The 57671-nt window shown below is 55.3% G+C and carries 55 protein-coding genes (2 of these 55 cut by a window edge); 19 read left to right on the top strand and 36 right to left on the bottom strand.

All coding sequences use genetic code 11. From position 1 onward, the window contains the following. The 4 genes from aspS to G536_RS28070 all read left to right on the top strand — a co-directional run. Positions 1–1624, top strand: partial view of an aspartate--tRNA ligase gene (gene aspS / locus G536_RS0114850; RefSeq protein WP_022824397.1) — the 3' portion only. 140 nt of this gene lie to the left of the window's left edge; only the last 1624 of its 1764 coding nucleotides appear in the window; its start codon lies beyond the left edge, outside the window; it ends in the stop codon at positions 1622–1624. Positions 1625–1626: 2 nt separating this feature from the next. Then, on the top strand, positions 1627–2061 hold the full coding sequence (locus G536_RS0114845; protein WP_157530643.1) for a hypothetical protein: 435 nt from the start codon (positions 1627–1629) through the stop codon (positions 2059–2061). A 131-nt stretch (positions 2062–2192) separates the two neighbouring features. Beyond that, on the top strand, positions 2193–2450 hold the full coding sequence (locus tag G536_RS0114840) for an autorepressor SdpR family transcription factor (protein ID WP_022824395.1): 258 nt from the start codon (positions 2193–2195) through the stop codon (positions 2448–2450). Positions 2451–2816: 366 nt separating this feature from the next. Continuing rightward, complete coding sequence (locus G536_RS28070; protein ID WP_022824393.1) at positions 2817–3497, top strand: SdpI family protein; 681 nt, start codon at positions 2817–2819, stop codon at positions 3495–3497. A gap of 176 nt (positions 3498–3673) precedes the next feature. Here G536_RS28070 and G536_RS0114825 read toward each other — a convergent pair whose 3' ends face one another. Both G536_RS0114825 and G536_RS0114820 read right to left on the bottom strand, forming a co-directional pair. Beyond that, positions 3674–7330, bottom strand: a complete 3657-nt coding sequence (locus tag G536_RS0114825; RefSeq protein ID WP_022824392.1) for an ABC transporter permease/M1 family aminopeptidase — start codon at positions 7328–7330, stop codon at positions 3674–3676. Between the two features lie 66 nt (positions 7331–7396). Continuing rightward, positions 7397–8296: an ABC transporter ATP-binding protein gene (locus G536_RS0114820; protein WP_022824391.1), complete on the bottom strand. Its 900-nt coding sequence runs from the start codon at positions 8294–8296 to the stop codon at positions 7397–7399. Between the two features lie 277 nt (positions 8297–8573). Here G536_RS0114820 and G536_RS30750 point away from each other — a divergent pair, with 277 nt between their 5' ends. The 4 genes from G536_RS30750 (at position 8574) to G536_RS0114800 (ending at position 14286) form a co-directional block, all read left to right on the top strand. Next, a complete protein-coding gene (locus tag G536_RS30750; protein WP_084708630.1) occupies positions 8574–9596 on the top strand; it encodes a sensor histidine kinase in 1023 nt (340 codons plus the stop codon). Further along, positions 9596–10348 carry a LytR/AlgR family response regulator transcription factor gene (locus G536_RS0114810; RefSeq protein WP_022824389.1) on the top strand — a complete coding sequence of 251 codons (753 nt, stop codon included), beginning with the start codon at positions 9596–9598 and terminating at the stop codon, positions 10346–10348. Before G536_RS30750 ends, G536_RS0114810 begins: the two co-directional genes overlap by 1 nt. Before the next feature lie 75 nt (positions 10349–10423). After that, a complete protein-coding gene (locus G536_RS0114805) occupies positions 10424–13507 on the top strand; it encodes a sensor histidine kinase (RefSeq protein ID WP_022824388.1) in 3084 nt (1027 codons plus the stop codon). Positions 13508–13629: 122 nt separating this feature from the next. After that, positions 13630–14286, top strand: a complete 657-nt coding sequence (locus G536_RS0114800; RefSeq protein WP_022824387.1) for a response regulator — start codon at positions 13630–13632, stop codon at positions 14284–14286. 32 nt (positions 14287–14318) lie between these two features. Here G536_RS0114800 and G536_RS0114795 read toward each other — a convergent pair whose 3' ends face one another. The 5 genes from G536_RS0114795 to nuoK all read right to left on the bottom strand — a co-directional run bounded on the left by G536_RS0114795 (position 14319) and on the right by nuoK (position 21059). Further along, positions 14319–15455: a S41 family peptidase gene (locus G536_RS0114795; RefSeq protein WP_022824386.1), complete on the bottom strand. Its 1137-nt coding sequence runs from the start codon at positions 15453–15455 to the stop codon at positions 14319–14321. 121 nt (positions 15456–15576) lie between these two features. Beyond that, positions 15577–16986, bottom strand: a complete 1410-nt coding sequence (locus G536_RS0114790) for an NADH-quinone oxidoreductase subunit N (RefSeq protein WP_026880205.1) — start codon at positions 16984–16986, stop codon at positions 15577–15579. 125 nt (positions 16987–17111) lie between these two features. Beyond that, a complete protein-coding gene (locus G536_RS0114785; RefSeq protein WP_022824384.1) occupies positions 17112–18581 on the bottom strand; it encodes a complex I subunit 4 family protein in 1470 nt (489 codons plus the stop codon). 96 nt (positions 18582–18677) lie between these two features. Next, positions 18678–20624, bottom strand: coding sequence for an NADH-quinone oxidoreductase subunit L (gene nuoL, locus G536_RS0114780; RefSeq protein ID WP_022824383.1), 1947 nt, complete (start codon positions 20622–20624; stop codon positions 18678–18680). Positions 20625–20726: 102 nt separating this feature from the next. Continuing rightward, positions 20727–21059, bottom strand: coding sequence for an NADH-quinone oxidoreductase subunit NuoK (gene nuoK, locus G536_RS0114775; RefSeq protein WP_022824382.1), 333 nt, complete (start codon positions 21057–21059; stop codon positions 20727–20729). A 302-nt stretch (positions 21060–21361) separates the two neighbouring features. On the opposite strand from nuoK, the gene G536_RS0114770 reads away from it, so the two are divergent. Both G536_RS0114770 and G536_RS28060 read left to right on the top strand, forming a co-directional pair. Further along, complete coding sequence (locus tag G536_RS0114770) at positions 21362–21964, top strand: RNA polymerase sigma factor (RefSeq protein WP_245575834.1); 603 nt, start codon at positions 21362–21364, stop codon at positions 21962–21964. A gap of 125 nt (positions 21965–22089) precedes the next feature. After that, positions 22090–22467, top strand: a complete 378-nt coding sequence (locus tag G536_RS28060) for a hypothetical protein (RefSeq protein ID WP_022824380.1) — start codon at positions 22090–22092, stop codon at positions 22465–22467. 63 nt (positions 22468–22530) lie between these two features. Here G536_RS28060 and G536_RS0114760 read toward each other — a convergent pair whose 3' ends face one another. The 10 genes from G536_RS0114760 to G536_RS0114715 all read right to left on the bottom strand — a co-directional run bounded on the left by G536_RS0114760 (position 22531) and on the right by G536_RS0114715 (position 31016). Then, the gene (locus G536_RS0114760) at positions 22531–23040 is read right to left on the bottom strand and encodes an NADH-quinone oxidoreductase subunit J family protein (RefSeq protein ID WP_022824379.1); all 510 of its coding nucleotides are present in this window, start codon (positions 23038–23040) and stop codon (positions 22531–22533) included. 68 nt (positions 23041–23108) lie between these two features. Beyond that, the gene (locus G536_RS0114755) at positions 23109–23687 is read right to left on the bottom strand and encodes a NuoI/complex I 23 kDa subunit family protein (protein WP_022824378.1); all 579 of its coding nucleotides are present in this window, start codon (positions 23685–23687) and stop codon (positions 23109–23111) included. Positions 23688–23699: 12 nt separating this feature from the next. Further along, positions 23700–24794, bottom strand: a complete 1095-nt coding sequence (nuoH, locus tag G536_RS0114750) for an NADH-quinone oxidoreductase subunit NuoH (RefSeq protein ID WP_033370323.1) — start codon at positions 24792–24794, stop codon at positions 23700–23702. Between the two features lie 95 nt (positions 24795–24889). After that, a complete protein-coding gene (locus G536_RS0114745) occupies positions 24890–25891 on the bottom strand; it encodes an NADH-quinone oxidoreductase subunit G (protein ID WP_084708629.1) in 1002 nt (333 codons plus the stop codon). Between the two features lie 122 nt (positions 25892–26013). Further along, complete coding sequence (gene nuoF / locus G536_RS0114740) at positions 26014–27354, bottom strand: NADH-quinone oxidoreductase subunit NuoF (protein WP_026880202.1); 1341 nt, start codon at positions 27352–27354, stop codon at positions 26014–26016. Positions 27355–27380: 26 nt separating this feature from the next. After that, positions 27381–27950, bottom strand: coding sequence for an NADH-quinone oxidoreductase subunit NuoE family protein (locus G536_RS0114735; RefSeq protein WP_022824374.1), 570 nt, complete (start codon positions 27948–27950; stop codon positions 27381–27383). Between the two features lie 24 nt (positions 27951–27974). Beyond that, positions 27975–29243, bottom strand: coding sequence for an NADH-quinone oxidoreductase subunit D (locus G536_RS0114730; protein WP_022824373.1), 1269 nt, complete (start codon positions 29241–29243; stop codon positions 27975–27977). 106 nt (positions 29244–29349) lie between these two features. Then, positions 29350–29916 (bottom strand): NADH-quinone oxidoreductase subunit C, encoded by a 567-nt coding sequence (locus G536_RS0114725; RefSeq protein ID WP_022824372.1) that lies wholly within the window; start codon positions 29914–29916, stop codon positions 29350–29352. An 83-nt stretch (positions 29917–29999) separates the two neighbouring features. Further along, the gene (locus tag G536_RS0114720) at positions 30000–30554 is read right to left on the bottom strand and encodes an NADH-quinone oxidoreductase subunit B (RefSeq protein WP_022824371.1); all 555 of its coding nucleotides are present in this window, start codon (positions 30552–30554) and stop codon (positions 30000–30002) included. 72 nt (positions 30555–30626) lie between these two features. Beyond that, positions 30627–31016, bottom strand: coding sequence for an NADH-quinone oxidoreductase subunit A (locus G536_RS0114715; RefSeq protein WP_022824370.1), 390 nt, complete (start codon positions 31014–31016; stop codon positions 30627–30629). Between the two features lie 133 nt (positions 31017–31149). On the opposite strand from G536_RS0114715, the gene G536_RS0114710 reads away from it, so the two are divergent. Next, positions 31150–31746 (top strand): Uma2 family endonuclease, encoded by a 597-nt coding sequence (locus G536_RS0114710; RefSeq protein WP_026880200.1) that lies wholly within the window; start codon positions 31150–31152, stop codon positions 31744–31746. A 59-nt stretch (positions 31747–31805) separates the two neighbouring features. Here the strand turns inward: G536_RS0114710 and pruA are convergent, their stop codons facing one another. Continuing rightward, complete coding sequence (gene pruA / locus G536_RS0114705) at positions 31806–33476, bottom strand: L-glutamate gamma-semialdehyde dehydrogenase (protein WP_022824368.1); 1671 nt, start codon at positions 33474–33476, stop codon at positions 31806–31808. A 187-nt stretch (positions 33477–33663) separates the two neighbouring features. Between pruA and G536_RS28055 the strand changes: the two genes are divergently transcribed. Then, on the top strand, positions 33664–34659 hold the full coding sequence (locus tag G536_RS28055) for a glycoside hydrolase family 43 protein (RefSeq protein WP_022824367.1): 996 nt from the start codon (positions 33664–33666) through the stop codon (positions 34657–34659). Between the two features lie 404 nt (positions 34660–35063). Here G536_RS28055 and G536_RS0114690 read toward each other — a convergent pair whose 3' ends face one another. The 5 genes from G536_RS0114690 to G536_RS0114670 all read right to left on the bottom strand — a co-directional run bounded on the left by G536_RS0114690 (position 35064) and on the right by G536_RS0114670 (position 38253). After that, on the bottom strand, positions 35064–35609 hold the full coding sequence (locus G536_RS0114690; protein ID WP_022824365.1) for a nucleoside/nucleotide kinase family protein: 546 nt from the start codon (positions 35607–35609) through the stop codon (positions 35064–35066). Positions 35610–35648: 39 nt separating this feature from the next. After that, entirely contained in the window at positions 35649–36632 is a 984-nt protein-coding gene (locus G536_RS0114685) for a hypothetical protein (protein ID WP_022824364.1), read from the bottom strand. Between the two features lie 40 nt (positions 36633–36672). Further along, positions 36673–37368, bottom strand: coding sequence for a YjjG family noncanonical pyrimidine nucleotidase (locus G536_RS0114680; RefSeq protein WP_022824363.1), 696 nt, complete (start codon positions 37366–37368; stop codon positions 36673–36675). 94 nt (positions 37369–37462) lie between these two features. Continuing rightward, positions 37463–37777: a (2Fe-2S) ferredoxin domain-containing protein gene (locus G536_RS28050; protein WP_022824362.1), complete on the bottom strand. Its 315-nt coding sequence runs from the start codon at positions 37775–37777 to the stop codon at positions 37463–37465. A gap of 80 nt (positions 37778–37857) precedes the next feature. Further along, positions 37858–38253, bottom strand: coding sequence for an ArsR/SmtB family transcription factor (locus G536_RS0114670; RefSeq protein WP_022824361.1), 396 nt, complete (start codon positions 38251–38253; stop codon positions 37858–37860). 115 nt (positions 38254–38368) lie between these two features. On the opposite strand from G536_RS0114670, the gene G536_RS0114665 reads away from it, so the two are divergent. Continuing rightward, positions 38369–39040, top strand: a complete 672-nt coding sequence (locus G536_RS0114665; protein WP_169515105.1) for a carboxypeptidase-like regulatory domain-containing protein — start codon at positions 38369–38371, stop codon at positions 39038–39040. A gap of 149 nt (positions 39041–39189) precedes the next feature. Further along, complete coding sequence (locus G536_RS0114660; RefSeq protein ID WP_022824359.1) at positions 39190–40572, top strand: NAD(P)/FAD-dependent oxidoreductase; 1383 nt, start codon at positions 39190–39192, stop codon at positions 40570–40572. Between the two features lie 107 nt (positions 40573–40679). Here G536_RS0114660 and G536_RS0114655 read toward each other — a convergent pair whose 3' ends face one another. From G536_RS0114655 to G536_RS0114635, 5 genes are all read right to left on the bottom strand, one after another. Next, the gene (locus G536_RS0114655; RefSeq protein ID WP_022824358.1) at positions 40680–41054 is read right to left on the bottom strand and encodes a PH domain-containing protein; all 375 of its coding nucleotides are present in this window, start codon (positions 41052–41054) and stop codon (positions 40680–40682) included. 41 nt (positions 41055–41095) lie between these two features. Continuing rightward, entirely contained in the window at positions 41096–41614 is a 519-nt protein-coding gene (locus G536_RS0114650) for a hypothetical protein (protein ID WP_169515104.1), read from the bottom strand. A 31-nt stretch (positions 41615–41645) separates the two neighbouring features. Further along, on the bottom strand, positions 41646–44009 hold the full coding sequence (locus G536_RS0114645) for a M1 family metallopeptidase (protein WP_022824356.1): 2364 nt from the start codon (positions 44007–44009) through the stop codon (positions 41646–41648). Between the two features lie 154 nt (positions 44010–44163). Next, a complete protein-coding gene (locus G536_RS0114640) occupies positions 44164–45465 on the bottom strand; it encodes a DUF6020 family protein (RefSeq protein WP_157530639.1) in 1302 nt (433 codons plus the stop codon). Positions 45466–45677: 212 nt separating this feature from the next. Beyond that, positions 45678–46286: a HupE/UreJ family protein gene (locus G536_RS0114635; protein WP_022824354.1), complete on the bottom strand. Its 609-nt coding sequence runs from the start codon at positions 46284–46286 to the stop codon at positions 45678–45680. 226 nt (positions 46287–46512) lie between these two features. On the opposite strand from G536_RS0114635, the gene G536_RS0114630 reads away from it, so the two are divergent. Beyond that, positions 46513–46791 carry a hypothetical protein gene (locus G536_RS0114630; RefSeq protein WP_022824353.1) on the top strand — a complete coding sequence of 93 codons (279 nt, stop codon included), beginning with the start codon at positions 46513–46515 and terminating at the stop codon, positions 46789–46791. A gap of 171 nt (positions 46792–46962) precedes the next feature. Here the strand turns inward: G536_RS0114630 and G536_RS28045 are convergent, their stop codons facing one another. Next, positions 46963–47967 carry an SMP-30/gluconolactonase/LRE family protein gene (locus tag G536_RS28045; protein ID WP_022824352.1) on the bottom strand — a complete coding sequence of 335 codons (1005 nt, stop codon included), beginning with the start codon at positions 47965–47967 and terminating at the stop codon, positions 46963–46965. Between the two features lie 301 nt (positions 47968–48268). Here G536_RS28045 and G536_RS0114620 point away from each other — a divergent pair, with 301 nt between their 5' ends. Together G536_RS0114620 and G536_RS0114615 are read left to right on the top strand one after the other, a co-directional pair. Then, a complete protein-coding gene (locus G536_RS0114620; protein WP_022824351.1) occupies positions 48269–48691 on the top strand; it encodes a hypothetical protein in 423 nt (140 codons plus the stop codon). 181 nt (positions 48692–48872) lie between these two features. Beyond that, positions 48873–49445 carry a hypothetical protein gene (locus G536_RS0114615; protein ID WP_157530637.1) on the top strand — a complete coding sequence of 191 codons (573 nt, stop codon included), beginning with the start codon at positions 48873–48875 and terminating at the stop codon, positions 49443–49445. Between the two features lie 71 nt (positions 49446–49516). On the opposite strand, the gene clpB is transcribed toward G536_RS0114615, so the two are convergent. From clpB to G536_RS0114595, 4 genes are all read right to left on the bottom strand, one after another. Beyond that, positions 49517–52135, bottom strand: coding sequence for an ATP-dependent chaperone ClpB (gene clpB / locus G536_RS0114610; RefSeq protein WP_022824349.1), 2619 nt, complete (start codon positions 52133–52135; stop codon positions 49517–49519). A 147-nt stretch (positions 52136–52282) separates the two neighbouring features. Beyond that, entirely contained in the window at positions 52283–52732 is a 450-nt protein-coding gene (locus G536_RS0114605; protein ID WP_022824348.1) for a hypothetical protein, read from the bottom strand. 50 nt (positions 52733–52782) lie between these two features. Then, positions 52783–53346, bottom strand: coding sequence for a hypothetical protein (locus G536_RS28040; RefSeq protein ID WP_022824347.1), 564 nt, complete (start codon positions 53344–53346; stop codon positions 52783–52785). 461 nt (positions 53347–53807) lie between these two features. Next, positions 53808–54743 (bottom strand): beta-1,6-N-acetylglucosaminyltransferase, encoded by a 936-nt coding sequence (locus tag G536_RS0114595; protein ID WP_022824346.1) that lies wholly within the window; start codon positions 54741–54743, stop codon positions 53808–53810. Between the two features lie 132 nt (positions 54744–54875). On the opposite strand from G536_RS0114595, the gene G536_RS0114590 reads away from it, so the two are divergent. Further along, entirely contained in the window at positions 54876–55250 is a 375-nt protein-coding gene (locus tag G536_RS0114590) for a cupin domain-containing protein (RefSeq protein ID WP_022824345.1), read from the top strand. Between the two features lie 17 nt (positions 55251–55267). On the opposite strand, the gene G536_RS0114585 is transcribed toward G536_RS0114590, so the two are convergent. Further along, on the bottom strand, positions 55268–56068 hold the full coding sequence (locus tag G536_RS0114585; protein WP_022824344.1) for an alpha/beta fold hydrolase: 801 nt from the start codon (positions 56066–56068) through the stop codon (positions 55268–55270). 261 nt (positions 56069–56329) lie between these two features. On the opposite strand from G536_RS0114585, the gene G536_RS0114580 reads away from it, so the two are divergent. Continuing rightward, on the top strand, positions 56330–57022 hold the full coding sequence (locus G536_RS0114580) for an SOS response-associated peptidase (RefSeq protein ID WP_245575833.1): 693 nt from the start codon (positions 56330–56332) through the stop codon (positions 57020–57022). A 75-nt stretch (positions 57023–57097) separates the two neighbouring features. On the opposite strand, the gene G536_RS28035 is transcribed toward G536_RS0114580, so the two are convergent. Both G536_RS28035 and G536_RS0114570 read right to left on the bottom strand, forming a co-directional pair. After that, positions 57098–57394, bottom strand: coding sequence for a hypothetical protein (locus G536_RS28035; RefSeq protein ID WP_022824342.1), 297 nt, complete (start codon positions 57392–57394; stop codon positions 57098–57100). A gap of 245 nt (positions 57395–57639) precedes the next feature. Beyond that, positions 57640–57671: the 3' end of a DUF1501 domain-containing protein gene (locus G536_RS0114570; RefSeq protein ID WP_022824341.1), read on the bottom strand. The gene runs 1555 nt beyond the window's last position; 32 of the gene's 1587 nt are visible here — the last part of the coding sequence; its start codon lies beyond the right edge, outside the window; the stop codon is at positions 57640–57642.

The following is a 57671-nucleotide window of genomic DNA, read 5'->3' as shown; positions in this document are numbered from 1 at the left end:
GCTCACGCTGGAAGAAGGCCAAGAAGCCGACTCCGTACGCGAGCAAGCCCGCCAGCTGGGCCGCGAATTCGTGCTGAGCGTGACCGGTAAAGTAGCCGAGCGCTACTCCAAAAACGACAAGATGCCCACCGGCGGCATCGAAATTCGGGTGGAGAAGATTGACGTGCTCAACCCGGCCAAGCTGCCGCCCTTCCTCATCGAAGACGAAACCGATGGCGGCGACGACCTGCGGATGAAGTACCGCTACCTAGATTTGCGCCGCAACACGGTGCGCCAGAACCTAATGCTGCGCCACCGCGTGGCCCAGGCCACCCGCCGCTACCTCGATGGCCAGGAGTTTATTGAAGTGGAGACGCCCGTGCTCATCAAAAGCACGCCCGAAGGCGCCCGCGACTTTGTGGTGCCGTCCCGCATGAACCCCGGCGAGTTCTACGCCCTGCCCCAGTCGCCCCAGACGTTCAAGCAGCTGCTCATGGTGTCGGGCTTCGACCGGTACTTCCAAATCGTGAAGTGCTTCCGCGACGAAGACCTGCGCGCCGACCGTCAGCCGGAGTTCACGCAGATAGACTGCGAAATGTCGTTTGTGGAGCAGGAAGACATCCTCAACACCTTCGAAGGCCTAGTGCAGTACCTCTTCCGCGAAGTGAAGAGCCTGGAAATCGGGACGCTGCCCCGCATGACCTACCAGGATGCCATGCGCTTCTACGGTAACGACAAGCCCGATACACGCTTCGAAATGAAGTTCGTGGAGCTGAACGACCTGGTAAAAGGCCACAATTTTCCAGTATTCGAAGCCGCCGGCCTGGTAGTAGGCATCTGCGCTACCGGCGCGGCCAGCTACACCCGCAAGCAGCTCGACGAGCTAACCGAGTACGTGAAACGCCCGCAGATTGGCGCTACCGGCCTGGTGTATGCCCGCGTTGAAGCCGATGGCTCCGTGAAGTCGTCGGTGGACAAGTTCTACGAGCAGGAGCAGCTTCAGCAGTGGAAAGCCGCCTTCAATGCCCAGCCCGGTGACTTGCTGCTGGTGCTGGCCGGTGAGCCGAACAAAACCCGCAAAGCCCTTTCGGAACTGCGCCTGGAAATGGGCCAGCGCCTCGGCTTGCGCAACAAAGACGTCTTCTCGGCGCTATGGGTGGTGGACTTCCCGCTGCTCGAATACATCGAGGAAGAAGGACGCTACTTCGCTATGCACCACCCCTTCACCTCGCCCAAGCCCGAGGATATGGCCCTGCTCGACAACCCCGACACGATAGGGGAGGTACGCGCCAACGCCTACGACATGGTAATCAACGGCGTAGAAGTGGGTGGCGGCTCCATCCGGATTCATGACCGCGCCGTGCAGGCCCGCATGTTCAGCTTGCTCGGTTTCTCCGATGAAGAAGCCAAAGCCCAATTCGGCTTCCTACTCGACGCCTTCGAGTACGGCGCCCCGCCCCACGGTGGCATTGCCTTCGGCTTCGACCGCCTGTGCAGCCTCTTCGGCGGCGCCGATTCCATCCGCGACTTCATTGCCTTCCCCAAGAACAATTCCGGCCGCGACGTTATGATTGACTCGCCTTCGCAGATTTCGGAAGTGCAGTTGAAGGAACTGAGCATTAAAACGGCGGTAGTTGGGAGGTAGGAGTGGAGCCGAAAGACTATCCCTACGTTTTTCTCAATTCTCCTACTGGCGGGTATCTCGGTTTATTTTTCGGCTCAATCAGCTTTGTACTTGCCGCATGGGGTGGTGTTCAAAGCCCACTTAATGTAGCTGTTGTGGCCGGTGCTACGCTCGCAGGTATTGCCCTCTGGGCAATAAGCGTGATTAATTTACTAAATACAGACGTTGCCTTGAAGCTCGGGCCTGTTGGCTTGTGGACTCCCAAGCTTGGGTTTCTTCCTTGGAAGCACATTCAGGCTGTGCTTGATTCAGTTGCCACTGGAAAAGCTGGTTCTTTTGAGATTTTGATTATTAAAAACCGTCAAACCCAAAAGCAACTTGAGGTAATTACTCTCTCAGGATTAAGTGGCCCCAAAGAGAAAATAAGTCAGGTATTACAACAGTATAAACGTAGTTAATAAAGATTCATAGCAACGAAAAAGCGGCACCTGATGCATCAGGTGCCGCTTTTTCGTGGTGGAAATAAGTAGCCCAGCAGTATTGCTGATGTGAAAAATAGTTAGATATTTGTCTAAATACCTAACTGCAATTGAACGCCCTCTTCAAAGCCCTCAACGACCCCACGCGCCGCGCCATTTTGGAGCTGCTGCGTGAGCAGCCGCGCACGGCCGGGGAAATAGCCGACCATTTTCAGTTCTCAAAACCCACCATCAGCCACCACCTCGACCTGCTCCGCCAAGCCGATCTGGTGAGCAGCGATAAACAGGGCCAGTTCGTGACTTACACGCTCAACATGACGGTGATGGACGAGCTGCTGGGCTGGCTGCTGCAATTTCAAAAGCCATGAAAAATCAGAGCCTTTTAGGAGGAGTGGTAGTGGCCTTGATTGCAGCGTTGCCTTTGTTGTTGTGCTATTATCTCGATGCCCTGCTTCCCACGCAGGTACCTATGCACTACACCAACGGCCATGCCGATAGGTTTGCTGATCAGCAATGGCTACGAGAGGTAGCCACATTGCCCTTGGTGTTGTATTGCGCCCTGACGTTTATACCGCAAGTACACCGCACTGGATTTCACTTATGGCGAAGCTGTCGTCAGCGCCAGCTTCGAGCTGTGTTGGTAATTGCTTTTAGTGTGATGATACTGGCTGTTCTGTACCGTGTAGTCTCCCCTGGTTTATAGTGATAAAGCTTATCTAACAAACTTCACTACCATGAAAATCAAGTTCTCCGTTTGGTCTTTGCTTACGCTGGTGTTGCTGGTGCTGCCTACCGCTTACCTGGCTATTACTTGGGACGCCCTGCCGACCCAAATTCCTACCCACTTCGATACCGGCGGCAACGCCAACGGCTACACCGGCAAGCAATCCATTTGGCTGCTGTGTCTGGGCTTGCCTGCTGGAATATATCTGCTGCTGACCTTCCTGCCCCGCCTCGACCCAAAGAAGCAACTGAAAGCCAGCAACGTCAACTATCAGAAGATGATTCTGGCCTCGGTAGCGCTGACGAGCGGACTGAGCATGTACAGTTTGTATACGGCGCTACACTCGGGGAGCCAAAATGGAAAAGGTCTTTCCATAATTACTGGGGTGTTTTTTGCCTTCATGGGCAACTACCTCACCACCGTGCAGCCCAACTACTTTGTGGGCTTCAAAACGCCCTGGGCGTTGGAGTTTCCGCGCATCTGGGCCCGCGTGCACCGCGTGGGGGGGTGGCTGTTTTTTGCTACCGGCTTGCTGAGTGCTGCTGTAGCGCTGCTGTGGTCGGGGGAAGTAGCTACGGGCATACTCATCGTGGGGGTATTAGGCTCGGTGGTAGTAGTGTATGCGTATTCCTACTGGCTCTACAGAAAGGAAATGCAGGCCGTAACTACCCCACCGGACGCTGGTTCCTGAACAGGATACAGTTCGTACGTAAACAAAAGTCTGGCTATGTACGGGTGGTGAACTGGTGGAAGGAGTATCCAACGCAATAAAGCATCCGAACAAAAAAGCGCTGCTCCGTGGCTGGAACGGCACTTTTTTGTTCGGATGCCACCGCAAAATTCAGCGGAAGGCCAGCAACCGTGGGCTTACAACTTCACGTCCTTTTCGTTGTCGTCGAGGATGCGGTCCACGATTTCGTGGTAGGGGTCGACGGCGACGGTAGCGGGCTTCCGGGCCACAATGAATTGCAGCTTGTTGTCGCCGGCGGCGAGGCGGCGCTTGGTGAGGAGCAGCGGGGCCACAGGCTTCTTGTCTTTGCCTTGTTCAGGGAAGACGGCTACCGGCAGATAGTCGCGCAGAGGAGTGGGGCGTTGGTTGCCGAGGCTATCGGCGTAGAACTTTTCGCTGCGGACCGTGAAGTTGACCTGATAGCGGCCGTCGGGCAGCTTTTTGGCGGTAGCGGCCGTCACGCGGTTGTCATAGAGCGTGATACGCTCGAACATATCGGTCAGGAACGGTTGCAGCGAATCGGGGGCGGCGCGGCGCAGGTAGCCGATAAACTCGGGCGAGTTGGTGTAAGGCGGTTGCTGGTAGCCAACGGCGGCCACGTATTGCTTCAGCGCGCCGTTCAACTTGGCCTCGCCCATGTAGTCTTGCAAGGCATACATTACCACCGAACCCTTGCGGTAGTGGATATACTGCTGATTCTCAACCAGAGCCAGAGGAACTTCCTTTTTCTGCTCGAAGGCGCGCCCTTGCAGGTAGCGGTTCATATCGAACTTCAGGAACCGTTGCATGGTGGTCGGGCCGTTGTGGTGGCTGAGCACCATGAGGGCCGAATATTCGGCCATGCTTTCAGCCATGAGGGTGCTGCCCTGCACGTTGCCGCCAATTACCTGATGCGCCCACCATTGGTGCGCCACCTCGTGAGCGGTTACGTAGTAGGGGTAGTTTAGGTCTTCGGGGTTCTGGTCGTCTACGTCGGCCACAAAGCCAATGGCTTCGGAAAACGGCACCGTGTTGGCAAAGCTCTGCGCAAACGCCTGATACTGCGGAAACTCCAGAATGCGCAATTGCTGGTGCTGGTAGGGTGAAAAATTGCGCGAGCAATACGCCAAAGCATCTTTGGCCCCCGCCGCCATGCGCTTGAGGTTGTACTCGTGACCAGGCTGATAATAGATGGTGATGGGAATAGTGCGCTGCCCCACCGAATCCACCCATTGGTCTTTATACTCCTTGTAGCGCGCCGACAGGAAGGTGTAGAAGTTGAGCATGGGCCGGTCCATCACGTAGGTGAAGTAGCGGCGGCCATCCTGCACCCACTCCTTGCGCAGGTAGCCGGGCGCAACTGCCGTTTGGTCGGCCTCGGTGCTGACGGTAGTGCGGAACCGAATCCAGTCGGCGTCGTTGCTGATGTAGGTGTTCTGGCGGGCCTTCAAATCGTTCACGTTGGCCATGCGGGGCTTGGGTTTCAGACCGTAGTTTTTGCGGTCCTGGTCACCCGACAGCTCGGCATCTTCGCGGTAACCCAGGCCGGGCAAGTAGCCACTATTGATGAAGGTGCCGTTGTACACCAGGTCGGTGTTGGAACCAGAATTGGGAAAGCCCCGCTCCTGATAAAACAGATCCAGATCAAGCGGCAGTGAGTCGCCGGGAGCCAGCGGGCGAGCCAGCCGGTACAAGCGGAAGCCGAAAGTGGTATCGTTCAAAGCCAGCGTAGCCTGACCAGGGGCTCCTACCGCAAGGTGGCGCACGCGCGGGTGCTGCTCCACCGGCACACTTACAATCACGGTATCGAGGGGCTGCGCGTGCTTATTAACCAGCATAAACTGCCCCCGAAACCGCACGGCGCGGGTACTTGGATATAGGTCGGTGTTGAGGCTGACGGCCGTAATGCGCGGCAGGCGCACATTCTTGTAGCGGCGGTATTGCTTTTCGTAGGCTACTTGTCGCTTTTCGTTTTCTTTAGGACTGCGGTACTCGTTGAGCACGTTGGTATTATAGAAAATGAATGCCCCCGTTCCCAGGCTGATAAGCAAGCCTAGGACCAGCGTGGCCGTGCTGCCTGTGCTCCAGCGGCGGCGCGCTTCTTGCAGGCGACCGGTGGTATCGGTGCCGCGCACCCAGAGCAGCGTGGCCGCCAGTACCAGCAGCAGCGCCACCCCCGCCCACAGCAGCTTGGTCCACCAAAAAGCGGGCAAAAAGTGGCCGTAGCCGTTCATCGCCGAGTAGGGCCCCGGGTTGGAGCCACCCCCGTACCCCAGCAGCCGGTGCCCCAGGCCCAGCTGACCCCGGAAAATATTGGCCACGTAATACACCACTACCACGGCAAAGCCCAGGTACTTGTTGTTGACGACCACCTGCGTAACCATGGCCAGCACGCACATCAGCATCAGGAAAGGCAGCTGAAACAGGAACAGGGCCCGTAAATACAACGGAATTTCGTAGTGGAAGTAGCCCTTGAACGTCTGGATGAGGATGCCGCATACCATAACAATGGTTAGTAGTACCACCTGCACCAGCCAGAGCGCCATCAGCTTGCTCAGGAAGGGTACCCAGCTAGGTACCGGCACGGCATCGGCAATCTGGGCCACGCCGGCCTGTCGCTCGCGCCACACCAGCTCGCCACTATAGAAAATGATAATGGCCAGCTGAAACAGAAAAAACGAGCCCAGCGTGAGCTGCACCACTTCGCTGGTAACCGGGAACGTGGGCGTATCAAACGTCTTCCCCACCTGCGACGCGTTGGCTAGCAGGAAAATAACGCCCGCCCCCGCAATGGCCGCAAAGTAGCGGCTGCGCACAATGCCTCGAAACTCCAGCTGGGTCAGGCTCCACCACTGGCGCAGACTCATGCCCCCCGAAAACACCTGCGTGACGCGGGGCAGCTGCAAGCCCAGTGGCCGCGCTACGCCCGCTTCAGCCTGCGCTTCGGCGGCCAGCTCGCGCCGGGCTTTCCGGGAAACTTTCTCGGAGGCCAGCGCCGAAAAGCGGAACCGGGTGTAGCAGTACGCCAGCAGCCCCAGCCCCACACTCAGCCACACGGCGCGGTTGAGGAGCAGGTAGCTGGAGAGCGGCAGGAGTTGGCTGTTTTTCTCGGCCGCCGTCCAGTACCGGGTAGTGAAGTTCAGCGCCGACAGCCCAAAGGCATCCAGGGAGGCCACCAGGTGCTCGTTCTTTAGGTCTTCGAGATAGGCCGTGGAAACCAGGTAGGCGACCAGCAGCAGTACGGCCCCAATGTAGGTGCTCAGAATGTTGCGCGTGAGCGTGGCCATGGTGAAGAAGATGGCCCCCGTAAATAGCAGGTTGGGGAGCACCATCATCAGGTAAGGCCACACGTAGGTACCCAGGGGCGTACTGGCCAGAAACCGGTCGTGCTCCAGCCAAGGCATTACGCTGGCCAGCCCGGCGCCCACGCCAATGCCACTAAATACCAGCACCGCAATAAGATACGAGCCCACGAAGCGCCCGCCCAGGTAGCCAATTTTGCTGATGGGGGTGGTGTAGAACAGCGGGTGCGTGCGGTACTCAAAGTCGCGGTACACCGGGTTGCCCATCAGCGACGACGCAATAATGACCCCGAATACGCTCAGCACCGCCACCGTAATGGTTACGGAAAAAGGCGCGTTGATTTTCACTGCCTGTCCGTCGCCGCCGATGCTCACGTTGACGCCCGCCCCGAAGCCGCCGCCCGCTGCCGTCACCAGCAGAAAGGCCATTAGAAACAGGATAATAAAGTAAATCCAGGTAGCGGGCCGCTTGAGGCGGTATTTCAGCTCGAAAAGAAAGATAGCGAGAAACATTTCCAGGTAAGAAATATGAATTGAGAATTAAGAAGGAAACGGGCGTACCGTGTTGGAGTAGCTGGTTCAGGCTACTACCCCGTTTTTAATCCCTGACTCATACTTCTTGATTTCCGCGAAATACACGTCCTCCAGATCTGGCGCTACGGCCTCAGAGTCGCCATCGGGGGCTGAGTCGGCCAGGATATGCACCACGGTTTTGCCCGCGAAAAGGCGCGAGCTGATAACCTGGTGACGGGCTTGCAGCGCCGGCAGCTCGGTTTTCTCGATCAGCTTGCGCCAGATTTTACCTTTCAAGTTGTTGATTACCGAAAGCGGGTCGCCGGTAAGCAGCACTTCGCCCTTGTTGATGATGGCCATGTGACGGCACAAATCCGACACGTCGCTGACGATGTGGGTGCTCAGAATAACCACCAGGTTCTCGCCAATTTCAGACAGCAGATTGTGGAAGCGGTTTCGCTCGGCGGGGTCGAGGCCGGCGGTGGGCTCATCCACAATAATCAGGCGCGGGTTGCCCAGCAGGGCCTGCGCAATGCCAAAGCGTTGCTTCATGCCGCCCGAGTAGCCGCCCACGTGCTTTTTGCGCACCTCATATAGGTTGGTTTGGTGCAGCAGCGCCGCTACCATTTCTTTGCGCTCTTTGCTGCTCGCAATGCCTTTCAGCGTGGCAAAGTGGTTGAGTAGCTCCTCGGCGCTTACGCTAGGATACACCCCAAACTCCTGCGGCAGGTAGCCCAACACGCGTCGCACGGCTTCTTTGTCGCGCAGCACATCCAGGTCATCCAGCCAAATGCTGCCCGTGTCGGCGTCCTGCAAAGTAGCAATGGTGCGCATCAAACTGGATTTGCCAGCTCCGTTAGGACCGAGTAGGCCAAACATCCCGTTCGGGATGGTGAGCGTGACGCCCTTCAGGGCCTGGGTGCCGTTGGGGTAGGTTTTGGTGAGGTTGCTAATAGTAAGCGCCATATGCAAGGAGTGAAAAGGTGAAACCTGGTTGAGAAGCTGAATCGTGCAATGAGGGCGGGCATTACACCTGGCTGATAACAGGATGGAACCCAGGCAGCAACAGTTGCATGAAAGGGCCCGAAGCCAGCCGCCAGCTAAAGGTGAAGACACGAAGCGCCAAGTACTATTTCTTGATGACCAACTCCTGCAAAAAATGACCAACGCCCTCTACAGGCAGACCAACGCGGTTCGTCATCTTTATTTGAGTCCGAGCAGGTGCAGGCGCTAGTTTTGCTTGATGTCTTTCTCTTCTTTACTTGAGTTGCGCACCACCCGGCATGGGCTGGTGTGGGGCGCAGTACTGGCCTGCACCGGGTTGCTGGCTGCCTCCGACCCCACCTACGCGCCCGAGAAGCTACGCCGGATGGCGGTGCTGCTGCCCACGGCGGCGCTGGTTATCTACACTCATTTTTGGCTGCTGAAACACCTGCTCGAAAAGCGGCGCTACGGAGCCTATGCGGGGGCCGCCGTGGTGAGCTTGCTGGCTGGCGCAGTACTGCTGGTAGCGGCCAACCACCTGCTGCACGTGAGTGTAAGCCGCTCAGGTAACCAGCCCGTTACTTCTGCTTACCTGGTTGGGCTGGCGGCGGGCAACCTTTGTTTGGCCGTGCTGCTGGCCAGCAGCGCCCATTATGTGCGCCGTGGTATAGTAGGGCAGGCCCAGATGCAGAAGCTGCACGCATTGCAAGTTGAAACCGAACTGAGCTTACTGAAAGCCCAAGTCAACCAGCACTTCCTGTTCAACACCCTCAACAACCTTTATGGCCTGAGTTTGGCCGCCCCCGACCAGATGCCGGAGGCGCTGCTGCAACTCGCCGGCCTCATGCGCTACCAGCTCGACAGCTCCCGGCAGGCCTCGGTAACGGTGGGTACCGAGGCCGAATACCTAGCCAACTACATCGGGCTGGAAAAGCTGCGTCTGCGCCAGAATACGCAGGTGGAATTCGTCACCGACCTGCCGTACCCCGACCAGCCGCTGGCGCCGCTGCTGCTGCTGCCGCTGGTGGAGAACTGCTTTAAGCATGGCATTGGCCCCAGCGGCGAAAACACCATCCGTATCACGCTCACCCAAACAAAAGCCAGCCTTACCTTGCGTACCGACAACAGCATTCCGCCGCATTTTCGGCCTACGCCTTCGGGCTTGGGACTCCCGAATTTACGGTCCCGGCTGCTTCAGTTCTACCCGGGCGCGCGCCACCAGCTTACCCTCGACGCCACTGCCACCCATTATACCGCCACACTTACCCTACACTTTGCCTGATGTCTGCTTCGCCCGCTCCTGCGCCGCTACGCTGCCTGCTCGTGGATGATGAGCCGCTGGCCCACACCGTGCTGCGCGCCTACCTCGACCGGGTGCCCGGCCTGGCCACCTGGGTTAGCAGCTGCTACGGCGCGGTGGAGGCCCTCACGCTGCTGCGCACCACGCCCGTTGATGTATTGTTTCTGGACGTAGACATGCCCGAACTGACTGGCCTGGAGCTGCTGCGGGCTTTGCCCCAGCCGCCGCAGGTGGTGCTGTGCACCGCCCACGCCACGCACGCCTTGGAAGCCTTCGAGCTGGGCGTGGCCGATTATCTGCTCAAGCCCATCCGATTCGAGCGGTTCATCAAGACCATCACCCGCCTGCACACCTCCGCCCCCGACCAGCACCCCACCGCCGCGCCGCCCGTTGCCGTGCCGGTAGTTGCCCCGCCCGCGCCCGATTCACTGTTTCTGAAAACTGATGTTGGTACGGAGCGGGTGCGCTTCACCGAATTGCGGTGCGTGGAAGGCTACGGCAACTTTGTGAAGTGCCACCTCGTCACGGGCCGCACGTTGCTCACCGCCGAAACGATGAAGCAGATGGAAAGTGAGCTGCCGGCCGCGCAATTTGTGCGGGTGCACAAGTCTTACCTGGTGAATTTGCAGTTTGTGGAGCGCCTGAGCGGCAACAGTCTGGTGGTGAATGGCCGGGAAGTACCGGTAGGTAGCACGTTTCGGGCAGAGGTGCTGCGCCGCTTACAGGGACGGTAGCCCGCGGGCCAGGTGAAAAAGTATAGAACTTGTCGGATGTAATTCGATACATTCGGGCCGGGGGCTGTATCGGGCATGAAAACAACGACTTACATCTGGCTGCTGGTGTTGGGCTTGCTGGTGCTACCACGTGGCGCGGCGCGTGCGCAGGCAGTGGAGCCCGTTTTCCGGACGCTGACTGCTGCCGACGGCTTGGCTGAAAACAGTGTGTATGCCATAGTGCAGGACCGGCGGGGCTTTTTGTGGGTGGGCACGCAGGACGGCTTGAGCCGCTACGACGGGGTAGGGTTTCGCACTTTCCGCAACGATGCTCAGCAGCCCACCAGCTTGGGCAGCAACTACGTGTTGTCGCTTTGCCAAGACCACCAGGGCAACCTGTGGGCTGGTACGGGTGGTGGACTTTCGCGCTACAATCCTCGCACCAATCAGTTTCGCACCTACCGCGCCGCGCCCATCGACTCCAGTGGCCTCTCCGATAATTTTGTACCCACCGTGCTCTGCGACAAGCAAGGGCGGGTGTGGGCCGGTACTGAAAGCGGCTTGCACCGCTTCAACCCCAGAACCCAGCATTTCGTCAGGTTCCAGCACTTGCCTTCGCCGCAGGCCATGAGTATACGGCGCAACGCGGTGCGGGCTCTAGCGCAGGATCGGGCAGGCGTGGTGTGGGTAGGTACCGGCGAAGGCCACGTCAGCCGCCTCGACACTCTCAAAGGCTGCCTTGTGCCCGATGTCCGCCTACAACCCGCTGGCATCGTTACGGCCTTATGCGCCGACCGGGCTGGGGGCCTGTGGGTGGGCACCGATACGGGGCTGCTGCGCTACCGGCCCGCCGATGGTGAACCCGTCCGTAGCTTTCAGCCCGCCGCTAACCGCTTGGGCAGCCTGCCCCTAGCAGCCATAAAAAAGGTGTTTGAAGATCAAGCCGGTACGATATGGGTGGGCACTACCGAAGGACTGTGCCGCTACGAAACTGCTACGGGTACCTTCAGCCGAGTGCAGCACCAGCCCCGCAGCCAGCACAGCCTACCCGAAAACACGGTGCAGGCTTTGGGCCAAGACCGGTCGGGGCTGTTGTGGGTGGGCACCGAAGCCGGGCTGAGTTGCGCCAGCCTGAAGCCCACACCTTTCACTAGTTTGCCTACGGGGGCCGCTGGGCCAGTTTGGGCCGTAAACTCAGATATGGCCGGCCGCGTGTGGGTGGGCACCGAGGAACAGGGTATCATTTGCTATGACCCCGCCACCGGCCGCCGCCAGCAGTTCCGCCACCGCCCCACCAACCCTGGCAGTATCGCTCAGGATTACGTGCGCGCGTTGTGTTTCGATAGGTACGGGCGGCTGTGGGTGGGCACTCAGAACCAGGGCCTCGACTGCCTAGAGCCCGGCAGCACCCGTTTCATTCACTACCGGCACAATCCAGCCCAGCCCAACTCCTTGGCCGACGACATGATTCAGTCGGTGTATGAAGACCGGCAGGGCTGTTTGTGGGTGGGGCACAATGGCGGCGGCCTCAGTTGCTATAACCCCGCTACCAAACGCTTCACCACGTTCCGCCACGATCCTAATAATCCTAACAGCCTGCCCAATAATTTTGTGCGAGCTACTTTTCAAGACCGGCAGGGGCGTTTTTGGGTGGCTACTGGTGGCGGCGGACTAAGCCGCTACAACGCCCAGACCAACCAATTCACCACGTTCCGGGCCGATGGCCGCAACCCGCACAGCCTCAGCAGCAACTCGGTTCGCAGTATTCTGCAAGACCGGCGTGGTACTATTTGGGTAGGTACCGAAGGAGGGGGATTTGCCCGACTCGATGACCCCCAACGAGGCCGATTTACCACGTTCCGCGAAGCGCAGGGTTTGCCCAATGATGTTGTGTATGGCATGCTGGAAGACCCTAGGGGCAACCTGTGGCTGTCCACCAACAAAGGGCTGGCCCGCTTCTCGCCCCGCACCCAGCAGTTTCACACATTTGATGAGCGCGACGGTTTGTTGCAGGACGAATTTAATGCCGCAGCATGCCACCGGAGTAAGGCGGGCCAACTATATTTCGGAGGCGTCAATGGCGTGGTTGCTTTCCGGCCCGGAGTGGTGCACACCAACCCCGTTGCGCCTCCGGTGGTGCTAACCGCCTTCCGCAAATTCAATCGTGCCATAGAGCTACCCGATACTGCCATTACCGAGCGCCGGATGCTGTTGCTAGCGCCCCAAGACAATTTCTTCTCGCTGGAATTTGCGGCCCTCAACTTCCAGCTACCCGAAAAAAACCGGTATGTATATCAACTCGAGGGCTTCGATAAAAACTGGATTCCGGCCGGCCGGCGCCGCGAAGCCACTTACACCAACCTCGACCCTGGCACCTACACGTTCCGGGTGCGCGCCACCAACAACGACGGCGTTTGGAACCCACAAGGGGTGGCCTTGCAGATTGTGGTGGCGCCGCCTTGGTACCGAACGTGGTGGTTTCAGGTGGGAATAAGTTGGGTGGTGTTTGGGCTGCTATTCATGGCCTACCGAATGCGGGTAACGCAATTGCTGGCCCTGGAGCGGGTCCGCCACGGCATTGCCCGCGACCTGCACGACGACATGGGCTCCACGCTCAGCAGCATTTCCATTCTCAGCCAGATTGCCCGCACCCATCAGCAGCAGCACCGCCCCGACCAGGCCGCCGTCCTCCTCGACCAGATTGGCGACTCGTCGCGCCGCATGCTCGATGCCATGGACGACATCGTGTGGGCCATCAACCCCGACCACGACGCGCTGGAAGACGTAACGGCCCGCATGCGCAGCTTCGCCTCTGAGGTGCTGGAGGCCCGTGGTATCGATTTCACGTTCCGGGTCGAGCCGTCGGTGCAGGGCCAGAAGCTGGGTATGCAGGCCCGCCGCGAGTTTTTTCTGCTGTTCAAGGAAGCCATCAACAACCTGGCAAAATACGCCCGGTGCCAGCACGCCAGCATCCTGCTCGCCTATCAACACGGCCACCTTCACCTCACCGTGCAGGACGACGGCATTGGTTTTGACCCTGCCAACCCGGCGCAGGGTGGCGGCAACGGCCTCGCTAACATGCGTAGCCGGGCCGCTGCCCTCCACGGCCAGCTCACCCTTGATACTGCCCCTGGCCACGGGACCACCCTCCACCTCAAAGTACCGCTCGGAGGAGAGTAAATAAGTGAATGGATGGGTGACTGTACACCATCCATCCACTTATTCATCTCACATCATTATGTAGTCGCGCCGGAGGAATGGGGGCTGTATATTAGCTGCGCGTAATCCTTACAGCCAGCCACATGCCAACCGTTACCCGTGTACTTATTTACGAAGACAATGCGGACTTACGCACCAGTTTGAGCCAGCTTTTGTCGGGGGCACCGGGGCTGGAGCTGGTCGGCGCAATTGGCAACTGCATGCAAGCTCAGGCTGACATGGAGCGCCTGCGCCCCGATGTGGTGCTTATGGATATCGACATGCCCGGCTGCACTGGTATTGAGGGGTTGCGCCGCATCAAGGCCGTAGCGCCCGATATCAATGTGGTGATGCTGACCGTGTTCGAGGAAAACGACCGAGTGTTTGATGCCATCTGTGCTGGCGCCGACGGGTATCTACTCAAGAAAACATCCCCGGTGCGGCTGCTCGATGCTATTGGCGAAGTGCGGGCCGGCGGCGCGCCCATGACGCCCGCCATTGCCCGGCAGGTATTACGCCTGTTCCCGAAAGCGCTACCCCGCCGCCCCGCCGAAGAGTCGCACGCCAACCTGAGTGCCCGCGAGCAGGAGATTCTGGGGCTGCTGGTGGAGGGCTACAGCTACAAGATGATTGCCGCCGACCGCAGCATCAGCATTGATACTGTCCGGTCGCATATCAAAAAAATCTACGAGAAACTGCATGTGCGTTCCATGACCGAGGCCGTAAGCAAAGCACTGCGGGAGGGGCTGACCAAAAGCTAGTGGCGGGCAGCAGCGTTGCACATAAACCAGCGCTACCGAGTGAGTTTACGGGCTTCCTTCAGGGCTTGCGCCAGCACAGCGTCGTGTTGCCGCTCCAGGTCCGGTAGCGTGTTCTCCACGAACACAGTTGGCGCAACGCCCACGTCCTCCAGTACTTGGCCTTGTGGCGTAGTGTAGCGCTGATTGGATAGGGTGATTTCCAGCCCATTTGGCAGCCGGGTGCCGTACATATCGGAAAGCATGCCCTTAGTAGCGGTGCCCACCCGTACAACCTGGGGGCGTTGGGCCAGCGCCAGCGTGAAATCCTCGGCGGCGCTGGCTGTTTGGTCGCTGGTGAGCAGTACCACCGAGCCTGTGAAGCGCGGACCTTTCGCGGGAGTCAGGTAAAACGCCTGGGGCTCTCCAAATTGCTCATAACTGCCAGCTTGCCTGATGGCTTTATAGTTGGCTAGGACACGCTGGTCGCTGAATCGGCCGGCTAGTTCGTAACCACTGTGGCCGCCGCCATTGTCGCGCACGTCGATCAGCAGCACCTGACAATCTGCCATCTGCGCCAAGGCTTTGGAAACGTGTTTTTCTAGCAGCTTGGCGTCGCGCTTTTCCTGGGCTGCCGTGCCCATCACACCTTTAGCCTCAGCGAAGAAGCGCGTCAGATGCAGGTAGCCAACCGTTGCCGTGCGGGTGGTATACAGCAAAGGCTTTTCCTTGAAGACGGGGCCACTGGCCTGAACCGGCGCGAAACCAGCAGCCTGTAGTTGCTGGTGAGCAACCTGCCAAAACTGAGGCTGCACGCTTTTGAAGATTTGCTTGAAAGAATTGCGGGTGCTTTCGCCCTTATATAGCATCGTTTCGCCGCGCGCAATAGTGATGTGCCCGTCGTGCAGGGGCTCCACCATCTGCCGGAAGATGGCCACCAGTTCCGAGTCCGTGGTCTGGGCGCTTACCTGCGGGCGGTAGGTGGCGTAAGTGGCTTCCCAATCAACCTGTTTCTGCGGGAAGAAAGCGTAATGGTCACGAAACGCATGCCAAAAAGCCTCGAATGACTGCTCCGGAACACTAGCCGTTGTGGCGGGCCCTACCTGCGCCAGTGCGCCATGAAACGGTAGCACCCATATCAGACAAATAATGCTGAGCCGCTGCAACAAAACGGAGGAAGTGGTTAGGGGCATAGGCACAAAAAGCTGCTGAGTTGGTGAAGTCAGGAGAAGCCAGGAGCAAAGTGGCGGCTGCTTCAAAAGAAAAGAGCGGCCCGTAAGCCGCTCTTCGCTGAGTAATTAAATAACCTAGAGGCTACAGGATACCGGCTATAATACCCGGCAACACGCCTAGTACCACGGTCAGCAAAGCCAGCAGCAGAAACGCGGCCGACTGAAACCCGCTTACCTGCAAGGGCTCGGCCGTATCGGCATCGGTATCGCGCATATACATGGCAATGATGGGGCGCAGGTAGTAATAAATACTCACCATCGACATCACCACAGCAAATACCACCAAGCCAATGTGCCCGTTTTCAACGGCGGCCGAAAACACGAAGAACTTGCCGAAAAAGCCGCCTGTAAGTGGAATGCCAGCTAAGGAAAGCATGGCCACCGTCAGCACGAAGGCCAGTAGCGGATTGGTTTTGGCCAGGCCGTTCAGCCCGTCGTAATCTTCGCGCATGCGCTGCTCCGATACCAGTTTCAGCACGCCGAAGGCCGCCACCGTAGCTACCGAATAAGCCAGCGAATAAAAGAAAATGCTGTTGGCCGATGCGCCTTCCAACTCACCATTGAATGCCACAAGTCCGATAAGCAGGTAGCCAGCGTGCGACACGCTGGAGTAGGCCAGCATACGCTTGGCGCTGTTTTGCGCTACCGCGCCCACGTTGCCGATGGCTAGCGTAAGCACGCACATGGCGGTAAGCGTAGGCAACCACAAGCCCTGCGCCGAAGCTGCTGGAAAAGCCTGCACCAGCAGTTTCAGGAAGGCCGCGAAGCCGGCAGTTTTTACCACCGTGCTCATAAACGCCGTGAAGAAGGTAGGGGTGCCCTCATACACGTCGGGGGTCCAGAAGTGGAAAGGCGCGGCCGAGACCTTAAAGCCGATGCCAATCAGCATCATCAGCATCCCAATGTAGAGCATCGGGGTAAGGGAGGCGTTGGTGGGATTCTGCACGGCAAACCGGATGTTGGCCAGCTCGAAGGTGCCAGTAGCGCCGTACACCAGCGCCACCCCGAACAGCAGGATACCCGTAGCAAACGCGCCCATCAGAAAATACTTCAGAGCCGCTTCGTTGGAACGCAAGTTAGTTTTCTGAGCTCCTGCCAGCACATACATGGCCACACTCAGGATTTCAATGCCCAAAAACAGCATCAGTAAGTGATTGTAAGCCACCATCATGATGGCGCCCACCAGCGAAAACAGCAGCAGCGAGTAGTATTCGGCTAGGTTGGGCTGCCCGTCGAGCACGTATTGCTCAGAAAAAGGTATCAGCAGCAGCGCTGTGAGCACCACAATGCCGGTAAACACCACCGAGAAGTTATCGACGATGAGCATGCCGTTGAAAAACGACTGTGGGCCGGCATTCCAGTCGAGGAAATTCACCGTCAGGACCGTGCCCAGCATGAGCATGGCGGCTGGCAGCAGAATCCGGTTGGAGCGCAGGAACCCTAGAAAGAGGTTGCCAAGGCCAAAAACAGAGAGAAGAACAATTGCAAACATGGGCGGGCGTTGGATGTAGCGCGAAGTCTTCACTTCGCGTATCATTTATATCGTTGGACGAGGGGCAAGCAGCCGGGGCAGTCGTGCAACGATACGCGAAGCAAAGGCCTCGCGCTACAGGCAATTTATCGTTTCACTACCTCACTGAGGATTCCCATCACACTGCCTTCCGACAGGTGCAGGAACGTATTCGGGAACAAGCCAATCCAGAAGACCAGCACGATAAGCGGCACCAGCACGGCCAGCTCCGCGCCGGTCAAGTCGGTGATGGTTTCCGAGAATGACGAGTCGGGGCCAAGCATCACGCGCTGGAACATGCGCAATAGGTACACGGCCGCCAGAATGATGGTAATACCGGCTACAGCGCCCATCCAGGCGTTATACTGGTACACACCGCCGAGCAGCAGGAACTCGCCTACAAATCCGTTGGTGAGGGGCAGTGCCACCGTCCCCAGCAGCAGCACCAGGAAGCACACCGTCAGCAAGGGGGTGCGGCGGGTGAGGCCGCCCAGGTCCGGAATCAGGCGGGTGTTGGTACGGCGCTCAATGCAGTCGGCAATGAAGAACATGCCTACTACGTTCACGCCGTGAGCCAGCATCTGAATGCTAGCACCCTGCAAACCAATTTGGGTGAGCGAGAACACCCCGGCCGCCATGAGTCCCACATGGGAGAGCGACGAGTAAGCAATAAGCCGCTTTACATCCTGCTGCCGAATGGCAATGATGGCGCCGTAGATGATGCCGATAATCGACAGGATTAGGACTAGGTTCTGCCACTGGCTCACGCCGAGTGGCACTACGGGCAGCAGCCAGCGCATGCAACCGTAGATACCCATTTTCAGCATGATGCCCGAGAGCAGCATGGTAGCCGGAGCCGGCGACTCGGTGTAGGTATCGGGCTGCCAAGTGTGGAAGGGGAAGATGGGCATCTTCACGGCGAAGGCCGCAAAAATCAGCCAGAACAGCCAGGATTGCTCCTGCGCGCTCAAGCTTAGATTATAGAACGAAGCTAGGTCGGAGTTGTGCGCCGCGAGGCCGTTGGCGGCGGGGCCAGTCTGGAAGTAGAGGTATACAAAGCCCGCCAACATGAACAGCGAACCAACGATGGTGTACAGAAAAAACTTGAATGTGACCTTGGCGCGATTGATGCCGCCCCACACGCCGGCCAGGAAGTAAATCGGAATGAGGGCCACTTCCCAGAAGAAGTAGAACAGAAAGGCATCTTGCGCCGTGAATACGCCTATCAACCCGGTTTCCATGAACAGCACCAGAGCATAAAATGCCGAGGCATTTTCAAAGCTGCGGCGAAAAGAAGCCAGCAGAATGATTGGCACTAGGAAAGTAGTGAGCAGCACCAACAGTAAGCTCAAACCATCCATTCCCACATGAAAGTTGATACCCGCCGATGCAATCCAGGGCAGATTGACCGAGAATTGGTCGGTGCTGCTGCTGTTGAACGTAATGGCTACGTACGTTGCCAGCACGAACTCAACCAAGGCCGCGCCAAATGCCGCCACGCGGGCAGCACTGCCTTTGAAGAAGTGCAGAAGCAGGGCGGCCGCAACGGGCCAGAGTAGAAGGAGAACTGTGAGCATTAGCTAAGCAGGTTGTTCCGAAGGCGTGCAAACTGATAGAAGAAAGGTCTCTGATCAGCCGACGACAGTTTAAGCGAAAGATGGGAAGGTGTATTCCTACAGCCTCCCGGAGTTCAGCGCCAGTATCAGCACGATACCGACTACCATCAGAATCAGATAGGTTTCCACCGAGCCGGTTTGCACGTAGCGCAGCAATTTCCCGCCGCCCATGGTAACGCGGCCAAAGCTGTTCACAATAGGGTCGATGACGCCTTGCTCTACGTAGCGGTGCAAGCCTTTCGAGAGCCACATGGTTGGGCGCACGAATAGGGCGTTGTACAGTTCGTCGATGTAGTATTTGTGGTACACCAGGTTTTCTGGGGCCGAGCGTTGTGCTTCTTCCTCAGCTGGCCGCACCCCACGGCTCACGTACTGCACGTAGGCTAGCACGATGCCCAGCACACCCGCACCCACCGACAGGCCGATGAGCATCAGCTCGGTGGCGTGGTCGGCGTGCACAGTGAAGGCAGCCGGATTGAGGCGTTGCGAGTACGTAAAGAGTGGTGCGAGGTAGTTGGCAAGGTAGGCGTGGTCTTCACCCAGAAAGAACGGGGCGTTCATGAAACCACCCACGGCGGCCAGAATAGCCAGCACAACGAGCGGCAGCGTCATAGAAGCCGGCGACTCATGTAGGTGGTGTTTCTGCTCCTCAGTACCCCGGAATTCGCCGAAGAAGGTCAGGAACAGCAAACGGAACATGTAGAACGCCGTCAGGAAGGCCGTAAACAAGCCCACAGCGTACAGCACCTTACTGTGCTCAAAGGCGTGCAGTAGGATTTCATCTTTCGAGAAGAAACCCGAGAATGGCGGAATGCCAGCAATGGCCAAACAGCCAATCAGGAAGGTGATAAACGTAATGGGCAGGGCCTTGCGTAGGCCACCCATGCGGCGCATATCCTGCTCGTTGCTCATAGCGTGAATCACCGAGCCCGCGCCCAAGAACATCAAGGCTTTGAAGAAGGCGTGGGTTAGCACGTGAAATAAGCTGGTGCTATAGCCCATTACGCCCAGGGCCAAGAACATGTAGCCCAACTGCGAAACGGTGGAATAGGCTAATACCTTTTTGATGTCATTTTGGGCCAGACCAATAGTGGCGGCAAACAAGGCCGTAGCCGCCCCAATGATGGCAATAACTTCCAGCGTATGGGGCGCCAGCGTGAACAGCACGTTGGCGCGCAGAATCATGTAGATACCCGCCGTTACCATGGTGGCCGCGTGAATCAGGGCCGATACTGGGGTAGGGCCGGCCATGGCGTCGGGCAGCCAGGTGTAAAGCGGCAGCTGAGCCGACTTGCCCATTGCACCTACGAACAGCAGCAGCGTAATGGCCGTAACGGTCATAGTGCCAATCTGCATGGCCGAGGCCTTCTGGAATACCTCGGCGTACTGCACCGAATCGAAGGTCAGGTAAATCAGGAAGATGCCGAGCAGGAAGCCCAAGTCACCGACCCGGTTGATGATGAAGGCCTTCTTGGCAGCGTTGTTGTAGCTGGTGTTCTTGTTCCAGAAGCCAATAAGTAGGTAGGAGCAGAGCCCCACACCTTCCCAGCCAATAAACAGAATCACGAAGTTGGCGCCCAGCACCAGCACTAGCATACTGAACACGAATAGGTTCAGGAAGCTGAAAAACTTGCCCACGTTCTCGTCGTGGTGCATATAGCCGATGCTGTACACATGAATCAGGAAACCCACTCCCGTTACGAGCAGCAGCATAATCAAGCTGAGCTGGTCGATTTGGTAGGAGAAGGGAATCTGCATCGAGCCCACCGAAATCCAGTTGAACAGCGTGACGGTGTACTGATACTGAAAGTTCAGGAACAGGAACACCGAAATGGCGAACGAGCCCAGCACCGCCAAGCTGCCGATGGCGCCGGCTACCGTGCCGGAGAGGCGCTTGTTGAGTAGCCCGTTAATCAGAAAGCCCAGGAAAGGTAGCAGCGGAATCAGTACGTACAGAAACGTAGCATACGGGGCGCTGGCGGCAGGTAGAACGGTTTCTTGCATATAATAGGGTCTTGGGGGCCTGGGGGCTCAAGGGCTGGGATTTCTCGGCTGATGCTGAACATCAACCAAGCTCCTAAGTCCTCAAGCCTCCAAGACCCAAAACTAGAACTTCAGTCGGTTTAACAGATTGACGTCAGTATTCTGCAGGTTGCGGTAAATCATGACGATGATGGCCAGCCCTACCGCTACTTCGGCAGCGGCCACAGCCATGATGAAGAACACGAAAACCTGGCCATTGGCATCAGAACGATACGCTGCAAAGGCTGTTAGTAGCACGTTTACCGCGTTCAGCATCAGCTCTATGCACATAAAGATGATGATGGCGTTCCGCCGGGTAAGCACCCCGATTACTCCGATGGCAAAAAGCGCCGTGGCGAAGAAAACGTAGTATTGAAGCGGAACCGTTTGAATAACCTGCGGTATGTTCTGATCCATGCGGGGCAGTTGACGGCGAAAAAGAAGCGGCACGCCAGAGCGCAGCCGTAATGAATAGGCTGGCAAAGGTATCCTGAAAATTGGAAAACGCCACTCTTAAATAGCATGCTACGGCCTGGCTTCTCGGGAGTAAATCCCTTATACCCTTATAATGTAGGGCAAAACGATCTGTACTTGCCAGGTTAGTGGCGTTGGTGCTAGCTAATAGATGGGTGGTTGCCGCTGCCTGGCAAAGCTGGCTGACCAGAGAAAATACAGAACCAATGAAGTATTTTTCAGCGTCGTTCGTCTGTGTTAGCAGAATGGAAACGCTACCCCTCACCATGACGCTACCGATGACGGCCGGCCACCAGGACCAGCAGATACAGGAGGCCGTGCGCGCGCAGCGCGGCCGGCTGTTGCAGTTCATCCGTCGCCGCATCCCCGACCCCGCTGAGGCGGAAGACGTATTGCAAGACGTCTTTGCCGAACTGGTAGAAAGCTACCGAGTACTCAAGCCGGTAGAGCAAGCCGCCGCTTGGTTGTTCCGGGTGGCCCGCAACAAAATCACCGACCTCTACCGCCGTAAGAAAACAACTTCGCTGGAGGATGAGTTGGCCCGCGGCTTCTCCGGCGATGAGGAAAACTCCCTTCTGCTCGCCGACATTCTGCCTGCCCCTGATGATGCTCCAGAAAACCGGCTACTCCGCGAGACGCTGATGGAAGCCCTGTCCGACGCGCTGGCTGAACTGCCCGCCGCCCAGCGTGAAGTGTTTATCTGGCACGAACTGGAAGATAAAACCTTCCGCGAAATGGAGGAGGAAACAGGAGTTCCACTCAAAACCTTGATTTCGCGCAAGCACTACGCTGTGCAACACTTGCGTAAGCGGCTGCAAAAGCTTTACACGGAGCTTTTCACTGATTAACATCCTAAAAACGTCATGCCTGAGCTTATCGAAGCATCTCGCGTGCTGACGTTGAAAACAAAAAGAGGAATAGCATTAGCGAGATGCTTCTTTCGTCAACCGACGTTTTTTAGTAACTCAACCCAATGAATCGTTCTTTCCGGCCTCTAGTTGGCCTCAAATTCATCCTGCTGGGCGGTCTGTTCGTGGCCGTCGTCGGCTTCGTTACCATGACTCTCTGGAACCGGCTTGTTCCGGAGTTATTCAACGGCCCTGTCATCAACTTTTGGCAAACGCTAGGCCTGTTAGTGCTTTCCCGAATTTTATTCGGAGGCTGGGGCCGCGGCGGACGCTCTGGAGCTTGGGCCCGCCGCCGCAAAATGATGCGCGAAAAGATGGAATCCCGTATGGCTAGCTTATCTCCAGAGGAACAAGAGAAGTTCCGCCAGAAAATGCGCGCCACCTGCGGCCCTGCTTGGATGCGTCGCCCTGCCCCCGAAGAGCCTCAGCAGGTATCGGTGTAACGTATAAAAGAAAAGCGGCAACTGATTTCAGTTGCCGCTTTTCTTTTATCAAGTTTACTGTCTCTAAAAATGTCGTTCGCCGGTTTCGCGCTTGCCTAGCATTACGGCTCCTACCATAGCTACTAGTAGCAGGATGGAAGCCAATTCAAATGGTAGCTTATAGGTGGTAAACAGCACCATACCAAGCTTGTCAACCATGCCAATCTGCGAGTCGAATGCAGTACCGTTTACGGCTGGTAGTTGGATGTCGCGCAACGCCACAATCATAATGACAAAAAGCGAGCCGCCGGCAATGGCTGCCGCAATTTTAGCTAGAGCTGGCTTATGCGGTTCTGTATCTACGTTCAGGTTCAGGAACATAATCACGAACAGGAACAGTACCATAATAGCACCAGCATACACAATGATGTTCACAGCCGCCAAGAACTGTGCGTTCAACAACAGATAGTGTCCTGAGAGCGAAAAGAACGTCAAAATCAAGAACAATACACTATGTATCGGGTTCTTGGCAAACACCACGCCTAGCGCACTTAGCAGTGCTACGAAGGACAGAAAGAGGAAGAGTGGAGACATTGCAGATGTTTTTTGTTGTCCTAAGCTCGCAAATTCTTTCGCTTTGCTTGGGACGACAAATGTAGTAGTTACGCCGGTTGCTGAACCATCTTGTTGCGGAGAGCCTCGGCTTGCTCTGGCGTGAGCTGGATGCCGCGCTCCGAACGTTTGGTAGGATCAACGGGCTCTACGAGGCGGTCTTTACCGTAAATAAACTCGTCGCGCTCGAAGCGTGGGGGAGCCATTTTATCGGCTTGGAGGTATACCGCAGCTTTCGGGCAGGCTTCTTCACAGAGGCCGCAGAAGATGCACCGCAGCATGTTCACTTCGTAGCTGATGGCGTACTTCTCCTCGCGGTAAAGGCCTTCTTCGCCTTTCTTACGCTCGCCAGCAACCATCGTAATAGCTTCGGCAGGGCAAGCTACGGCACAAAGGCCGCAGGCCGTGCATCGCTCCCGACCCTGTTCGTCGCGCTTAAGCACGTGCAGGCCACGGAAGATAGGGGAGAAAGGACGCACCTCTTCGGGGTAACGCACGGTGGCCTTCTTCATAAAGAAGTGGCGCATCGTGATGCTTAGGCCCTGGAAGATAGCCGGCAGATAAGCCCGCTCCGCCAGTGTCATCGGCTTCTTTTCTAGTTTCTTGGCTCTATTGGTGAGAGGCTGCATGAGTCAGTTCAGTTACTTAATCACCCCGAACGTGATGAGGCCGCCGGTGATAAGGATGTTGATAACGGCCAACGGAATCAGGATGGTCCAGCCGAGGCGCATCAGTTGGTCGTAGCGGAAGCGCGGGAGAGTCCAGCGAATCCACATGAAGAAGAAGATAAAGGCGAAGATTTTACCGAACAGCAGTACAGTGCCAAGCGCTGTAATCAGGTTTTGGGCCGAAGCCAATTCCCAACCCTGGCTGCTCGCCAACCAGTCACGCAGTTCGTATTGGAAAGGGAAGTTGAAGCCACCGAAGTACAGCACGCTCATAACGGCCGAAACCACGAAGATGTTCACGTACTCCGAGAACAGATACAAGCCCAATTTCATCGACGAGTACTCGGTGTGGTAACCACCTACTAATTCGGTTTCGCACTCTGGCAAGTCAAATGGTGTCCGATTGGTTTCAGCGAAGGCGCACACTAGGAAGATAATGAAGCCTAAAGGCTGCTTCATAATGTTCCAGTTGAAGATGTCTTGCCACACGAAAGCACCTTCCGACGACTGTTGCAGCGTGATTTCGCGCAACGAAAGCGTGCCCGAAATCATCAACACCGCAATCAGCGATAAGCCCATGGCCAGTTCGTAGCTGATGTTTTGCGAAGCGGCCCGGATAGCGCCGAGCAGCGAGAATTTGTTGTTGGAAGCCCAACCACCAATCATCACGCCGTACACGCCCAACGATACCACTCCGAACACCCACAGCATTCCGATGTTCACCTCAATGCCTTGCAGGAAGAAGGCGTTGTTGCCGAAGCTGATGTGGTTGCCAAACGGAATTACCGCCGACGACATCAGAGCCGTAATCATGGCCAAGCAAGGGCCAAATACAAACAGCGCTTTGTTGGCGCCGCCGGGGAAGAATTCTTCTTTCGTGAACATCTTCACGGCATCGGCCAAGGGCTGCGCCAAGCCGTAAGGACCTGCGCGGTCCGGACCAACCCGGTCTTGCAAGAAGGCCGCAATAACGCGCTCTGCGTACGTGCAGTACGTTGCTATCAGCAACGAAAGCGCGAACACAACGAAGATGACGATGGATTGCCAACCAAGGGTGGGTAGTTCAATCATTTTAGTCGATAATTGTCAGTTACCAGTTGCCAGCTTTAACGAGCCCCAGCGTTGTCAAAATAGCAACTGGTAGCTCTAAACCGGTAACTCGCTTACCCTAACTTTAGTGGAGGATTCTTTTCTAGGTCGCGCTGCGTGCTTTCGGGCAAGTCGGCTATTACCGACTGGTTGAGCACGGGCAGTTCGTAGTGGTTGGCCGAAATTACCGAAGAACGGTCGATATGTGCCGGTCCTTCGATAGTCCAGTCTGCCGTTTCTTTTTTATCGAAGCGGCATTCGTTGCAAATCCACTCCTTCACTTCGCCATACTGGTCTTTCCGGCCTGTAACGCGCAATACGTCTTGGCCTTTGTACCAGAGCGTTACGTTGCCGGCACACTTTGGGCAGTCACGGTGCGCATTCACGGGTTTTGTGAACCACACGCGTTGCTTGAAGCGGAAGGTTTTGTCGGTGAGGGCACCTACCGGGCATACGTCGATGACATTGCCAGAGAAGTCGTTGTCGATGATGTTCTCGATGTAGGTGCCGATTTCAGCCGCGTCGCCACGGCCTAACACACCGTGTACCCGGTCGCCTTTGGCAATCTGGTCGGCGGTGTACACGCAACGGTAGCACAAGATGCAACGCGTCATGTGCAGTTGAATCAGCGGACCGATGTCGATTTTCTCGAACGTACGGCGCTCTTCCTGGTAGCGGGTCGTAGACACGCCGTGTTCGAAGGCGAAGTTCTGCAAATCACACTCACCCGCTTGGTCGCACACGGGGCAGTCCAGCGGGTGGTTGATGAGCAGCATCTCCACGATGCCTTTGCGAACATCCAGTACCTGTTCGGATGTGGTGTTTTCGACCACCATACCGTCCTGCACCGGGGTTACGCACGATGCCACTAGTTTGGGCATCGGGCGTGGGTCTTTGGTGGAGCCAGCGGCTACACGCACCAAGCAAGCGCGGCACTTGCCACCCGAGCCTTTCAGCGGCGTGTAGTAGCACATGGCCGGAGGCACGATGCTACCACCGATTTGGCGGGCTGCGTTGAGGATGGTCGTTCCGTCTGGAACTTCCACCTCGATGCCATCGAAAGTTATTTTAGCCATTATCGAAAATCGTCTGTCATGCAGAGCGGAGCGAAGCATCTCGCCCGAATGACGATGGAATTACTATTGTCAACGACGCCACGCGAGATGCTTGGGCTGCGCCTCTGCATGACGTTCTAATATTATACCAGCACCGATTTGCCCTGATATACCGCACCAGGTTTGGCGGCTTCCTTGGCGTGGGTCACGTGCCACTCGAACTCGTCGCGGAAGTGGCGCACAGCGGCGGCTACTGGCCAGGCCGCGGCTTCCCCAAGTGGGCAAATGGTGTTGCCCTCGATTTGCTTAGCGACACTCACCAGCAAGTCGATATCTTCCATGTGACCGTGGCCGTGCTCCAAACGGTGCAGCACTTTTTCCAGCCAGCCCGTACCCTCACGGCAAGGCGAGCATTGCCCGCACGACTCGTGGTGGTAAAAGCGGGAGAAGCTCCAGGTGTTGCGCACGATGCAGGTCGTCTCGTCCATAGCAATGAAGCCACCCGAGCCAAGCATAGTACCCGTCACGAAGCCACCATCTGAAAGCGACTCGTAGCTCATAAGGCGAGGCTCACCAGCAGCCGTTTTCAGGATGAGTTCTTTGGGCAAAATCGGAACGGACGAACCACCCGCTACTACAGCTTTCAGGTCGCGACCTTTCCAAATACCGCCACAGTATTCATCAGAGTAGATAAATTCCTCAACCGGCAAGCCCAACTCGATTTCGTAAATACCGGGTTTATTGAGGTGGCCGCAAGCCGAAAATAGCTTGGTGCCCGTGCTCCGGCCAACGCCAATCTTTGCGTATTCTTCACCGCCATCGTTCACGATAACCGGCACGGCCGCAATAGACTCCACGTTGTTTACTACCGTTGGGCGGGCGTAGAGACCCTGCACGGCCGGGAATGGCGGCTTGTTGCGCGGGTTGCCGCGCTTACCTTCCAATGATTCCAGCAAGGCAGTTTCTTCGCCGCAGATATAAGCGCCGCCACCGGGGTGCACAAACAGGTCGAGGTCGTAGCCGGAACCCAAGATGTTTTTCCCGAGGAAACCAGCGGCATATGCTTCTGCAATAGCTTTTTCCAGAATGCGCAGCACGTACAACAACTCGCCGCGGATGTAGATGTACGAGGTATTTGCGCCAAGCGCGTACGAACTCGTAATCATGCCTTCTACCAGCAAGTGTGGCAGTTTCGACATCAATTGTCGGTCCTTGAAAGTGCCGGGCTCCGATTCGTCGGCGTTGCAGACGAGGTAGCGTGGTACCCCTTCTGGCTTGGCCAGGAAGCTCCACTTCATACCGGTAGGGAAGCCAGCGCCGCCGCGCCCACGTAGGCCCGACTTCTTCACTTCTTCCACCACCTCATCGGGGGTCATCGTCTTCAGCGCTTTTTCCACCGAGCGGTAACCGCCGTGTTTGCGGTATACCTCAAAGGTGTCGATGCCTTCAACGTTAATATGTTCGGTCAGCAGTTTGCGTCCCATAGGTTGTAGCGGTTGGCTGAAAGACGTTAATTGTTAGCCAGGGCGTTCGGCAAGCCGGTTTCTTCCCACGGCAAAGCCGGACGGTGCACTTGGTTGCGTAGGTCGGTGAGCATGGCATCTACCGCAGCCGGAGTATCCAACTGCTCGTAGTATTTCTCCCGAACCTGCACGATGGGGGCAAAGCCGCAAGCAGCTAAGCACTCCACTTCCTTGAGCGTAAAGAGGCCATCGGGAGAAGTAGCGCCGTTCACTTTGGCGCCGGTGATGCGCTCTAAGTGGGCAGTCAGCTCGTCGGAGCCGCGCAGCATGCAAGGACCCGTGCGGCAGATTTCCAGCACGTGCTTGCCTACGGGCTTGAGGTTGAACATGGTGTAGAAAGACGACACCTCGTACACCTCAATGGGTTTGATGCCGATAACCTCAGCCACCAAATCCTGCACTTCAGGGCTTACCCAACCGCCAAATTCGGCCTGCGCAATGTGCAGCACCGGCAGCAACGCCGACTTACGGCGCTCCGTTGGGTATTGCTTGCAGATGCGCTCAATTTCCGCCTTGGCGGCTTCGGAAAATTGCGGCTTAACGCTCGTCGTCTCCATTTAGGTACTTGAAATCAACAAAAACTACGCGTCCAGCTCGCCAGCAATTACGTTCATCGACGACAGCGTCACGATGGCGTCGGAGAGGGTTTGACCCACTACCATTTCCGTATAGGCTTGGTAGTAGATAAAGCACGGACGGCGGAAGTGCAGGCGGTATGGCGTGCGGCCTCCGTCAGAAACCAAGTAGAAGCCTAGTTCGCCGTTGCCACCTTCCACGCTGTGGTACACTTCACCAACCGGGGCGTCAATTTCGCCCATAATGATTTTGAAGTGATAGATGAGCGCCTCCATGTTCTGGTACACGGCCTGCTTGGGAGGCAGATAGAAGTGAGGCGCGTCGGCGTGGTATGGGCCTTCGGGTAGGTTCTCCAGAGCCTGCTCGATGATGCGCAAGCTCTGCCAGATTTCCTCGTTGCGCACCATAAACCGGTCGTAGGTGTCGCCCTTGGTACCTACCGGAATTTCAAAGTCGAAATCCTGGTAGCTGGAGTAGGGGTTCATCACCCGCACATCGTAATCGACGCCGGCAGCGCGGAGGTTAGGGCCCGTGAAACCGTAGTTAAGGGCGCGCTCGGCGGAAATGCCGCCTACATCCACCACCCGATCCATGAAGATGCGGTTGCGGTTAAACATCTTTTCGAACTCACGCATCACAGCCGGGAACGACTTCAGCCAAGCCCGCAGCTTTTGAATAGCTACCGGCGTGAAGTCGCGCTCCATACCACCCACGCGGCCCATGTTGGTGGTCAGGCGGGCGCCGCTTACTTCCTCGTAAATCTCATACACCTTCTCCCGCTCATCCATCAGATAGAGGAAGCCAGTGAAAGCACCTGTGTCCACACCCAAAATACCGTTGCAAATCAGGTGGTCGGTGATGCGGGCTAGCTCCATCAGAATCACGCGCATGTACTGCGCACGCTTCGGAACGGTCACGCCGAGCAGTTTCTCTACCGTCATGTGCCAGCCCATGTTGTTGATGGGCGACGAACAGTAGTTCATCCGGTCGGTGAGGGGCGTAATCTGGTAGAATGGCCGGCGCTCCGCAATCTTCTCGAAAGCGCGGTGGATGTAGCCAATGGTAGGTACACCCGACACAATCCGCTCTCCATCCATCTGCAGAATATTCTGGAAGATGCCGTGGGTAGCAGGGTGGGTAGGCCCTAAGTTGAGCGTGGTTAGCTCTTGGTTGAAGTCGTTGACGGTTGGGGCCAGCGGATGAAGATTAGGCCGTTGCTCTTCGGCCTCTTCAACAATCTTGCGGGTGCCTTCCAGCGTGTCGTTTACTGCCATTGTATAGTATTGAGTAGGTAGTATTGAGTAGTGAGTAAGTGCGAATAGAACTAAGAGCCTGTTCGGAGTACTAGGTACTCAATACTTACTACTCTGTACTGACAGATTACCGGCCGAAGAATAAGTCGGTTTTGTCTTCACGGGTACCATCCTCCAGCGCGTATTGCTTGCGCATGGGGTGGTAGTCCATGTCTTCCACATTGAGAATGCGAATAAGGTTGGGGTGCCCAACCGCAATGATGCCGTAGAAGTCGAACGCCTCGCGCTCCATCCAGTTAGCGGCGGAGTAGAGGTCGGTCAGCGTTGGCACGTGCGGGTCGCCGATGGGGAAGAAGATCTTCAACCGCAGGCGAATGTTGTGTACCAAGCTGTGCAGCATGTACACCATGCCTAACTCCTGGTCCTTACGGTCAGGGAAGTGCATGCCGCACATGGTAGTCAGGAAGTTGAGCTGCAACTCCTGGTCTTGCTGTAGGCCGGCAACGATGCCGTGAATTCGCTCCCGCGTGGTCGTGACGGTCAGAAAGCCGTAGGGCTCTTCCACATCGGTGAAAGCGTCTTGTCCAAACAAACGATACAGAAGGTCAAGCAACTGCTTGTTCTTCTGCGCGGCCGGATCAAGTTCGGCAGCGGTTTCCTGAGCGTCGGGTGATTCTACGGTTGGGTCAGCCATTTAGCAGTAGAAGTGTGCACACAGAGGCGAGATTAAGCAAAGGATTGCAAGCGTCTCGCCTCTATATGCGCAATGTCTGTGGTCTATTTGATGTTGTAAGAAGCCAGCAAGGCTTGGTATTCAGGCGAATTGCGCCGACGGATCGACTCGTTCTTGGCCAAGTCCTGCACACGCATCAAGCCGTCGAGCACTTGCTCGGGGCGAGGTGGGCAACCGGGCACGTACACGTCAACCGGGATAATCCGGTCGATGCCTTGCAGCACTGAGTACGTATCGAAGATACCGCCCGAAGAGGCGCAAGCACCCATGGCAAGTACCCACCGGGGTTCCGCCATTTGCTCGTATACCTGCTTCACGATGGGCGCCATTTTCTTGGCAATCGTGCCCATCACCATCAGCAAATCAGCTTGGCGGGGCGAAAAGCTTGGCCGCTCGGAGCCAAAGCGCGAAATATCATAGCGGGCACCCATGGTAGCCATGAACTCGATGCCGCAGCACGAGGTAGCAAAAGGAAGCGGCCAGAGCGAGTTAGCACGGGCAATACCCACCACTTTCTCCAGCGACGTCGCGAAGAAGCCAGCTCCTTCGAGGCCGTCCGGCGCCTCTGTCATTTTGATTTCAGGAACTCTATTATCCATGATAGAAAGTCAGATTGAAGAAGTATAACCTCCTCTTAGCCAACACCAGCCAGCCAATAAAGGTTTGCTGGCTTACGCCTCGTTCCAGCGCAAAATGCCCTTTTTGATTACGTAACCGAAGCCCGCCAGCAGGAACGCCAGGAACACGACCATTTCAATAAAGCCACTAGTGCCTAATGCCCGGAAGTTTACGGCCCAGGGATACATGAAAATTACTTCAATATCGAAGAGCACGAACAGGATGGCTGTGAGGAAGTACTTCACCGAAATCGGGGTGCGGGCATTGCCCACCGACTCGATACCGCACTCAAAAGCTTCGTCCTTCACCACGCTCTTGCGGCGTGGCCCGAGGAGGTGAGAAGTAATCATGGCAAAAGCCACGAAAGCAACCGCCAGCCCAAACTGCACGATGATGGGCAGAAAGTCCTGCGGCTGATAATTGGTAGTTACAGCGAGAAGCATAGACGACAACGGGAAAAGGCCGTTAGAGAACAGCGTTGAAGGGCAAAGGTAACGCGAAATGCCAGCGGAACAAAGGTGAAATCAGGCAGCCTCGGAAAGGCGTATCTTTGAAGTGAAACCTAGTCAGTTTGGTATGGAACAAGCTCAAGCACATCCATTACGCTATACGGTTGAGCAATATCTAGCGCTGGAAGAGAAGTCGGAGATACGACATGAATACTTCCAGGGAGAAATAATGGCTATGGCCGGTACCACTACCGACCACAATGAATTGTGTTTGAACTGCGCTATCGAGTTACGTCAAGCAGCAATGAAGCGAGGCTGTAGACTATTCATGGAAAACATTCAATTAGCAGTGAATGAGGGAGAGCTATACACGTATCCCGACGTTATGCTCACCTGCCACGATGAAGACGTAGTGGCTCCGCGTATTATGCACCCATTGCTGTTGATAGAAGTGTTGTCTCCTTCCACCGCAGAGCACGATAGGGTCTGGAAGCTGTTTCGCTATCAGCGTATCACTTCATTGCGACATTATGTACTGGTTTCGCAACAATATCAAGCGGTGGAATGGTACCATCGAGTTGAAGAAAGAGGCGAATGGCAGCGCCACCTACTGACCTTGCCGCACGAAGCAGTGGAAATTCCAGAGTTGAATACTCGCCTGACGTTAACCGATATTTATGCAGGTCTTAAGATTCCATTCGTGACGGATGATAAGATTAGCTAGCAGCAAAAAGCCGCTCCAGTCTCCCGAAGCGGCTTTTTTATGAGTGGTTGGCTAACGGTTTAAAAGCCGCCCTGGCCAGTTACGTTCAGGTTTTCGCCGGTTTCTACGCCCATGAAGGGGTAGCGGTAGTCAACGGGCGGCACGAAGGTTTCCTTGATGGCGCGCGGCGACACCCAGCGGAGCAGGTTCAGGATAGAGCCTGCTTTGTCGTTGGTGCCGGAGGCGCGGGCCCCGCCGAACGGCTGCTGACCCACTACGGCGCCAGTTGGCTTGTCGTTGATGTAGAAGTTACCAGCGGCGTGCACGAGGCGCTTAGAAGCTAAATCAATGGCGTATCGGTCTTGCGAGAAGATGGCACCCGTGAGGGCGTACGGCGAGGTGCCATCTACGAGGTCCAGCGTCTTTTCAAATTCCTGCGAATCGTAGACATACACCGTCAGCACGGGGCCGAATAACTCGTCGCACATGGTTACGTACTGCGGGTTTTTGGTCACAATAATTGTGGGCTCGATGAAGTAGCCTTTCGACTTATCGTGGTTGCCGCCAGCCACGATTTCCACCGACTCATCTTGCTTGGCCGCATCAATATAGCGGGCCAGCTTGTCGAAGGACGCCTCGGTGATAACCGCGTTGATGAAGTTCGAGAAGTCTTCTACGTCGCCCATCTTGAACGACTTCAGGTCTTCCTGCACGTAGCCTTTCACTTCGTCCCAGATGTTGCTGGGGACGTACACCCGGCTGGCTGCCGAGCACTTCTGGCCTTGGTACTCAAACGCGCCGCGGCTGATGGCCGTGGCTACCTGGCGCGGGTGCGCTGAGTGGTGCGCCAGAATGAAGTCCTTGCCGCCGGTTTCGCCCACAATGCGCGGGTAGCTCTTGTAAGTGGTGATATTCTGGCCAATGGTCTTCCAGATTTGCTGGAACACGCCCGTCGAGCCGGTGAAGTGGATGCCCGCAAAGTCGCGGTGCGAGAAGATAACGTCGCCAGCTACGGGGCCGTCCACGTAAATTAGGTTGATAACGCCGTCGGGCAGGCCTGCTTCCTTGAACAGTTCCATCAGCACCTGCGCCGAGTAGATTTGCGGGTAAGAAGGCTTCCATACCACGACGTTGCCCATCATAGCTACCGAAGCAGGCAGGTTGGCGGCAATAGAAGTGAAGTTGAACGGTGTGAGGGCAAACACGAAGCCTTCCAGCGGGCGGTGCTCCAGGCGGTTCCACATGCCCGGCGACGACACCGGCTGCTGCTTGTAGATTTCCTGCATGAAGTACACGTTGTAGCGGAAAAAGTCGATCAGCTCACACGCCGCATCGATTTCTGCCTGGTAGGCATTCTTGCTTTGGCCCAGCATAGTAGCCGCGTTGAGGCGGGCGCGGTAGGGGCCCGCCAGCAACTCGGCGGCTTTCAGGAAGATGGCAGCCCGATGCTCCCATGGCAGCTCGGCCCAGCTGGTACGGGCGGCCAAGGCGGCATCAATGGCTTGGGTTACGTGGCTGGCGTCGCCCTCATGGAACTGGCCCAGTACGTGCTGATGGTCGTGGGGCGGGCGAATATCCAGCGTGTTGCCGGTGCGTACTTCCTGGCCGCCGATATACATCGGGATGTCGCGCTGTACTTGCTTAAGTTCTTTGAGCGTTTTGAGCAACTCCAGACGCTCGGGCGAATTGGGCGCATAAGCCTTCACCGGCTCATTGACTGGGGCGGGGACGTTGAAAAAGGCGTTGGACATGGGTGGTATGGCTGGTTTACGATGGATGATTGCCAGTTCGGGAGGCGCAGCAAAGGTAGCTACCTCCCCGAAATGACGCGCGGTACAGGGTGGATCTGTAAGGCAAGCTCGCTATGGCCTCACTGAACCTTGCCTAACCTAGCATCCGTACGGGTAAGCATCCTTACTAGAAGCTAATACACCCGCTATGCCAACTACCTCTTATACCAACCCCATCTGGGACTACGATTTCGCCGACCCTACTATTATTCGTGCTTCTGACGGCTTGTATTATGCCTATAGCACCCAAACCAAGCGGCCGGGTGGCGTTATTGTGAATATGCAGGTAGCCCGTTCCGCAGACTTGATGCAGTGGGACTACCTCGGCGACGCACTGCCCATGAAACCTACGTGGGCCAACAACACCCAAAAGCTCTGGGCTCCGCACGTGAGCGAGCATGCGGGCATATTCTACTTGTACTACTCTGCCAAGCCCGATAACGACCCCGACGGCTTCTGCCTGGCCGTGGCCACGGCCGGTACACCCGCCGGCCCGTTCACCGACTGCGGCACGCCGTTACACTGCGGCCCCGGCTTCCTGCACATCGACCCTATGGCGTTTGACGACCCCGCTACTGGCCAACGGCTACTGTATTGGGGTTCCGGCTTCGGCCCTCTGATGGTGCGGGAACTGGCCGAAGACCGAATTTCCTTCGCGCCAAATAGTGAGACGCAGTATCTGATTCAGCCTGCCGGTGCTGGAGACCCCAAGCGCTACGACCAGTTGATTGAAGGCAGCTGGATGGTGCTCCGCAATGGCTGGTATTACCTGTTCTATTCGGGCAACAACTGCTGCGGCGACAATGCACATTACGGTGTGTTGGTAGCCCGCTCCCGCGCCGCTACTGGCCCTTTCGAAACCCTAGCCGATGCCACCAACAACCCCTACGCCATGCTACTTGAAGGCAACGAGCACTGGCTGGCTCCTGGCCACAATTGCGTAGTAACCGATGCTGCCGGCCACGACTGGCTGGCCTACCACGCCATCGACCCGCGCCAGCCCAAGTTCGACGCCATCGACGCTGAGCAGGGATACTCGCGTCGCGTTATGCTCCTCGACCAACTGGAATATATAGACGGCTGGCCTCGGCTGGTTACGGGCGGCACCCCGTCGTGGGAGGCGCAGGAGGGGCCGGTAGGGTAAGGTCGATGCCAGCATCACTTGATTTCAAATGGCTCCAACTTGCTATGGCTGCTGTTTCTATTTGCTCTAACTCCGCCTGAGTGAATCTGTGGTTCAGCGCCTGCCAAGTTCCAAGCGCCGCTGCAATGGCTACGATAGTAGAATTAGTATCTACGTCTGTGCCTATAATGTTCGTAACCTCTATTTCGTACTGTTGCGCTACATCCGTTGTGGTAAGCGCGTACCCGATTCCGGCAACCGCACCCTGTTTCCAATCATCGTATCTAGCGTACGGGCTGAGGTCCCATGTAACCTGAATGGTTGTATTTTGGATTCCTGTTTTGATAGATAAGGTGACTGTTGCCGCACATATCAAATCTCGCCTTTGGCGTAAGAATCTTCCTTCTACCACCATAGCCGTAACTTCAAAACGCACTTAGCATCTCGCACACTTGTCGTTCTAATTCCTCAATAGGGCCGCTGTTCCAAAGGGTAGCGGCGAAGTGCGGGTAGTTGTCCAATGCGGTTTCACTGGGGTGGGTGTCGTCGCGGGTGCCGTCGCCGCGTTGGTGGAGCGGGTCGCCTTCTACGCGTAGCATGATGCCGCCGCGGCTGCGAATGAGGTCAGCTTCGTTAGGGAAACGGACGTCGGCAATCAGGATGGCTTGTTTGGCGTCGAGCTGCGAGAAGAACGCCTGCACCCAGATATCGGGCTCCCACTGGCGGAGCGCCAAGCCTACTTGTTGTAGCATCTCGCCGCGGGTGCGCCCGAAGACGGGCAGCAATTCGGTTTTGCCTTCCTGGGAGAAGTAAGGAGACACAGCCTCGCCGGCCAGTGCGGCGCACACCGCCTTAATAGGTTCACCGACCGAGCGAATATGCCACTGTAGCTCTGGCTGTAGCTGCTGAATGAGCCGTGCCACAGTGTCTTTGCCGCTGCCCCGGCGGCCCGAAAGGCCAATTAACTGCATAACTCAGGCGCGAAAGTGCTGGCAGAACTGGGTGTGTGCTTAGTCATAGCTGTTCGAATGTTGCACATATTTGCTTAGGTTAGCCACAAAAATCACGATGCCAATAATGCACAGCACCACCCCCAGCGTGTTGTAATTCAGAATCGAATTCGTACTGCCAGTTGAGGTGGGTTCAGTTGCGTGCTCGTCGGCCAGCGTGGCTTGTTCGAGTGCCGTAGCCGGGTACTTTATTAGCACGACTGGCGCGGGCATCTGGAGCCTTGATAACTTAGCTTGTAACAAGGCGTGCTGTTGAGCGGTGAGCGGTAGGCGGACTGTTTGGGTGGTGTCCAATTCGTTAGCTTCAGCTAGTAGGCGGACTAGTGCAACGGCTGCTGGCGCGTCAGGGCGATACTCTACGCTCAACAGCCGGGCCTGCGCATATTCGTTGGCTTCGGGCAGGGTGCTGTCTAGGCTCGCAGTATGCCGGCAACTGACGATGCCCGAGCTGAAAACCAGAACTCCTAACACCGTCCACATCAGGGTCCGCTTGGTGGAGTAAGTAGGCGCTATTGCTGGTGAGGTAGGGGGGGAGAGGCGCTGCTTCTTCCGGCGGATACGCTGACGGCCTCCGGACTTCCGGTACTTACTAACGGAGCTGGAAACCACAATAAACGTAACAAAAAGGTAGACCACAACCGCCCAGGTCTCGAAAAATGGCTGCCCAACGAAGGCCGTTTGTGTTGGGTCGTCTTTCGCATATTTGATTAAAAACGTGTCATCCAGCGCGAAATCTTGGTAATTACTTTTCGTTACCGATAAGTCGCTGGTAGCGCGCTGCCGTTTGCTGGTAGTAAATCCAACAGTGAGATAATAATTGTAGCTGCTTTTGCTGCGGACCTGCTTCTTATCAACGACGACGGCTGGTACAGTCGGGCCATTGATGGTTTTGTAATGCCAAAAAAGCCCCCAGTTCATCACACAGAAAATAACCAGGTAGATGGGGAGTAAATCGGAAAGTTTCTGGCTTTTCTTACCACTCATGGCTACAGGCTGGCAAATTCAAGTCTACTACGATCTGCAACTATAGGAATGCCTTCAGTTGACTCAGACAGCTGATTTCGTAGGTGGTTTCCACGAAGTGGCGGCGCTTTTCGGGGTTGAAGTACACTTGGTCGATACCGGCATTGTGGGCGCCCAGTACGTCGCACTCCAAGTTGTCGCCTACCATCAGGCTTTCGGCGGCGGTAGCGCCGGTGCGTTCCAGCGCGTGCTCGAAAATGCGGCAGTCGGGCTTGAGGTGGCCACAACATTCCGACGTTACGATTTCCCGGAAGTATTCCATCAGTCCCGACGAGTTCAGCTTGGTGTACTGCATGTCGCGGAAGCCGTTGGTAATCAGGTGTAGCTCATACTTCGTTTTCAGGTAGTCGAGCACTTCGAACGTAAACGGAAACACCGCTGCTTTCAAGGGTAGGATATCCGTAAACTCTTCCGACAAACCCGCCGGCGCGTCCGACTCCTGCAAGCCCAGTTTCACGAAGGTGCGCGGAAAACGGGTGGCGCGCAGCTGCGTCTGCGTGATCTTTTTGCTTTGGTAGAGCCGCCACAACCCATGGTTGATGTCGCTGTACACCCGGATGAATTCTTCGACGCTGAACACGCCAAAGCGAGCCATGTCGTGCTGCTGGTACAAGTGGCGCAACGTTTCATCGGCGTTGGCTTCAAAATCCCAGAGCGTATGGTCCAGGTCGAAAAAGATGTGGCGGTAAGGTTTCAATTAAAAATCGTCAATTAAGAATTAAAAATTATTGCAGAGAATACGCTTGTAGAGCATGGTGCCTTTTGCGGACCCCACTTTCCAGAAGCTGTTATTACTTCTCATCCAGCAACAAACGCTTTACCGGGCTGCCTTCGCCGAGGTGCTCCCGCACGATGTCGGCGGCGTCTTTGGGCTTTACGTCGCCGTACCAGACGCCATCCGGGTAGACTACTACGGCTGCGCCGGAGCCTTTTTTGCAGTGCTTGCACTGGTCGAGGCAACTGCACGTTTGTACGCGGGTTTTGTGTTTCTGGCCGCCGGTAAACAACGACTTTAGCCCCTGCTTCTTCAACTCGGTTTTCAGTGCCCGCGCGACATCCTTGCCGACTTCGGTTTTTTGGGCATTACAAACAAACAGATGAATCACTGATTTCGGAGGTTAGGCAACGGGTGACGGGAACGGAATGCCCGGCAAGTGGGTAGAAGTAACAAACGCAGGACCCAACGCTACTGTTCGGTAGTGCCGGTCCAGCGGCGGTTTTGGAGCTTGTACGCGGCCAGCTCCCGGTTCGACCAGAGCGTTTGGTAAATCTGCTGATCGTGCACCAGTTGCTGGTCGCGCTCCATGTAGCCTAACAGCTGCTGCACCAACTCAGTGCCTTCGCCCTGAATGAAGTAGAACATCCAGTTGTCAAGCCGCCGGAAGCTTACCAGTCCGGCATTTTTCAGGTACAATAATTGGCGGGAAGTTTTGGTCTGGGTGAAGTCGAGCACCTGTTCCAGGTCGGAGATGCACATTTCCTGGTTGCGCCAGAGCAAGTGTAGGATACGCACCCGGCTCTCGTCGCCGAAAGCTTTAAATAGTTGCTGGCCGAATGCAACGCTGACGTGTTTGAGGCGCATCTTTAGACGAATGGCCGGGGAAGAGGTGCCCCGTCCGTCGTTCAAATTTAGGGGAAAGCCGGCAGCGGCCCCCGAAGAAGTGGTATACTTGTAGTCTGTAATTCCCCCGATGCCTGTGATTGTTCGATTTCATTTTCTGCTGGCTTTCTGCCTGTTGCTAGCGGGGCTGGCCCCCAACGCCGCGCGGGCGCAAGGCCAAGCGCGCGTAGTTCAGTTCACCGGCATTGTGGCCACCGGCGACTCGCTGCTGGGTGTGCCGGGTGCTACCGTATTTGTGCCCAAAGCCGGCCGCGGCACCGCCACCAACGCCTACGGCTACTTCTCGCTGCCCGTGCTCACCGGCGACAGTATCGTGATTCGGAGCCTGGGCTACCGCAACCAGTACGTAGTTATTCCGGCCGATTATCAGCGCCAGAGCTACTCCGTGATTGTGCAGTTGCGCGAAGATGCCACCATTCTGCCCGAAGTGCGCATTTTCCCCTACGCCACCGAAAAGGCGTTCAAGGATGCCTTCCTGGCGTTGCGCCTGCCCAAAGAGCGGGGTTCGGCCGCCGCCGAAAACCTGAACGCGGATATTTTGCGGCGCATTTTCAACAACGCCCCCGTAACCAGTATGGGCAACTACCGCCAAACCATGCAGCTCCAGCAGCTAGAGCAGCAACGGCGCATGGGTATGGGCCCGTCGTTGCAAAGCAACAACCCACTCCTGAATCCCTTCAGTTGGTTGCAACTCATCAAGCAGGTGAAAGACGGGGAGTTTAAAAAGAAGGAAGGCGTAGACTATTAGAGAGTGAATAAGCGAGTGACGGAGTGAAGTAACCTGCACCTGGACAAGTAGTACCGTAGGCTACTTCACTCCGTCACTCACTCTAACCTCCACCACAACCCCAAGAGCCATTTTGTAGTTAAGGAACTGTTTGACCTTTCCTTCTCGAAATGGATACCAACATACCCGTCACCTCGCAGCCGCGAATTGTGATTGTAGGCTGCGGCTTTGCCGGGCTGCGGCTCGCCAAAGACTTGGCTGACTCTCCCGTGCAGGTGGTCGTCATTGACCGCAACAACTACCACAACTTTCAGCCGCTGCTCTACCAGGTAGCCACCGGCGCCCTAGAGGCCGACAGCATTGCCTATCCCATCCGCAAAATTTTTGCGGGGCAGAAGAATTTCTTTTTCCGCATGACGGGCGTGCAGCACGTGGATACGGCCCGCAATACGGTGGTAACCAGCATTGGTGAAATCCGCTACGACCATCTGGTGCTGGCTACCGGCTCACTCACCAATTTCTTTGGTATCGAAAGCATCGAGCGGAATGCCATGCAAATCAAGAGCATCCCGAATGCCCTGAACCTGCGCAGCTACTTGTTCCAGAACTTCGAGAAGGCTTTGCTGAAGGAAAACCCCGAGGAACGCCAAGCACTACTCAACATTGTAATTGTGGGCGGCGGCCCCACAGGCGTAGAAATTGCCGGTTCGTTGTCGGAGATGCGCAAAGACGTGCTGCCCAAAGACTACCCCGAACTGGATTTGCGCCAGATGGAAATCTACCTGGTAGAAGCTGGGCCGGCTGTATTAGGGCCAATGTCCAAAGACTCGCAGGAGAAAGCCAAGCGCTACCTCGAAGACAAGAATATTCACCTGCGGCTGAATACGTCGGTGAAGCGGTTTGAGGATGGCAAAGCCTATGTGTCGGACACTGAATTCATTCGGACGGAAAACCTAATTTGGGCGGCCGGCGTGAATGGAGCGGAAGTGCCGGGCTTGCCTACCGAAGTGGTGGCCCGCAATAAGCGCATCAACGTCAACAACTGGAACCGCGTGGAAGGCCAGACCAACGTGTACGCCATCGGCGACGTGGCCAACATGGTGACTGAGGAAATGCCGCGCGGCTTCCCGATGTTGGCACCCGTAGCCATTCAACAAGCCGAGCAGCTTGCCGACAACTTCAAGCGTCTGCTGAGCGGTGAGGCACCAGTACCATTCAAATACTTCAATAAAGGCAGCATGGCCATAGTAGGCCGCAATAAAGCCGTAGTGGACCTACCTGGTGACAAGCATTTTGGCGGTTTCTTCGGCTGGCTCACTTGGCTATTTGTGCACCTAATGACGCTAGTAGGCTTCCGCAATAAAGTAGTGACGTTCATTGACTGGGCTTTCAGCTACGCCAGCTCCGACCGGGCCCTGCGCCTTATCATCCGGCCCTACAAACGCACCGATTTCAAGGAAGACAAAGGCAAAGCCACCGCTGAGCATAACGCTCAAACCCCGCAATACAACCCCTCAGTACCCTCCCCTGATGCCCAGGTGGTAGGAAGGTAAGGAAGTGAATTAGGGAAATAGTAAAAAGGTGAACTGCACGTTCAAACTACGCAAGGGGCGCAAGTAGAACATCCAGCTCACCTTTTTACTATTTCTCTAGCTCGCCTTTACAGCGCGTATTCAGCCAAGGCCCGCGCTACTTCGTGGATGCTTTTATCATTGCGGAATGTTTTGCTGATGGGCTCAGCTTGGCCCCGCACCCAGATCTTTAGTTCTGATTCCAGGTCGAAGTGGCCGGTGGTTTCCATCGAGAACCGCTCCACGCTGCGGTAGGGGATGCTGAGGTATTCGCGCTTTTTGCCCGTCACGCCCTGCTTATCCACCAAAATCAGGCGCTTGGTAGTAAACACAATCAGGTCGCGGAGGACAGCGTAGGATTTTTCCACCCGCTCACCCGCGGCCAGTACCTGCGTCAGGTCCTGCTGAATTTCCTGCGCGTCGTTTTCAGATGCGTTGCCGAGTAAGCCGTCGAGTAGTCCCATACTGATAGAGGTTTGGTGAAGGCGACAAGCTACAATAAAAGTTATTCTGGTAAGAGTGTTGAGCAAGATGTATTCGAGATGCCAAGCAGATTGTATTTGGGGGCCTCGTACCAAGACATGTTGGCTGTGCAGATTCTAGAACTTACTTCGGAATCAGGCTCATACTGAAAATAAAAACGCTGCCCGCGCTGCATTGCTGGCAGGGCAGTGTATGTCATAATCACGTTGTTATAGACTCTGTTCTTAACGGCTGGCCCTGACAGCGGTCCTCCTGCATCACCTTGGAAACCAACTGGCTCACCAATAGTGACTTGAGAAGTTGTATCTACCTGAACTAAGTATCCGCCCGCACAAGTGGTACCTAGCAGCGTACCCATGACACAGGGTGTCTCAGCTTTCTTCTCGCAACTTTGGCTTACAGCCGCTCCAACTAATAGGAGTAAAATAGAGAATGCCTTTTTCATGGTCAATGCTTTCAGTAGGATATCAATACTAACGGGAGTTCTTGAACACCACTGCGGTTGCACAGCGACAAAGAAAAAGCGCTTGGCTGTAGCCAAGCGCTTTTTCTTTACATGAAGGCCACTAAGCCTAGTTGGTCCCGCCTGCACCATTGGTGCTGCTGCCAGGCTTCTGCTCCTTCTGTTGCATGGAAGCTTGCTGCTGCATTGGGTTTGGCTGAACGCGCTGCTGCTGCTCGAATAGTTCAAAGCGTGAGGGAGCGGCCTTCTGGGGCCAGGCGTTGTTGCTCAGGTCGGTGTCGGCGGTTTCTAAGTAGGGGTCCAGCACGAAGCTTACCACCGGCTTTTCGGTGATAAATACCTTGGTTACCTCGGCGTTGTTTTTGCGCCAGATTTCGGCCGGAATGTTCACCATTTCCTGCTTGCCGTCTTCGTAGGTCATCTGCACGATAACCGGCATAGTGAGGCCGCCCCGGTTTTTGAGGCTCAACTCGTAGAAGTTCAGGCCGGCGCTGAGGCGCTGCTGCTGCTCGGGCGAGAGGCCTTTCACTACTTGCTGGTAACGCTGCTTGTCGGCGTCGGTGGTGGCCAACGGGTCGTAGTTGTTGTAGAAATCCTTCAGCTCGGGCTTGTCGTCTACCAGGGTCTTCTTGATATCCTGGAGGTTGCGCTGCTGTGAGAGAGTCTGGGGGGCGCTGTTGAGTTGCTGGCGCTTGAAGGCGTTTTCCAGCTCTGGGTTCTTGGAGTCAACCTTGTACCACTTCACGCCTTCCAACGCCAGGTCGGTGTGCTCGGTGGTGTAGAACCAGCCGCGCCAGAACCAGTCGAGGTCGGTGCCGGAGGCGTCTTCCATGCTGCGGAAGAAATCGGCCGGCTCAGGGTGCTTGTAGGCCCAGCGGCGCGCGTACTCTTTAAAAGCGTAGTCGAAAAGCTCGCGGCCCAAAATGGTTTCGCGCAGGATGTTGAGGCCAGTAGCGGGTTTGGCGTAGGCGTTCGGCCCAAATTGCAGCACCGATTCCGAGTTGGTCATAATCGGGGTTTGCAGGTTGGTGCCGGTGCGCATATAGTCCACAATGTTCTTGGGCTCACCGCGGCGCGACGGATAGTTCCGCTCCCATTCCTGCTCGGTGAGGTACTGCACGAAAGTGTTCAGGCCCTCGTCCATCCAGGTCCACTGCCGCTCGTCGGAGTTCACAATCATCGGGAAGAAGTTGTGGCCCACCTCGTGGATAATCACCGAAATCATCCCGTATTTCCGGTCGGCGGTGTAGGTGCCATCCTTCTCGGGGCGGCCACCGTTGAAGCACAGCATCGGGTACTCCATGCCGCCTACCGGCCCGTGCACCGAAATGGCTACTGGGTACGCGTAGGGAATCGTGAATTTCGAGTAGGTCTTGATGGTGTGGGCTACCACTTCCGTCGAGTACTTACCCCACAGCGGGTTGCCCTCTTTGGGGTAGTAGCTCATGCACATTACCGGCACGCCTTCCTGCTTGATGCCCATGGCATCCCAGATGAACTTGCGCGACGAGGCCCAGGCAAAGTCCCGCACGTTTTTGGCGGCGTAGGTCCAGGTTTTGGTGCCGCCCTTGCGCCGCATTTCAGCCTGCTCGGCTTCCATTGGTGTCACAATTAGCACTGGCTTCTTGGCATTTACGGCCTGCGCCAGACGCTGCCGTTGCGCAGAAGTCAGAACTTCCGAGGCGTTTTGCAGCGTACCAGTGGCACCCACAATATGGTCGGCGGGGGCCGTGATGCTCACGCGGTAGTCGCCGAAGGGCAGCGCGAATTCACCGTTGCCGAGGAACTGCTTGTGTTGCCAGCCCTGGTTGTCGGAGTAGACAGCCATGCGCGGATAGAACTGGGCTATTTCGTAGAGGTAGTTTTTGTCCTCGGGGAAATACTCGTAGCCGCTACGCTGGTTGATTTTGGTTTGGTCGTTGATATTGTAGCTCCAGGCTAGGCTGAACGTCACGGCCTGCCGGGGCCGCAGCGGCGTGGGCAGATCCACGCGCATCATAGTGTGGTTGATAACGTAAGGCAACGCCTTGCCACCCTTCATTTCCACCTTGGAAATCTTGAACCCGCCATCAAACTCGCTGCGCTGCAAATAGTCCAAGGCCTGAAATGGCATCCGGTCCTGAATCTGGCCCACCTGCGTAGCCGTCGTAATGGAGTTTTTGTCCATTATGTTCTGGTCGAGCTGCACCCACAAGTAGGTCAGCACGTCGGGCGAGAGGTTGGTGTAGGTGATGTCCTCGGAGCCGGTAATGGACTGCTTGTCATCATCGAGCTTCACCCGAATGTTGTAGTCGGCGCGCTGCTGCCAGTAGTCGGCGCCGGGGGCACCGGAGGCGGTACGGTAGGCATTGGGCGTAGGTAGCGTGGTGCCTAGCTGGGCAAATTTATCAGTGCCAGAGTTGGTGTTCTGGGCCGTTGCGAAGGTAGTACAACAAGCCACCAGGCTCGCCGACAAGAGAAAACGTAACTGCATGAAATAGTTAGTGAGGCGAAAGTGTAGATGAAAAAGGGCGGGCTGTTCTGCGAACAGTATAGATGAATTTAAAAGGTTTTGGCTGCATGAAAGGGCACACTGCTCCCAATAAATTCTGTAACCTCAACAAGTAACTTGTATCAACCTTGGGCTTTCATTTACCTGAACTAGTAGGTAGATCAGTGTCAACAGCACGAGGACTGCGGTAACGATAGAAGTGTAGCAGCAGATTGCCAATCAGTAGCGGCGCCACCAAAAAGCAGGGGTATAAATATCGTACATGCTGCACCGGAATGGTTAAGGCCACTCCTACAATAATGCTGAGAATGGGCGCAAGTACAATCAAGTAGCGGCGGCTGCGCGTAAGAAAGAGAGTGACTAACCCGCTGGCTAGAATAAGATAAATATACAAAGCTGGGCGGTATAAAATAATACGAAAGAAGGGTTTGTAGAAAGTGGAATAATAAATATGCATGATAATTCTTTTTAGAAGCGGCGAAATACTTTGTGTTGTAAGGCCAGCCTCATTGGGGTCAATAAGTGGGTGAACAGCATAGGTGTAACTTCCTTCCTGGTTGTCGAGCCGCCATACTAATTCCGATACGTTTGCTTGATGGGTAAGCAACGAACCTGGATAACGTTTGGCCAAGGAAAACCACGTTGCAATGTATTTCTCTCTAGCCCCAGGTTGTGCTAAGTATTTATAATTGAAATACTTGTTGAAAACTAAATTGTCGCTAGTAAATGGGTTGTATTCTTTTTTCCAAATGGCTAGCGGTTGCACATTTTCCAACACCTGTTTTTCTGAATCCGAAAGCTGTGCTCCGTCATGCAGTATAGCGCCTATTTGGTGAGTCAGCAGGATTTCCAGTGCGTATACTTTGCCTTGCACATGAATAGCACTATACAAAGGCCCTTTCACGGCGTACACCAAACCAAAGCAGCAAAGCGCCGCTGCGGCAAGGCGTTTGCGGTACGGGAAATAGAAAATAAATAGGCCAGCAATAGCAAGCAGCGAGGTAAGCAGTCCGTTATGCCGAATCAGCCACACGCAGGCTAAACTCAGTGCCAAACAGAATATATTTCGGTTGGATTGCAGCCACCTGCCTCCTGACTCAAATATTTCCATGGCGTGAATTGATAAAATAAATACGGCAATGGCAAAAGGAACATCCTTAAATAAAGTATTTACATAAAAGCCATTGAGTGGTAAAAAGCAGATAAAAAGTGTTAGCAATATTAGTAGCCACTGTGGGGCGCCACGCTGCTGCAATTTGGTCATACCATAAGCAACGGCGCTAGCTAATGCCATAATTTGCGCAAGACAGATAATAGCCGGCGAAAACCAAATACGCGTTAATAGCCAATAGGAAAACGATACAATAGCTGGGTGCCAATCGTTGAAATTAAACGTAAGCACTTCCTGCCATTGGTCGAGCGAATCGCGGGACATCATACCTGGAAAAAATGCCAGGAAATACAACAACCACATTAGCAGGCAAGGGCCCGCGTATATAATAAACTGCCAGACGTAAAATGATAGAAAGTCAGGCTTTCGGATTTGCAAGGGAAACATTTGTATTAGGAAACTGCTGGGTATAGAAGCAGGATATACTTATTAAGATAGCACTTGTATTTTACTGCGTACAAAATGTTCACAGAAACACATTAAGAAGCCTGCCCTAGCAACAATATCAGCGCAATGCCAGCCGCCGCTCCACTCACCACCAGCAGCCAGTCGCGGCGAGCAGCGTTGAAAATGCGCAGCACCACAAAGCCTAGCACTAAAATGATGCTTACAATAAGCAACTGCCCCAGTTCTACGCCCACATTAAAGGCAAGGAGCTCAGTGATGGGGCGGCTTTGGCGGCCTAGTAGTTCGCGCAGGTAATTGGAAAACCCAAGGCCATGAATCAGGCCGAACACTAAGGCCAGCAGGTTGGGCAAAGCCAGTACAAATGGCTCCGGCCTTAAGCGCCGGGCGGCGCGGGGTTCTGGCCGGCCAGCTTTGGCGAGATTGGCGAGGCAGGTAAGTAAAATCGTAATCGGAATCAGGGCTTCAATGAGGGCCGCGCTGTAGTTTACTACGCCCAGCGTAGCCAGTGCCAGCGTGAGCGAATGGCCTACCGTGAAGCTGGTAACCAAGGCCACCACACGGCGCCAGTCGGCTAGCACGTAGGGGGCACACAAAGCCAGCAGGAATACGAGGTGGTCGTAGGCCTGTAGATTGAAAATGTGGTAGAAACCGAGTTGGAGATACGTCTGGAAAACGGACATACTGCAAAGCTACAGGATGTACAGCTTTTAAGGGGCGGCAGTTCAATACGCTTCAGGTTAGCCTTGCTCAGGGTGCCGTTGGTCGATGGAAACGGCGCATAGGCAGAGTGCAAGGTGAAGGTGCCGTGGTTTTAGCGTTGTTTTGGAAAGATAAGAAGCCAGCTCTCTTACCCCAAACGCCCAAGCCTATTGCCAAACGCGCTACTTCACTAATCTGTTTGACACTATGCCATTCTCCATATCAGCGTGCGAAATAGAGCAGGCTGGCTTCCTGCCGGCAGTAGGCTTGCCTTCTGGCACCACGTATGAGCAGGGCCAGCTATATGTGTGCCTTACTCCGCAAGGTACTCTGCGCCTGCACGTTACGGATGGCGACGATAATTTAGTAGAATTATCATCGGGCAACCTCTACGACCCCGTGGTACATTATGCCGGCTCTATTACCGATTCCGCCGAGCTATTCCGGCTGATGCACTACGTCCGCAATACTGGATTGGCAGCGTAATATTTGAAAGGCGCACCTAATAAGGCTGCACGCTTGCGAGAAACAAGCTACTCACAATAAAAGCCGCTACCGTAATTGCCTTGCTACCCAATATCAGCAAGGCAATTATGGTAGCGGCTTTTATTGTGAGTAGCGCAGCCACAAGGCTACAGCCAGAGCAGCGTGGCTAGCTTAGAACTTCACTTTGGTTATAGCAAACCGCGGTGAGGTCGGTTGGTAAGGATACAGCACGTAGGCATCGTTGCCACGGCGCGTGATAGTGGTTGGGCTTACGGCCCCCGTAGCAAAACTGCCCGAATTGCTAGTATTGGCCCATCCATCGGAACTAGACATCCGGAATACAGTGCTTTGGCTTCCTGAAACCACCAGTAGGGTTTGATTATCCGTAAGCAGCAGCCCATCGGCGCCCGTTAGGTTTTGGCTGGTTGTCACGCGCGAGAAGCTATTGGGGTTGGAAATGGGTACTTTGAACAAAGCGCCATCATTGGCTTTCGCCACCAACAGGTACCCATCGGGGTGAAATACAATGCCGTTCAGTCCGAAGCCAGTGCCGCCGCTCAACTGGGCGTTTTCCAGAAATACGCTGGCAAGACCCTGCGGCGTGACAATGTAAATGATGGGCGAGAGGCTGTCGGTGATGTATGCATTGCCTTGGCTATCAACAGCTATGTCGTTGGCAAAATGGTTTTGCATGGGCCGTAAGCTACCTAAGTCCACATAACTGGTTCGTGTACCGTTGGTGGTATTGTAAATAGCTAGCGCCGCCAGCCGCCGTTGCGTAGCCGGATTGGTACGGGCAGGGTTCGTGTTGTTATCTGATATAGCTACTAACAGGCGGTTCCGGCTGGCATCAAGGTTCAAGCCGATAGTGGAAATCAGCTGCGCATCATCGGCAAACTGCGTGTAGGTGCTGTCATCCTTCACTATCCCGATACGGCCCTCGGTCCGGGAGCTAACAAAGAAGCGTTTATTGGCATCATCGTACTGAATACCTTCGGGGTGTAGTGCTGCTCGTGGCACCGTTATTTTGTTAGGGCCTTGCGGATCGGCGGGCGTGTCGTCATCGTCGGAGCAGCCGGGCAGCACAATAGCTAGCCCAGCTAGCAGTGCTACCACCCGAGCGAAACGGGGCAGCGCAAACGGTTTTGTTGCCAGAGAGAAAAAAGAATGCAGCATCGTGGTAAGTAAAAGTTTACGGTTCAGTTACCTATCCATACGCTCAGGGAGTTGAAAGGATGAAATCCGACCCTGAAATGTCCTGATGTACGCAGCCGCTGCTGTTCTCCTGTAATTAAGTTGTCGATAAACCCACCGTAGGGGCTGGTGTGCCTCTATCTGTTCTTGGACTGTTTTTTCTGCTATAAACGTGGTGAACTCAACAAGAACGAATAGCTTTATCTCGAATACGCTTTTCGTTTTTCTCTATCCATCATACCGCGCAGACTTTTAAAGTTTGCTTCATTTCGTCACGTAGTCAATGAAGAAACTAGTACTCACTAACCTGACCTTATGCCTGAGTGTTGCTGCCTTTGCGCAGCAGCCTGCCCCAGAAAGTTCAGCTATTACCACCACACCATTCATTGTAACCAAGGCCGACACGGCGCAGGCCGTACGGGTGTTGTTTGCTAAGCGCCGTACGGGCGGGTGGGTGTGGACTACTGTAGGTGCTGTTGCTGCCGTTCGGATTGCTACGGCTTCGGCCAGCGGCGACACCGGTGGCAATGCTTCCGGCGCCTTTGTTGGCGCAACTGTAGTAGGAGGCATACCTGCCGGCATTGGGATAGGCAAGCTGACGCGCTTCAGCAAGGCAAAAGAGGACGCCGTTCTTACGGTATACTCCCAAAGCAAGACCTTGCCGCCATATGTTAGCCGCCGGCTAAAAAGCAAATACTTTGAGTAAAGCTATTCCGAAAACTGCCCTGATACGCAGCACGAACTAGCTTGTCAGTAGGCTTGTACGCTGCTTTTTAGCTGAAACTCACCTACTATACTCCTATTGCAGCTTCAGTCAGTTTTCGATTACAGCAAGGTGAGTAGGTTGATTTTCAATGCGCTTTAGAGATATTACTTAATCCCATTTGATGTTTAAACGCTTACTTTTCATGGGGGCGTTGGCGGCGTTTGCTAGCCCTGCATTCGCGCAAAGTGTTCAGGCGCCTATTGCCCCACAGGCCACCATTCCCGATTCCATTCCCACCACGTTTGGCAAGTGGTATCTGGCGCGCTACGAACCTAGTGCTACAGTAGCCGATACTGCTGGCGCGCTGGTTAGCTTATATGCCACCAAACGCAACAATACATGGTGGTGGCTGCCTGTTGCGCCATTAGGGCTTGCGTTCATACAGCCTGGGGAAGAGTCAATCAACGGCGTTAAAACCAGGGATATACCACCAGATTCCTGGCAATATGTAGTTGGAGTACCCATGATGATAGGTGGCGTTAGCGCCATGGTGGTGCGCCTGAGCACCTACAGCCGCGACAATCTTCGGCAGATTCAGCACGATTATGAAGTTGGCAAACCTATTCCAGCTAAACTGCGGCGCAAACTCAAGCCCGAGTATTTTGCCAGCGCGGCCGTTATGCGGGTTACTATCATGCAGCAATTGCAGCTCAACAAACTAAAAGAGCAACAACGGGCCGCCCGCAAGAAATAGCAGAGTGTTGTGTAACAGAAAATCCCCGCTGGCATAGTACCAGCGGGGATTTTTCGTTTCAATCAACCTACTTACCCTACGGCGGGAATTTCCACGTTGTTGAAGCGGATGCTACCATCAGCCAGCACAGCTTCCACCACAGCGTCCTTGCTCACACGGCCCGAGAGGATGTCCTTCGACAGCTCATTCAGCACCAAGCGTTGCAGAACGCGCTTGAGGGGCCGGGCACCGAACTGTGGGTCGAAGCCCTGCTCGCCGAGGTAGTCCAGCACCTCGTCGGTGGCTTCTAGCCGGATGCCGGCTTCTTCCAGGCGCTTCTGAATCTGCCGGAACTGAATGTCCACGATCTTGCGAATCTCGCGACGCTTCAGCGGCTGGAACATTACAATCTCGTCGATGCGGTTCAGGAACTCGGGGCGCATGTGTTGCTTCAGGCGCTCCACCACTTCGTCGCGGGTGCGGTCCACCACTTCATCGTGGTTGTACTCGTTCAGCTCCTTGAAGTTCTTCTGAATGATGTCGGCACCCGTGTTGGAGGTCATGATGATGATGGTGTTCTTGAAGTTCGCCACCCGGCCTTTGTTGTCGGTGAGGCGGCCATCATCGAGTACTTGCAGCAAGATGTTGAACACATCGGGGTGGGCCTTCTCGATTTCGTCGAGCAGAATCACCGAGTACGGCTTGCGGCGCACGGCCTCGGTCAGCTGACCACCTTCGTCGTAACCCACGTAGCCCGGAGGTGCCCCAATTAGGCGCGATACGGCATGACGCTCCTGGTACTCGCTCATGTCGATGCGCACCATGCTGTTCTCATCGTTGAACAGGTACTCGGCTAGGGCCTTGGCCAGTTCGGTTTTACCTACGCCAGTCGTACCCAGAAAGATAAACGAACCGATGGGCCGCTTAGGATCCTGCAAGCCCGCCCGGGAGCGGCGCACCGCATCCGAAATGGCGCCAATAGCTTCGGTCTGACCGGCTACACGCTTGCCTAGCTCGGTTTCGAGGTTCAGCAGCTTCTCCCGGTCCGATTGCAGCATCTTGCTTACCGGAATACCGGTCCACTTGGCTACTACTTCGGCAATATCCTCGGAGGTTACCACTTCCTGCAGCATCGAGCCGCCGTCCTTGCCTTTGTCGGCTTCGGCCTGGGCTTGTAGCTCCTTGAGTTTGGCTTCGGCTTCCTGAATCTTGCCGTAGCGCAGCTCCGCTACGCGGCCGTAGTCGCCCTGGCGTTCGGCCTGGTCGGCTTCCAGCTTGAAGCGCTCAATGTTCTCTTTCTCGGTCTGAATGCTAGTGAGGGCCGATTTCTCATTTTCCCACTGTGCTTTCAGCGTGTCGCGCTTGGCCGTTAGCTCCGCTAAGTCTTTGTTGAGCACGTTTTCCCGGTCGTGGTTTTCCTCGCGCCGGATGGCTTCGCGCTCAATTTCCAGCTGCATGATGCGGCGCTGCACCTCATCCAACTCCACGGGCATGGAGTTCAGCTCGATGCGCAGCTTGGCGGCGGCTTCGTCCATCAAGTCGATGGCCTTGTCGGGCAGGAACCGGTCGGTGATGTAGCGCGAGCTAAGCTCAACGGCGGCAATTACGGCGTCGTCGGTAATCCGCACGCCGTGATGCAGCTCGTACTTCTCCTTGATGCCGCGCATGATGCTGATGGCGTCCTCAATGGTTGGCTCATCCACCGTCACGGCTTGGAAACGACGCTCCAGGGCCTTGTCCTTCTCAACATACTTCTGGTACTCCTTGAGGGTGGTAGCCCCAATGGAGTGCAACTCGCCGCGGGCTAGGGCTGGCTTGAGCAGGTTGGCCGCGTCCATGGCGCCTTCGCCACCGCCGCCGGCGCCAATCAGGGTGTGCATCTCGTCGATGAACAGAATGATCTGGCCTTCGGAGTCGGTTACTTCTTTGATAACGGACTTGAGGCGCTCCTCAAACTCGCCCTTGTACTTGGCACCCGCAATGAGCAAGCCCATATCCAACGACATGATGATTTTGTCCTGGAGGTTTTCGGGCACGTCGCCGGCCACAATGCGTTGGGCCAGGCCCTCCACAATGGCGGTTTTACCAACGCCGGGCTCACCGAGCAGGACGGGGTTGTTCTTGGTACGGCGGCTCAGAATCTGGAGGACGCGCCGGATTTCCTCGTCGCGGCCGATGACCGGGTCCATCTTGCCGGTGCGCACCTGCTCGTTGAGGTTGCGGGCGTAGCGGTTGAGGCTCTGGTATTGGTCCTCGGCGGTCTGGCTGGTCACCTTGCGGCCCCCGCGCAGTTCCTTAATGGCCGCTTTCAGGTCTTTCTCGTTGAAGCCGGCATCCTTCATCAGGGTAGCTACGGCGTCTTTGCCGCCCAGCAACCCTAATAGCAGGTGTTCCACCGACACATATTCATCGTCAAACTCCTTCAGGAAGTTGGTTGCGCGTTGCAGAGCGGCGGCCGCTTCGTTGGAGAGGTACGGCGAACCGCCGCTTACTTTCGGATAGCCCGTCACAATGGCATCGAGGCGGGGCGTGAGGATGTTCAGGTTCACACCCAGCTTCTTGGCCAGAAACGACAGCACATTCTCGTCGCTCTGGAAGAGGCCCTTCAGCAGGTGGCCGGTTTCAATGGCCTGCTGCTGGTTGCCCCCGGCAATTTCAGTGGCCTTCTGCACGGCCTCCTGTGCCTTAATGGTATAGTTATTAAAGTTCATGGTTGCTAAGACTAGTTAAGTGCTTCGGGTTAGGAAGTTCTACGAGTGCATAGCAAATGGGGTGCAGAAGAGCTTTTGCTGACTTTTTGACTTGATTTTGTGATTTACACCATAATGATAATGACTTTTTGACGGTAGCTTACCCCTCTATAGCGCCTTCATCGCACCAGCAGACCGCTGGAATAGCCACCCTGCGGCCACCCATAGCCCGGCGAAGATGGTATTGAGCACAATCACCCATAATACCCCCATGTTTAGTTCGGGCTGCTTGATGAGTAGGGCCACGAAAGGCACGGCAAACTGGGTTGCTGACGTCGCAAACATAGCGCGGGCCATGCCCGAGGGCTGGAGCCGGGCCGTTGCGGCCCCAACAAAGCCAACCGCTAGCACTGCACCGTACAATAGATTCATGGGGTTGTCTTCGCTGCCGATGAACCCCACGGCCAGGTTGCCCCACACGAGCAGAAGGGACGCCGCTACCGCTATACCCGCAGCCAGTTTGTAGGTGCCACTGCGGCCCCGGCTGGCTACCAGCAGATACACGAGGCCAGCAAGGAGTAGTACGATGCCAGCCATTACGAAGTGTGCTACGGTCATGGGAGTATCAGATAAGATGCAGGAATGATATGATTCGGGATGCTGTGCTTTTAAGCTAGTTGCCGGTGTGAGTTGGTGGCGCGGCGGAACAACCACCCCGAAACAGCCCACAGAGCGGCGAAAGCACCATTGGCAACCAGCACATTTAGTAGGTATACCGACGGCTCAGCGGCTGCCCCTGTAGGTTTCCAGACAAATAGAGCAATAATTGTGACGGCCACATAGGTAAAAGCGGCAGCAAACATAGCGTTGGATGTGCCCAGCGGCCGGAAACGAGCGGCAATGGCGCCGCCAAGAGCCACTAGCAGTACCATCCCATACAGCAGGTTGGCCGGGTTGTGCTCACTGCCTACCAAGCCCACCGCCGCGTTGGCCCACACGAGCAACAGCCCCGCTACTACCCCCACGCCGGCCGCCAGCCGGTACATGCCATTGGTGCCCATCCGGGCGATGAGCACGAACGTGGAACCCGCCCCGAACAGCACAACAGCGGCAAATACAAAGTCGGAGAAGGTCCAGTTTACTTCGGTGGTATACTGCATGGCAACCAACGGAATCAGTAGCAGCAGCCCGGTGGCTAGGGCAACGAGAAGAAGGCTTTTGGTGAGTGACATGGCAGATATGTGTTGGGTTTAAGGAAGAAATTTGCCGCTTGCAGTTCGTACTGCTGGTTGTTTTGTGCGTGGTAGTCACGATGCATCCCGATGCATTTTCGGCTGTTACCAAATTCGATTCATTGTATATTCAAAAGTACTTTGTTTTTCAAAGTAAACAACAACAATTACATAAATTTTTCTTTCGGTATGTAGTGAAGCGCTAATAAATAGTCCAGCTGGCCAGACAGCAGGCTCTGTATGCTAATGCATGATGCAGCGAAGGAAACGCTATGCTAGTAGGAAGGGAGCCGCACTAGGCTCGTGGTAGCAAGTGTTAGTTGATCGGCGAGGTAAGCCGCGCCAGTTACGAAACTAGCTAGCGGAACTACGGGACTAGTGGAATCGGGACAGAGGATGAGCACATTGCTATGTGAGCTTCCGCTGACACTGATAACAGTATTAACTGTTTTATTGTAAACTCAAGATTTAAATAAGATCTGCGTGTCAATCATATCCAATACCTCTGCATCAACAGTGGTGTCGAATTTTCGAGCAAAAAGATGCTCTGATTTAAGAATATTAATCATGTCAGAGGCATATAATATTGCCCCTGGTCTATACCACTCCAAAAATGTTAAAGTGTCGTTATGTATATTGTTTTTAAAAGATGAATTACCTGCTATGGTTTGAAAAAATATTTCATCCGGCACAAAAACATGACGAAAGAATTTCACTAACTGGGGATTATGCTGGATGGTATTATATGCTTGTTGTACGTGAGTTTTGTATAAACACCAAAATTGAGCGCCACCGTATGGATGAAAGCTGTTGGGGAATTCTCTGGTAAGGGGCAAAAGCTTGGCACAAGCGTTTATACCACGGTTTAGTAGGCGCTGAGAAATAGTGCCAGATGCAAAGTTATTTCGAGTAGAATAACTGTACTGACGGCTTTCACGCACTAAATGCCAGTAATTAACTCTATTCCAGCCTCCTTTTTCTTCTCCCCACTCAGAAAAAGGAAAAGGATTATGGTGTATAAAAGATGTTCCTATATTCTTTTTGAAAAAACTCTCGATATACTCATTCGATTTTATAGGATAATCCTGTCCACTAAGCAAAGCTAAAAAATCAAAATCTATCTTCTGATCTATTAATTCCTTAATGCCTTGGATACAAGCTTCTACAATGCCAAATCCAGCCCAATAGCATGTATAACGTTTGATAAAGTACACATTTTTATGCAAGCTTAATTGATGAACAATTGAATCGTATATTGCATTGCTTACTTTCTTGTCAATGTGAATTAAGAAGACAGCTGATTCAGTGTTGAGTCGTGAAACTAGCCGAACTAGTTGTTCAGGATATCGATGAGCTAAAATCAAGTAAGCAATTCTCGGCTTGGCTGTTAGCGACATTTGTATACTGTGTATGTTGGTTGTTCTATATAAATGTTGTCAAATTAGCTTTTATTATCAAAGTTCTAAAGGCTGAATACCTATATTCAAGCAGTTGCTTCTACTTGTTCCATTCTCTTCCTATACTCAACCATGAATATCGACACGCTCTTAGGCCCGTTGAAAGATGCCACCCGCCGCGAAGTAGGCGGCGTGAAGGTAGACGTAGTGCGCACCGGCAACTCGCGGGTGAAGCGGGTGGTATATCCAGTAGGCTTCCGGTGGTCGAAGGATATGAAGCCAGTGATTGGCACCGAGCTGTGCCAGCACGCCCACGTGGGGTTTCTGGCGGCCGGCAAGCTGGGTATTCAATACGCCGATGGTACCCAGGAAGAGTACGTAGCCCCGCAGGTGGTAGCCATTGCGCCCGGCCATGATGGCTGGGTGATAGGCGAGGAGCCCGCCGTACTTATCGAGTTCGACTTCGAGGGTGAAACAGTGGAGCGCCTGGGCCTGACGCGGGTATAGCGCAGTTCACTGGGCGGTTAGGCCGCTAGGCAGGCTTCCATAGCCAGCAGCGTTTCCATGGGGGCGCTTAGCTGTGGGCAGTGGCCGGCCACGGGCAGTGTAATCAGAATGGAGCCCGGAATGTGTTTTTTCAGATAATCGCCGACTTCTAAAGGCGCAATTAGGTCTTTAGCACTCTGCAATAATACGCAGGGTGTTTGCAGTTGCCTGATATCCAGTCGGTTATCAGATAGAAACGTCACGCGCGCAAACTGCTGGGCAATGGCCGGCAGGGTTTGGCAGAAGCTGTGGCTGAGTTCATCGGCCAGGGAAGGCTGCTCTGGATTGCCCATAATGAGCGGGGCAAACGTATCGGCCCAGCCCACATAGTCGGTTTGCATGAATTCCAGCATGGCGACAATGTCGGCCTTGTCGAAGCCGCCGTAGTAGCCAGGCTCGTTGAGGTAGCACGGCGAAGGGCAAAGCAGCAGCAGTTGCTGAAACCGGCTTGGCTCGGCAATGGCTGCCAATACCCCAATCATGGCCCCCACCGAATGGCCAATCAAGGTAACCTGGCTAAGATCAAGCTGCCTGCAAATAGCTAGTACATCTTGAGCGTAGCCGTGTAGGGTAGCGTATTTGAGCGGCTCGTAGGCGTTGGCATCCGATAGGCTCCCGCCTACGTGGTCGAAAAGCACGAGCTTGAAATGCTCGGAGAAGGCTGGGGTAATGTAGCGCCACATGGTTTGGTCGCAGCCAAAGCCATTCACAAATAAGAGGGTGCGCGGGCCATGGCCTACTACTTGCACATTGTTGCGTTGAAGGATATCGGTAGCCATAGGTGGGCAGGTGGGTGGAATAGTGTCTTATACGGAATATATAGGCCTTAACCGAGTGAAACCAATTGTTTGCCAAAACAGGATACCGCGCTAAAATGAGAATAGCACGGGGAACAGACGGGAATGCACGTAAACTGGAAATAAGCCAGAAAATTGAATTTTATTCTGAACGACCTAGTCTCTAATTGGGATGGAGATGATAGCAGCCCTGTAGCGAACCCGCTAGGAAAAGCAGACGTTATATTACTTCAGCACCACTGAGTGCTATTCCTCTACTCAACTTCTCCCGTTATGTGCGGCCGCTATACTACCATTGCCCCTAAACTGGTGCTTGAAAAGCGCTTTGATGCTTCTTTCAAGCCGGAGGCCACTCCCAACTACAACGCGGCGCCGTCGCAGCAGCTACCCGTCATTCTTAATACCGAGCCCGGCCAGATTCAGCTGTTGCAATGGGGCCTAATTCCGGGTTGGGTGAAAGACCTGAAAGCGGCTCCCAAACCCATTAATGCCCGCGCCGAAACCCTGGCCGACAAGCCCTCTTTCCGGCAGTTGCTACAGCGCCGTCGCTGCTTGGTGCCCGCCGACAGCTTCTATGAGTGGCAGGTTACTGCGCAAGGCAAAGTGCCGCACCGTATTCTGCTACGCAACGAGGAGCCGTTTGCTTTTGCCGGCCTCTGGGACGAATGGCTCGACAAATCCACCGGTGAAGTGCGCCCCACGTTCACCATTATCACCACCGAGCCCAACGACCTGATGGCCCCGATTCATAACCGGATGCCCGTGATGCTGCAAGACCGGGAAGCCGAACTGGCTTGGCTCGACGACTCTGTGAGCCTAACTGACCACCAAGCCTTATTGCTACCGTACTCCGCCGACCTGATGAAAGCATACACTGTGACTACCCGCGTCAATTCCCCGGCCCACAACGACGCCAGCATACTGGAAGCAGCCTAGTGTAAGTACCGACCATACAAAAGCCCCGCTTGAACACGTTCAGGCGGGGCTTTTTTGTGTGCTATAAGAATGTGCTTACTCGGCTTTGCTGAGCTTTGGCTCCGAAGCATCGGTAGCTTCGCCTTCATCGTCGGAGGCAGCAGCGCGGCTTACCACCACTACGGCTACGGCAGCAATAGCAGCAATGCCTAGGATCATTTGCGTGGAAGTGAAGCGTTGGGCTGCCTTGCGAATCAGGATGCCGCCGTGCTTCAGCAGGTCGTCTACGTGGTCATAGTCGCCCTGGAAAACAACGTGGTAGGCGCTTTCCAGAGTGCGCGAAATGTCTTCTGGCAGAATTTTGTCGATTTGTTTCTCTAGTTGATTGTCCATCGTGGAGTTGAAGTAGCAGGTGTACGGTTGGCATTGCGAATGGCAGGGCCATCGGAAGGCGTGTACGCAGAAAGCAAGAGCGGGGCTGCCTGTCGGGCTGCTTTTTTCCAGAGAAATTCAACAAAAAAGCTCGTAGCTCCGCGCTAGAGGCACTAAAGGCCAACGGTAGCTTTCCAATCAAAAGCGCCGTTGTCCTTCTTATAGCTTCGTTTGCTGACTGGGGCAACCCCATTGATAATACCTGGCTACTCCACCACCACCAGCCGGGAACTAACGC

The organism is Hymenobacter norwichensis DSM 15439 (assembly GCF_000420705.1).
GTDB classification, from domain to species: domain Bacteria; phylum Bacteroidota; class Bacteroidia; order Cytophagales; family Hymenobacteraceae; genus Hymenobacter; species Hymenobacter norwichensis.
Note: the sequence above shows the minus strand (reverse complement) of the source record. Positions and strands in the feature narration are given on the sequence as shown.

Coding starts and splice junctions, on each gene's coding strand:
- G536_RS0114745 (WP_084708629.1), bottom strand. CDS start 25,891: ATGGCTAAAATAACTTTCGATGGCATCGAGGTGGAAGTTCCAGACGGA.
- G536_RS28070 (WP_022824393.1), top strand. CDS start 2,817: ATGAAAATCAAGTTCTCCGTTTGGTCTTTGCTTACGCTGGTGTTGCTG.
- G536_RS0114660 (WP_022824359.1), top strand. CDS start 39,190: ATGGATACCAACATACCCGTCACCTCGCAGCCGCGAATTGTGATTGTA.
- G536_RS0114640 (WP_157530639.1), bottom strand. CDS start 45,465: ATGATGTCCCGCGATTCGCTCGACCAATGGCAGGAAGTGCTTACGTTT.
- G536_RS0114715 (WP_022824370.1), bottom strand. CDS start 31,016: ATGCTTCTCGCTGTAACTACCAATTATCAGCCGCAGGACTTTCTGCCC.
- G536_RS0114820 (WP_022824391.1), bottom strand. CDS start 8,296: ATGGCGCTTACTATTAGCAACCTCACCAAAACCTACCCCAACGGCACC.
- G536_RS0114785 (WP_022824384.1), bottom strand. CDS start 18,581: ATGCTCACAGTTCTCCTTCTACTCTGGCCCGTTGCGGCCGCCCTGCTT.
- G536_RS0114635 (WP_022824354.1), bottom strand. CDS start 46,286: ATGTCCGTTTTCCAGACGTATCTCCAACTCGGTTTCTACCACATTTTC.
- pruA (WP_022824368.1), bottom strand. CDS start 33,476: ATGTCCAACGCCTTTTTCAACGTCCCCGCCCCAGTCAATGAGCCGGTG.
- G536_RS0114770 (WP_245575834.1), top strand. CDS start 21,362: ATGGAAACGCTACCCCTCACCATGACGCTACCGATGACGGCCGGCCAC.
- G536_RS0114655 (WP_022824358.1), bottom strand. CDS start 41,054: ATGGGACTACTCGACGGCTTACTCGGCAACGCATCTGAAAACGACGCG.
- clpB (WP_022824349.1), bottom strand. CDS start 52,135: ATGAACTTTAATAACTATACCATTAAGGCACAGGAGGCCGTGCAGAAG.
- G536_RS0114755 (WP_022824378.1), bottom strand. CDS start 23,687: ATGCAGCCTCTCACCAATAGAGCCAAGAAACTAGAAAAGAAGCCGATG.
- G536_RS0114645 (WP_022824356.1), bottom strand. CDS start 44,009: ATGCAGTTACGTTTTCTCTTGTCGGCGAGCCTGGTGGCTTGTTGTACT.
- G536_RS0114730 (WP_022824373.1), bottom strand. CDS start 29,243: ATGGCAGTAAACGACACGCTGGAAGGCACCCGCAAGATTGTTGAAGAG.
- G536_RS0114670 (WP_022824361.1), bottom strand. CDS start 38,253: ATGCGCCTCAAACACGTCAGCGTTGCATTCGGCCAGCAACTATTTAAA.
- G536_RS0114720 (WP_022824371.1), bottom strand. CDS start 30,554: ATGGATAATAGAGTTCCTGAAATCAAAATGACAGAGGCGCCGGACGGC.
- G536_RS0114595 (WP_022824346.1), bottom strand. CDS start 54,743: ATGTCGCTAACAGCCAAGCCGAGAATTGCTTACTTGATTTTAGCTCAT.
- G536_RS28045 (WP_022824352.1), bottom strand. CDS start 47,967: ATGCTGCATTCTTTTTTCTCTCTGGCAACAAAACCGTTTGCGCTGCCC.
- G536_RS0114790 (WP_026880205.1), bottom strand. CDS start 16,986: ATGTTTGCAATTGTTCTTCTCTCTGTTTTTGGCCTTGGCAACCTCTTT.
- G536_RS28055 (WP_022824367.1), top strand. CDS start 33,664: ATGCCAACTACCTCTTATACCAACCCCATCTGGGACTACGATTTCGCC.
- G536_RS0114585 (WP_022824344.1), bottom strand. CDS start 56,068: ATGGCTACCGATATCCTTCAACGCAACAATGTGCAAGTAGTAGGCCAT.
- G536_RS0114800 (WP_022824387.1), top strand. CDS start 13,630: ATGCCAACCGTTACCCGTGTACTTATTTACGAAGACAATGCGGACTTA.
- G536_RS28060 (WP_022824380.1), top strand. CDS start 22,090: ATGAATCGTTCTTTCCGGCCTCTAGTTGGCCTCAAATTCATCCTGCTG.
- G536_RS0114735 (WP_022824374.1), bottom strand. CDS start 27,950: ATGGAGACGACGAGCGTTAAGCCGCAATTTTCCGAAGCCGCCAAGGCG.
- G536_RS30750 (WP_084708630.1), top strand. CDS start 8,574: ATGTCTTTCTCTTCTTTACTTGAGTTGCGCACCACCCGGCATGGGCTG.
- G536_RS0114685 (WP_022824364.1), bottom strand. CDS start 36,632: ATGAGTGGTAAGAAAAGCCAGAAACTTTCCGATTTACTCCCCATCTAC.
- G536_RS0114605 (WP_022824348.1), bottom strand. CDS start 52,732: ATGACCGTAGCACACTTCGTAATGGCTGGCATCGTACTACTCCTTGCT.
- G536_RS0114615 (WP_157530637.1), top strand. CDS start 48,873: ATGTTTAAACGCTTACTTTTCATGGGGGCGTTGGCGGCGTTTGCTAGC.
- nuoK (WP_022824382.1), bottom strand. CDS start 21,059: ATGGATCAGAACATACCGCAGGTTATTCAAACGGTTCCGCTTCAATAC.
- G536_RS28035 (WP_022824342.1), bottom strand. CDS start 57,394: ATGGACAATCAACTAGAGAAACAAATCGACAAAATTCTGCCAGAAGAC.
- G536_RS0114725 (WP_022824372.1), bottom strand. CDS start 29,916: ATGGCTGACCCAACCGTAGAATCACCCGACGCTCAGGAAACCGCTGCC.
- G536_RS0114760 (WP_022824379.1), bottom strand. CDS start 23,040: ATGTCTCCACTCTTCCTCTTTCTGTCCTTCGTAGCACTGCTAAGTGCG.
- G536_RS0114620 (WP_022824351.1), top strand. CDS start 48,269: ATGAAGAAACTAGTACTCACTAACCTGACCTTATGCCTGAGTGTTGCT.
- nuoF (WP_026880202.1), bottom strand. CDS start 27,354: ATGGGACGCAAACTGCTGACCGAACATATTAACGTTGAAGGCATCGAC.
- G536_RS0114590 (WP_022824345.1), top strand. CDS start 54,876: ATGAATATCGACACGCTCTTAGGCCCGTTGAAAGATGCCACCCGCCGC.
- G536_RS0114825 (WP_022824392.1), bottom strand. CDS start 7,330: ATGTTTCTCGCTATCTTTCTTTTCGAGCTGAAATACCGCCTCAAGCGG.
- G536_RS0114710 (WP_026880200.1), top strand. CDS start 31,150: ATGGAACAAGCTCAAGCACATCCATTACGCTATACGGTTGAGCAATAT.
- G536_RS0114630 (WP_022824353.1), top strand. CDS start 46,513: ATGCCATTCTCCATATCAGCGTGCGAAATAGAGCAGGCTGGCTTCCTG.
- nuoL (WP_022824383.1), bottom strand. CDS start 20,624: ATGCAAGAAACCGTTCTACCTGCCGCCAGCGCCCCGTATGCTACGTTT.
- G536_RS0114690 (WP_022824365.1), bottom strand. CDS start 35,609: ATGCAGTTAATTGGCCTTTCGGGCCGCCGGGGCAGCGGCAAAGACACT.
- G536_RS0114810 (WP_022824389.1), top strand. CDS start 9,596: ATGTCTGCTTCGCCCGCTCCTGCGCCGCTACGCTGCCTGCTCGTGGAT.
- G536_RS0114795 (WP_022824386.1), bottom strand. CDS start 15,455: ATGCCCCTAACCACTTCCTCCGTTTTGTTGCAGCGGCTCAGCATTATT.
- G536_RS0114805 (WP_022824388.1), top strand. CDS start 10,424: ATGAAAACAACGACTTACATCTGGCTGCTGGTGTTGGGCTTGCTGGTG.
- G536_RS28040 (WP_022824347.1), bottom strand. CDS start 53,346: ATGTCACTCACCAAAAGCCTTCTTCTCGTTGCCCTAGCCACCGGGCTG.